Annotated in this window: 35 protein-coding genes and 1 tRNA gene; 27 read left to right on the forward strand and 9 right to left on the reverse strand. The window is 70.2% G+C overall.

All coding sequences use genetic code 11. The annotated features are described in order from the left end of the window. Nucleotides 1-229: 229 nt before the first annotated feature. Both recQ and KBI44_13660 read right to left on the reverse strand, forming a co-directional pair. Nucleotides 230-2,062 (reverse strand): DNA helicase RecQ, encoded by a 1,833-nt coding sequence (gene recQ / locus KBI44_13655; GenBank protein MBP9145526.1) that lies wholly within the window; start codon nt 2,060-2,062, stop codon nt 230-232. Nucleotides 2,063-2,087: 25 nt separating this feature from the next. Continuing rightward, entirely contained in the window at nt 2,088-3,188 is a 1,101-nt protein-coding gene (locus KBI44_13660; protein ID MBP9145527.1) for a glycosyltransferase family 9 protein, read from the reverse strand. A gap of 163 nt (nt 3,189-3,351) precedes the next feature. Between KBI44_13660 and KBI44_13665 the strand changes: the two genes are divergently transcribed. The 25 genes from KBI44_13665 to KBI44_13785 all read left to right on the forward strand — a co-directional run bounded on the left by KBI44_13665 (nt 3,352) and on the right by KBI44_13785 (nt 29,988). Beyond that, the gene (locus KBI44_13665) at nt 3,352-3,747 is read left to right on the forward strand and encodes a hypothetical protein (GenBank protein MBP9145528.1); all 396 of its coding nucleotides are present in this window, start codon (nt 3,352-3,354) and stop codon (nt 3,745-3,747) included. Next, nucleotides 3,737-4,486 (forward strand): hypothetical protein, encoded by a 750-nt coding sequence (locus KBI44_13670; protein ID MBP9145529.1) that lies wholly within the window; start codon nt 3,737-3,739, stop codon nt 4,484-4,486. Before KBI44_13665 ends, KBI44_13670 begins: the two co-directional genes overlap by 11 nt. A 20-nt stretch (nt 4,487-4,506) precedes the next feature. Next, a complete protein-coding gene (locus KBI44_13675) occupies nt 4,507-5,559 on the forward strand; it encodes a histidine kinase (GenBank protein MBP9145530.1) in 1,053 nt (350 codons plus the stop codon). A 66-nt stretch (nt 5,560-5,625) separates the two neighbouring features. Further along, nucleotides 5,626-6,363 carry a response regulator transcription factor gene (locus tag KBI44_13680; GenBank protein MBP9145531.1) on the forward strand — a complete coding sequence of 246 codons (738 nt, stop codon included), beginning with the start codon at nt 5,626-5,628 and terminating at the stop codon, nt 6,361-6,363. Then, nucleotides 6,335-7,312, forward strand: a complete 978-nt coding sequence (locus tag KBI44_13685) for an ABC transporter ATP-binding protein (protein MBP9145532.1) — start codon at nt 6,335-6,337, stop codon at nt 7,310-7,312. Before KBI44_13680 ends, KBI44_13685 begins: the two co-directional genes overlap by 29 nt. Next, a complete protein-coding gene (locus tag KBI44_13690; protein MBP9145533.1) occupies nt 7,309-8,163 on the forward strand; it encodes an ABC transporter permease in 855 nt (284 codons plus the stop codon). The genes KBI44_13685 and KBI44_13690 overlap by 4 nt, the downstream gene beginning before the upstream one ends. A gap of 37 nt (nt 8,164-8,200) precedes the next feature. Further along, a complete protein-coding gene (locus tag KBI44_13695; GenBank protein ID MBP9145534.1) occupies nt 8,201-9,322 on the forward strand; it encodes an AI-2E family transporter in 1,122 nt (373 codons plus the stop codon). A gap of 72 nt (nt 9,323-9,394) precedes the next feature. Continuing rightward, nucleotides 9,395-9,931: an SUF system Fe-S cluster assembly regulator gene (locus KBI44_13700; GenBank protein ID MBP9145535.1), complete on the forward strand. Its 537-nt coding sequence runs from the start codon at nt 9,395-9,397 to the stop codon at nt 9,929-9,931. A 13-nt stretch (nt 9,932-9,944) separates the two neighbouring features. Then, nucleotides 9,945-11,396: a Fe-S cluster assembly protein SufB gene (sufB, locus tag KBI44_13705; protein MBP9145536.1), complete on the forward strand. Its 1,452-nt coding sequence runs from the start codon at nt 9,945-9,947 to the stop codon at nt 11,394-11,396. A gap of 294 nt (nt 11,397-11,690) precedes the next feature. Further along, nucleotides 11,691-12,455: a Fe-S cluster assembly ATPase SufC gene (gene sufC / locus KBI44_13710; GenBank protein MBP9145537.1), complete on the forward strand. Its 765-nt coding sequence runs from the start codon at nt 11,691-11,693 to the stop codon at nt 12,453-12,455. 4 nt (nt 12,456-12,459) lie between these two features. Next, nucleotides 12,460-13,836, forward strand: coding sequence for a Fe-S cluster assembly protein SufD (gene sufD, locus KBI44_13715; GenBank protein MBP9145538.1), 1,377 nt, complete (start codon nt 12,460-12,462; stop codon nt 13,834-13,836). Beyond that, entirely contained in the window at nt 13,814-15,118 is a 1,305-nt protein-coding gene (locus KBI44_13720) for a cysteine desulfurase (GenBank protein MBP9145539.1), read from the forward strand. Before sufD ends, KBI44_13720 begins: the two co-directional genes overlap by 23 nt. Next, entirely contained in the window at nt 15,115-15,558 is a 444-nt protein-coding gene (locus tag KBI44_13725) for an SUF system NifU family Fe-S cluster assembly protein (GenBank protein MBP9145540.1), read from the forward strand. The genes KBI44_13720 and KBI44_13725 overlap by 4 nt, the downstream gene beginning before the upstream one ends. Before the next feature lie 70 nt (nt 15,559-15,628). Further along, the gene (locus KBI44_13730) at nt 15,629-19,816 is read left to right on the forward strand and encodes a hypothetical protein (protein ID MBP9145541.1); all 4,188 of its coding nucleotides are present in this window, start codon (nt 15,629-15,631) and stop codon (nt 19,814-19,816) included. Nucleotides 19,817-19,886: 70 nt separating this feature from the next. Continuing rightward, on the forward strand, nt 19,887-20,588 hold the full coding sequence (locus tag KBI44_13735) for a DUF3108 domain-containing protein (GenBank protein MBP9145542.1): 702 nt from the start codon (nt 19,887-19,889) through the stop codon (nt 20,586-20,588). A 30-nt stretch (nt 20,589-20,618) separates the two neighbouring features. Then, nucleotides 20,619-21,368, forward strand: a complete 750-nt coding sequence (locus tag KBI44_13740; GenBank protein MBP9145543.1) for a superoxide dismutase — start codon at nt 20,619-20,621, stop codon at nt 21,366-21,368. A 156-nt stretch (nt 21,369-21,524) separates the two neighbouring features. Beyond that, nucleotides 21,525-22,076, forward strand: coding sequence for a sigma-70 family RNA polymerase sigma factor (locus tag KBI44_13745; protein MBP9145544.1), 552 nt, complete (start codon nt 21,525-21,527; stop codon nt 22,074-22,076). Between the two features lie 10 nt (nt 22,077-22,086). After that, complete coding sequence (locus KBI44_13750; GenBank protein ID MBP9145545.1) at nt 22,087-22,725, forward strand: cupin domain-containing protein; 639 nt, start codon at nt 22,087-22,089, stop codon at nt 22,723-22,725. A gap of 71 nt (nt 22,726-22,796) precedes the next feature. Further along, complete coding sequence (gene ispH, locus KBI44_13755; GenBank protein ID MBP9145546.1) at nt 22,797-23,675, forward strand: 4-hydroxy-3-methylbut-2-enyl diphosphate reductase; 879 nt, start codon at nt 22,797-22,799, stop codon at nt 23,673-23,675. Continuing rightward, the gene (locus KBI44_13760; protein ID MBP9145547.1) at nt 23,596-24,678 is read left to right on the forward strand and encodes a hypothetical protein; all 1,083 of its coding nucleotides are present in this window, start codon (nt 23,596-23,598) and stop codon (nt 24,676-24,678) included. Before ispH ends, KBI44_13760 begins: the two co-directional genes overlap by 80 nt. Continuing rightward, nucleotides 24,675-26,006, forward strand: a complete 1,332-nt coding sequence (gene purD / locus KBI44_13765) for a phosphoribosylamine--glycine ligase (protein MBP9145548.1) — start codon at nt 24,675-24,677, stop codon at nt 26,004-26,006. Before KBI44_13760 ends, purD begins: the two co-directional genes overlap by 4 nt. 178 nt (nt 26,007-26,184) lie before the next feature. Next, nucleotides 26,185-26,919, forward strand: a complete 735-nt coding sequence (locus tag KBI44_13770; GenBank protein MBP9145549.1) for a hypothetical protein — start codon at nt 26,185-26,187, stop codon at nt 26,917-26,919. After that, a complete protein-coding gene (locus tag KBI44_13775) occupies nt 26,916-27,326 on the forward strand; it encodes a hypothetical protein (protein ID MBP9145550.1) in 411 nt (136 codons plus the stop codon). Before KBI44_13770 ends, KBI44_13775 begins: the two co-directional genes overlap by 4 nt. Before the next feature lie 4 nt (nt 27,327-27,330). After that, nucleotides 27,331-28,386 (forward strand): 4-hydroxythreonine-4-phosphate dehydrogenase PdxA, encoded by a 1,056-nt coding sequence (locus KBI44_13780; GenBank protein ID MBP9145551.1) that lies wholly within the window; start codon nt 27,331-27,333, stop codon nt 28,384-28,386. A gap of 12 nt (nt 28,387-28,398) precedes the next feature. Then, the gene (locus KBI44_13785; protein MBP9145552.1) at nt 28,399-29,988 is read left to right on the forward strand and encodes a diguanylate cyclase; all 1,590 of its coding nucleotides are present in this window, start codon (nt 28,399-28,401) and stop codon (nt 29,986-29,988) included. A gap of 27 nt (nt 29,989-30,015) precedes the next feature. Here KBI44_13785 and KBI44_13790 read toward each other — a convergent pair whose 3' ends face one another. From KBI44_13790 to KBI44_13820, 7 genes are read right to left on the reverse strand one after another with little or no spacing between them, the layout of a single operon-like run. Then, a complete protein-coding gene (locus tag KBI44_13790; GenBank protein ID MBP9145553.1) occupies nt 30,016-31,470 on the reverse strand; it encodes a sugar transferase in 1,455 nt (484 codons plus the stop codon). Nucleotides 31,471-31,486: 16 nt separating this feature from the next. Then, complete coding sequence (locus KBI44_13795) at nt 31,487-32,674, reverse strand: glycosyltransferase (GenBank protein ID MBP9145554.1); 1,188 nt, start codon at nt 32,672-32,674, stop codon at nt 31,487-31,489. Next, a complete protein-coding gene (locus tag KBI44_13800; protein ID MBP9145555.1) occupies nt 32,671-33,738 on the reverse strand; it encodes a glycosyltransferase in 1,068 nt (355 codons plus the stop codon). The genes KBI44_13795 and KBI44_13800 overlap by 4 nt, the downstream gene beginning before the upstream one ends. Nucleotides 33,739-33,761: 23 nt before the next feature. Further along, complete coding sequence (locus tag KBI44_13805) at nt 33,762-34,733, reverse strand: glycosyltransferase family 2 protein (protein MBP9145556.1); 972 nt, start codon at nt 34,731-34,733, stop codon at nt 33,762-33,764. Further along, nucleotides 34,730-35,695, reverse strand: a complete 966-nt coding sequence (locus KBI44_13810) for a glycosyltransferase family 2 protein (GenBank protein ID MBP9145557.1) — start codon at nt 35,693-35,695, stop codon at nt 34,730-34,732. Before KBI44_13810 ends, KBI44_13805 begins: the two co-directional genes overlap by 4 nt. Next, nucleotides 35,686-38,007, reverse strand: a complete 2,322-nt coding sequence (locus KBI44_13815; GenBank protein MBP9145558.1) for a hypothetical protein — start codon at nt 38,005-38,007, stop codon at nt 35,686-35,688. The genes KBI44_13810 and KBI44_13815 overlap by 10 nt, the downstream gene beginning before the upstream one ends. Next, complete coding sequence (locus KBI44_13820) at nt 38,004-39,296, reverse strand: hypothetical protein (GenBank protein ID MBP9145559.1); 1,293 nt, start codon at nt 39,294-39,296, stop codon at nt 38,004-38,006. The genes KBI44_13815 and KBI44_13820 overlap by 4 nt, the downstream gene beginning before the upstream one ends. A gap of 155 nt (nt 39,297-39,451) precedes the next feature. On the opposite strand from KBI44_13820, the gene serS reads away from it, so the two are divergent. Both serS and KBI44_13830 read left to right on the forward strand, forming a co-directional pair. Next, complete coding sequence (gene serS / locus KBI44_13825; GenBank protein MBP9145560.1) at nt 39,452-40,732, forward strand: serine--tRNA ligase; 1,281 nt, start codon at nt 39,452-39,454, stop codon at nt 40,730-40,732. A gap of 168 nt (nt 40,733-40,900) precedes the next feature. After that, nucleotides 40,901-40,990: transfer RNA gene (locus tag KBI44_13830), tRNA-Ser, on the forward strand. Nucleotides 40,991-41,044: the final 54 nt, after the last annotated feature.

A 41,044-nucleotide genomic window follows, 5' to 3' on the forward strand; every position in this document is an offset into this window, starting at 1 on the left:
GTGCTTCCCGCTCGCTCTCGCGAGACAAAAACGGAAAGAGGCTCCGGAAGAGCGTTGATTTGTTCTTCATTGTCAACATTTTCGCGTGAGATGCAAGAGTTTCGTGAAAGTTTTTTTCGAATCTCTCGCTTCAGCCGCGACGATTCGTGGCGCGAGAGGCGACATCACGACCGCGATCGAGCCGCTGCCGACGATCGCAATGCGCGCGCGCGGCGCCTCGCCGAAGGCTTCAGTCTTCGTGTGGCGCGCCACCTAAGAGCGCGAGGAAGCGGCCGCCATAGCGCTCGAGTTTCTTCTCTCCGATACCGGGAAGCTGCGCAAGCTGCGCGGCCGTGGTGGGCCGCAGCAGCGCCATCTCGCGCAGCGTCGAGTCGTGGAAGACGACGTAGGGCGGGACGCCGGCGGCCTTGGCGAGCTCCAACCGCAGGGCGCGCAGGCGCTCGAAGAGCGCGCTCTCCGCGCTGCCGCCGGCGATTCCGGCGGCAGGGGCGCGGCCCTTCGCCGCGCGCAGCTTCCTGCCCTTCTTCGCCGGTTCCTGCTCGAACCGGAACTCGACCTTCTCGGCGCCGCGGAGCACCGGCGCGGCACGCTCGGTGAGGGCAAGGGTGTTGTGTCCCTCGGCGTCGGTGACCAGGAAGCCCCGCGCCACCAGCTGCCGGAAGACGCCGCGCCAGCGCCGGACGTCGAGCTCGGTACCGACGCCGAAGGTCGGCAGCTGGTCGTGGCGAAAGCGTTCGACCTTCTCCGTCTTCTCGCCGACGAGGATGTCGACCAGGTGCTGCGCGCCAAAGCGCTGGCCGGTGCGGGCGACGGCGGAGAGGGCCTTCTGCGCCGCGATCGTGGCGTCCCAGGTGGAGATCGGCTCGAGGCAGGTGTCGCAGTTGCCGCAGCTTCGGGGAGCCTCTTCGCCGAAGTAGCGCAGCAGGACCGAACGGCGGCAAGCGGTCGTTTCGCAGTAGGCGAGGAGCGCGTCGAGCTTGCGGCGCTCGACGGACTTCCTCTCCGGCGGCGCCTCGCCGCGCTCGATCATGGCCCGCAGCTGCACGACGTCGGCAAGGCCGTAGGCCATCCAGGCGTCGGCGGGGAGGCCGTCGCGCCCGGCGCGGCCGGTCTCCTGATGGTAGGCCTCGAGACTCTTCGGCGAGTCCATGTGGGCGACGAAGCGGACGTCCGGCTTGTCGATCCCCATGCCGAAGGCGACGGTCGCGACGACGACGACCCCCTCTTCTTCCTGGAAGCGCGCGAGCACCCGCCGGCGTACGTCGGCGTCGAGCCCGGCATGGTAGGCGAACGCCTTCACCCCCTTCTCGGCGAGGAGCGCCGCGGTCGCCTCCACCTTGGCGCGCGAGATCCGGTAGACGATGCCGGCGTCGCCGGAATGCTCGTCGGCGAGGAAGGCGAGAAGCTGCCGGCGGCCGCCGTCGTCCTTGTCGACCACGCGGTAGCGCAGATTCGGGCGGTCGAAGCTGGCGATGAACAGCCGCGCGTCCCGCAGCTCGAGTCGCTCGACGATCTCTCGCCGCGTCGGGGCGTCGGCGGTGGCGGTGAGGGCGATCCGCGGCACGCCGGGGAAGCGGGCGGCCAGGGTCGCGAGACCCAGGTACTCGGGGCGGAAGTCGTGCCCCCACTGCGCCACGCAGTGCGCCTCGTCGATCGCGAAGAGCGCCAGCCGGACCCGGCCGAGGAGGTCGAGGAAGCGCTCGGTCAGGAGCCGCTCGGGTGCCACGTAGAGCAGGTCGAGATCGCCGGCCAGGAAGCGGCGCTCGACGCGCGCCTGGTCGCGTCCGTCGAGGCTCGAGTTCAGGAACTCGGCCGCGATGCCGAGCTCGGCGAGCGCCGCGACCTGGTCCTGCATCAGCGCGATGAGCGGTGAGACGACGATGCCGGTGCCGGGGCGCAGAATCGCCGGAATCTGGTAACAGAGCGACTTGCCGCCGCCGGTCGGCAGGAGGACGACGGCGTTCCTGCCCTCGAGCAGGGTGTCGACGATCGCCTCCTGCTCACCGCGGAACTCCGGATAGCCGAAGAGCCGCAGGAGAACGCTCCGCGCCGCCTCGCTCAAGAGCGCCCGCCGGCCGGCGGTGCGCTCATCCGGCGTCCGCCAGGCCGATCCGGGCGAGCAGCGCCTGCTCGACCTCGGCGACCGGAATCTCGTGCAGGATGCCGCGATGCGTCGCGCATTCGCGGCGATGGCAGGGGAAGCAGGCCGGGCGCCGCGCGAGCACGATGTCGGCCGGATTCCACGGGCCGTTTCTCGCCGGATCGGTCGGACCGAAGAGCGCCACGGCGGGCGTTCCCACTGCGCAGGCGAGGTGGAGCGGGCCGGTGTCGGCGGCGACGATGGCGCGCGCCCGCCGGGCGAGCGCCGCGAACTCGAGCAGCGAAGCCGGGAAGCTCGCGATCGCCGCGCCCCCGGAGGCGGTGACGACGCGATGCGCGAGCGCCTCCTCGCCGGGTCCCCAGCAGACGAGGGTCGGAATGCGGCGCCGGGCGAGGCGCCGGGCGAGCTCGCCATACTGTTCGGCCGGCCAGAGCTTGGAGCTCCAGCCGCCCCCTGGATGGAAGAGGATCGGGCGCTCGACCGCGAGCGCCGCGAGCTCGCGATCGACCCGCGAGGCCTCGCGTTCGAAAGGCGGCAGAGGAAACTCGCGCCGCCCGACGGCGGAAAGACCCAGGGCGGCGAGCAACGCGAGGTTCTTGTCGATGACGTGCGTGACTCCGGGCGGCAGCGCATGGCGCTCGGTGAGCATCAGCGACGAGAGCGGTTCGCGGCGTGCGCTACCGCCGAAACCGATCCGGCGCCGGGCCCCGCTGACGCGTGCCCAGAAGCTCGACTTCCAGAGTCCCTGGAGGTCGAGCGCGATGTCGATGCGCGCCGCGCGGAGCTCGGCCACGGCCCGAGAGATGGCTCCCGGAACGAAGGGGCTGCGGGCAGGAATCGTCACGCAGGCGGCGACCGCCGGATTTCCGGCGACGAGCGGGCGCCCGGCGGGCTGCACGGCCCAGACGACCTCGAACCCGGCCGCCGCGAGCGCTGCCGCGACCGGCAAGGTGTGCACGATGTCGCCGATCGCCGACAGGCGCACGAGCAGGAGCCGCTCGCCTGCGCCGACGCCCGCTGCGAGCGCGGAGCCGGAATCGCCGCGGGGAGCCTCGGGGGTTGTCGGACTGGAAGAGACCGGGACCATCGCAGGTCCGCATGCTAGCCGATACGCCGCGACGGCGGCCTCGTCGCCCGGCGGAGTTCACCGGTTGCGGGCCACCGTCTGCCGACGCAGCGGTGACAGGTCCGCGGGCGCGGCGTAAGTTCCTCCCACAGCGCCGGACGAGCGTGGCGCGGAGGAGGGTGGGATGGGCAGAATCGGCATGGATACGGTGAATCGAGGGATCTGGGGCTTCTTCCTGATCGCGGTCGGCGCGATGCTGCTGGCGGTGAACCTGGGAGTGGATCTGCCGCACCGGGTCTGGAACTACTGGCCCTTCCTGTTGATCGCCATGGGAACGGCGAAGCTCGCCCTCGGCGCGCGCGACGGCTGCGGCGACGGCTTCTGGCTGCTGCTCGGCGGGCTCTACGGCTGGATCAGCATCTGGCACGTCTGGGGGCTCGCCTGGGGGACGGCTTGGCCGATCTTCGTCATCGCCGGCGGTCTCTCGGTGCTGCTCAAACCGGCCTTCGCGCGCCGCAGGCGGCCCGACGGTCGCGATGGTGGACCGGCGAACGCCGTGGAGGTGGATCATGTCGGATGAGTTCGGCCTCCGTACGTCACTGCGCGACCGTGCGCCCCGAAGTGCCGGCGAGGGGTCGGGTCCCGCAGCCTGGTTTTCGCCGCGACTCATCCTCGGTCTCGCGATCGTCGCGCTCGGCAGTCTCCTGCTGCTCGACAACCTGAACGTCATCGAAGCCGATCCGATCTACCGCTTCTTCTTCCCCGGAGTTCTCCTCGCGGTCGGCATCTCGGTCCTCGTCCAGGGCAGCATCTGGGGCTGGGTCTGGATCGTCGGCGGCGGGTGGGTGCTCGCCGAGAAGCTCGACTACGTCGAGCTCAGCTTCTTCCAGCTCTTTCTCCCGGGGGCGCTCCTTCTGGTCGGCGGCTCGCTCGTCTACCGGACCTTCGTCCGGCCGAGCTCGGCTCCTTCGGGACCGGAGGATCCGGCGAGCTACGTGCGCGCCTTCGCGGTGATGAGCGGCAACGAGCGCCGCGGCATCGCTTCGACCTTTCGCGGCGGCGACCTCGCCGCCTTCATGGGCGGCGTGACGCTCGACCTTCGCCAGGCGAAGATGACGCCCGAAGGAGCGGTTCTCGACACCTTCGCCTTCTGGGGTGGGATCGAGATCAAGGTGCCCGAGAGCTGGCAGGTGAGGGGGGAAGTGATCCCGCTCATGGGCGGCTTCGAAGACAAGACGCGCCCGAAGGCGGGCGCCGTCGAGGGGACGCTGGTCATCCGCGGCTTCGCCATCATGGGCGGGGTCGAGGTCTCGAACTAGAGCGGGCGCCGATGCACCCGATGATCGAACGCCCCGTCCGCCTCGTCGCCTACCTGGGCGTCGCCGCGATGTTCGGGGGGCTCCTCGCCTTGCTCGTGCAGGCGATCGCGCCGGGGAGCCTGCGCGGTGCCCTGGCGCTCTGTCTGCCGCTGGCGCTGGTCTACGCCTTCCAATGCCTCTCGGTCTGGTATCCGGTACGCCAGCTGCCGGCGAACCGCGCCGGTGCGCCGCGTCTCGTCCTCCTGCTGGTCGTCGCGTCGTTCGCTTCGGCGGCCATCTGGACGGTCGTCGGACATCTCTGGGCGCGCCTGCTCGCCGAATCGGCCGGCTTCGCCGGGCTCCCGGCGCGCTTCGCGGCCGCGCTGCCGCTCTTCTTCGTCGTCGGTGTTTTCCTCTTCGCGCTCGCGACGCTGGTGCACTTCCTCTTCGTCGTCGTCGAGCGCTCGCGCGAAGCCGAGCGCCGGGGGCTCGAGCGCGAGGTGCACGCCCGCGAGGCCGAGCTCAAGTCGCTCAAGGCGCAGCTCGATCCGCACTTCCTCTTCAACAGCCTGAACTCGGTCTCGGCGCTCATCGGCTCGGACCCGCCGGCGGCCCGGCGCATGTGCTATCTGATGGCCGGCTTCTTCCGCAAGAGCCTCGGGCTCGGGCAGCGGCAGAGCATTCCCCTGGCGGAGGAGATCTACCTCGCCGAGACCTACCTCGCGATCGAAGAGGTGCGCTTCGGTGCGCGGCTGCGCACCCGCTTCCACGTCGCGGAGGAGACGCTCACGCTGGCCGTGCCGCCGCTCGTGCTGCAGCCGTTGATCGAGAATGCGGTGCATCACGGCATCGCGCACCTGGTCGAGGGAGGCGAGGTGACGATCCTCGCCGCGCGGCGCGGCGAGTTTCTGGAGCTTGCGGTCGAGAATCCTTGCGATCCCGAGCGCCCGGCTTCGCGCGGCGCCGGCGTCGGCCTCGGCAACGTCCGGGCGCGCATCGAGGCGCTCTTCGGGCATCGTGCGCGGGTCGACGTCGAAGCGCCGGCGGAGAGCTATCGTGTCCGCCTCCTCCTGCCCGCGGAACCTGCGTCCTGAGCCAGTGGCGCGGGCGTCGCGAAGATGGCACCAACGACGGCGCCCGGGAGTGAGAGGATGCGTCCGATGCGCGCCCTGATCGTCGATGACGAGGAGCTGGCCCGGGCGGTCCTGCGCGAGCTCCTTGCCGCCCACCCGGAGGTGGAGGTCGTGGGCGAGGCCGGAAACGGCTTCGCCGCCGTCAAGCTCGCCGAGGAGCTCGCGCCCGACCTGCTCTTCCTCGACATCCAGATGCCGAAGCTCTCCGGTTTCGAGGTGATGGAGCTCCTGGGAGACAAGGTCGCCGTGATCTTCGTCACCGCCTACGACGAGTTCGCGCTCAAGGCGTTCGACGTCCATGCGGTCGACTACCTGCTGAAGCCGGTCGAACCGGCCCGCCTCGGCGAGGCGATCGCGCGTGCGGCGAGGCGCCTCGACCTCGAGCAGGAGCGTCCTTCTGCCACAGCGGTCGCCGCCGCGGCGCGGCCGCCCGGCCGGCCGCTCGAGCGCGTGCTGATTCGCGAAGAGGGTCGGGTGCACGTCCTGCCGCTCGCCAAGATCGACTTCATCGAGGCCCAGGACGACTACCTGTCGTTCGCCGTCGGCGGCAGACGGCTGCAGAAGCAGCAGACCATGGGGGAGCTCGAAGCGCAGCTCGACGCCGGTCGTTTCGTGCGCGTCCATCGCTCCTACCTCCTGAACGTCGAGCGCCTCGCGCGGCTCGAGCTCTACGCCAAGGACAGCTGGATCGCGATCCTCGCCGACGGCACCCGCATTCCGGTCTCGCGCACCGGGCATGCGCGGCTCAAAGAGCTCCTGGGATGAAGGCGGGGGCGTCGGCGTGCTGATCGAGATCGAGCAGCTCGTCAAGGAGTACGACGGCCAGCGGGCGCTCGCCGGCGTCGATCTCGCGATCGCTGCCGGCGGCACGGTGGGCCTCCTGGGACCGAACGGGGCCGGGAAGACCACGCTGGTCGAGATTCTCGAGGGGCTGCGCGAGCCGACATCCGGCCGGGCGACCGTCTTCGGCCTCGATCCCCGACGAGACGCGCGGGCCCTGCGCCTGAAGATCGGCGTGCAACTCCAGGCGACCGCCCTGCCTCAGGAGCTGCGGATCTCGGAAGTCCTGCGGCTCTACGCGGCGCTCTACCCGAGCACCCTGGCGCCCGCCGTGGTGCTCGAGCAGGTCGAGCTCATGGGCAAAGAGCGCGCGCTGGTGCGCACCCTTTCCGGTGGCGAACGCCAGCGCCTGGCGCTCGCCCTGGCGCTCCTGCACGACCCCGAGTTGCTGATTCTCGACGAACCGACGGCGGCGCTCGACCCGGTGGCCCGGCGCGGCGTGCACGCAATCGTCGAGCGTCTCGCGGCGGCGGGCAAGACCGTGCTGCTGACGACGCACTACATCGAAGAGGCCGAGAAGCTCTGCAAGAGGGTGATCCTCCTGCGTCGTGGAACGGTGGTCGCGGACGGCTCGCCGTTCGAGCTCATCGGCCGCGCCGCGGGGCTCTCGACGCTCTGGATCGAGATCGAGGGGCCGTTCGATGCCGGCCCGCTCGAAGCGGCGGGTGCCGTCGCACAGGGTCACGAGGGCCGCCACCTGCGGTTCGCGGTCAGCGATCCTGGAGCGGTGATCGTCGCCCTCGGCGACCTGCTGCGCGCCGGCGGCGGGAGGCTCGTCGACCTGCGAATGCGCCGACCGACGCTCGAAGACGTCTACCTCGAGTGGATGGGCGAGAGCGCTCCCCAGGGACTCGGCGAGGAGCAGAACCCATGAGCGTCGTCCGCAGCTCTCTGGCCCTCGCCTGGTCCTACCTGGTCGAAAACTCGCGCTCGCGGCCTGCGATCTTCTGGACGCTCGCCTTTCCGCAGCTCTTCCTCTTCGTATTCGCGTTCGTGTTCGCGGACGGTGAACCCGAGAAGGTCGCCTACATGATGCCCGGGCTGCTGACCCTGACCACGATCACCTCCGCCTTCTTCGGTTACTCGATGCGACTCGTCGCCGAACGCGAGCGCGGAGCGCTGCGCCGGCTGCGGGTCACGCCGACGCCCGCGGGAGCCGTCGTGGCCGGACACATGATGCACGGGATGGTGAATCTCTCGGTGTCGCTGCTGTTTCAGCTCGCGCTCGCCAAGCTCATTTTCCGCTTTCCGATCGAAGGCTCGATCGGAAACCTCCTGGTCATGCTTCTGGCCGGCGAGCTCGCTTTCGTGCCGCTCGGGCTGTTCATCGGCTGCATTGGGCGGGACACGCGGTCGGCGCCGGCGCTGACCAACCTGATCGTGTTCCCGCTGATGTTCCTCTCCGGGAGCGCCATGCCGTTCTTCCTGCTGCCGGCGTGGGTGCAGAGCGTGGGGAGACTCCTGCCGGCGACCTACCTCAACGAGGGGCTCCAGCGGGTGATGATCGCGGGCCAGCCGCTCGCAGGACTCACCGGTCCGATCGCCGTCCTCCTTCTTTTCGGAGCGCTTGGACTGCTGCTCAACTCGATGCTCTTCCGCTGGGAGTCCTCGGACGCCCTGCCGCTCGGGCGCCTGGCGATCGGCCTCGCTCTCCTCGCCCTGACGTTCGGCGCGGTCGCGCTGTGGGGCCCGGAGCTCTCCATGGCGACGGCTCCGAGCCTCTGAGACGGGGTATACACTCGCCCGCATGACGAGTCCGCCGGTGCCTGAACGTTCGAGCCTCGGGGCCCTCTCGCCGGCGCTGGGCATGGCCGCCGGCGTCGTCGTCGTGGCCGGGCTGAAGCTCGGCGCGCCGTTTCTCGTGCCGCTCGCCTTCTCGCTCTTCCTGGCCATCCTCGCCATGCCGCTGCTGCGCTGGCTGGTCGCGCGGCGCTGGCCGGCGTTTCTCGCCGTGCTGGTGACCATGCTCCTGCTGGCCGCAGTGCTGGCGCTCTTCGTTCTGCTCTTCCTCGGATCGGTCGGCGAACTGCGCGAAGTCGGGCCGCACTACTACGCGCAGCTCGACGAGCGCCTCTCCTACACCGTCGACTGGTGGCAGGCGAAGGGGATCGCGATCCTCGACTGGGTGCCGCTCAAGTGGCGCCAACCGCAGACGCTGGCCGAGCTCGCGGGCGGAACGGTCAAGGGGCTGCTGCACCTGCTTTCGCAGACGACGATCGTGCTCCTGACCCTGGTCTTCATCCTGTTCGAGGCGCTGGTCGTGCCGCGCAAACTGGCGCGCCTGCCGGCGCACCTGCGCGAGCCGCTGCTGCGTTTCAGCGCGGTCTCCCAGGAGCTCCAGCGCTACCTGCTCATCAAGACGGCGATGTCGGCGCTCATCGCCATCGTGATCGGGCTCTGGGTGGCTCTTCTCGGGGTCGACTTCCCGGTGCTTCTCGCCCTCGTCGCCTTCGTCTGCCACTTCATCCCCAACATCGGCGCGGTCCTGGCGGCGGCGCCCGCAATGCTCTTCGCCTTCATCCAGTACGACCTCGTCCAGGCGCTCGTCGTCGGGGTCGGCTACCTGGTGGTCGGGACCCTGCTCGGCAACCTCGCTGAGCCGGCGCTCCTCGGCCGCCGGCTCGGCATGTCGACCCTGGTGGTCTTCCTCTCGCTGCTCTTCTGGGGCTGGCTCTGGGGCCCTGTCGGGATGCTGCTCTCGGTGCCGCTCACCGTGACCATCAAGATCCTCCTGGAGCGCAGCGCCACCTGGGGTTGGGTTGCGATCCTCCTCGACTCGGGGGACCACCCCCGCGCGGTCAGCGCCCAGGGCGACCCTCTCGGAGCGCCGTCCGGCCCGGACGATTCGTCGCCGAAGCTCGGTCCGGGCTTGCCCGGCGCTTGACTTTCTCCGGCCGGTCCGTATCATTGCCTTGAAACTGGACTGTCCAAGTCCTGATTCTCCGAGGCGCCCACCATGATCCGGATGACCAAGCAGACCGACTACGGGTTCGTCCTGCTCACCCGGCTGGCCGTCGAGCCGGGGAGGGCGATGAACGCCCCCGATCTCGCGGGGGAGACGAAGCTGCCGTTGCCGATGGTGAGCAAGATCCTCAAGTTGTTGGTACGCCAGGGCCTGCTGGCTTCCCACCGGGGTGTCAAAGGGGGCTATGCGCTGGCCCGTCCGGCGGCCGAGATCCACGCCGCCGAGATCCTTCGCGCCCTCGAGGGCGCGGTGGCGCTCACGGTCTGCATCGAAGGCTCACCCGGCGAATGCGACCGGGAGCCTTTCTGCACCGTGCGTGGGCCCTGGCAGCGGATCAACAAGGCGGTCTTCGAGGCGCTGGCCGGCGTGACGCTCGCCGAGCTGGCGGGCGAGACGGCTCCCCGGCTCGTGCAGTTGGGTGGCGCGCTCGGCCGCCCCGGCCGCGGGCAGGACGGCTTCGCGGGTATCGGCGGCCAGGGCAGCGCGGGCAGCCAGGCAAGCCCGGGCAGCCGAATCGAATCGCATTGAAGTTGGAGAACAGATGACCACGACCGATACCCAGACCATCGAGCAGCTGGCGACCCAGGAGTACAAGTTCGGTTTCATCACCGAGATCGAACAGGAGACCCTGCCGCCCGGCCTTTCGGAAGAGACAGTGCGGAAGATCTCCGCTTTCAAGCGGGAGCCCGAGTGGCTCCTCGAGTGGCGCCTCAAGGCGTATCGTCACTGGCTCACCATGACCGAGCCTGACTGGCAGAATGTCCACTATCCGGCGATCGACTATCAGTCGATCATCTACTACGCGGCGCCGAAGTCGACCAAGGACGGGCCACAGACCCTCGCCGACGTCGATCCGGAGCTCCTCAAGACCTACGAGAAGCTGGGCATCCCGCTGCACGAGCGGGCGGCGCTCGCCGGCGTCGCGGTGGACGCGGTCTTCGACTCGGTTTCGGTCGCGACCACCTTCAAGGCGAAGTTGCACGACATGGGGATCATCTTCTGCCCGTTCTCCGAGGCGGTGCGCGAGCATCCCGAGCTGGTGAAGAAGTACCTGGGCTCGGTGGTTCCGTACTCCGACAACTTCTTCGCCACCCTGAACAGCGCCGTCTTCTCGGACGGCTCCTTCGTCTTCGTTCCCAGGGGCGTCAAGTGCCCGATGGAGCTCTCGACCTATTTCCGGATCAACGCCCGCAACTCCGGCCAGTTCGAGCGCACCCTGATCGTGGCGGAGGAGGGCGCGACGGTCTCCTATCTCGAGGGCTGCACGGCGCCGATGCGCGACGAGAACCAGCTCCATGCCGCGGTGGTCGAGCTCGTCGCCCTGACCGACGCGTCGATCAAGTACTCGACGGTGCAGAACTGGTATCCGGGAGACAAAGAGGGCAAGGGCGGCATCTTCAACTTCGTCACCAAGCGCGGCAAGTGCGAGGGGGCGCGTTCGAAGATCTCCTGGACCCAGGTCGAAACCGGCTCGGCGATCACCTGGAAGTACCCGTCGGTCATCCTCAAGGGCGACCACTCGATCGGCGAGTTCTACTCCGTGGCGGTGACCAACAACTACCAGCAGGCCGACACCGGCACCAAGATGATCCACATCGGCAAGAACACCCGTTCGACGATCGTCTCCAAGGGGATCTCCGCCGGCCACGGCCAGAACACCTACCGCGGCCAGGTGAAGATCCTCGCCGGCGCCGACGGTGCCAGGAACTTCTCGCAGTGCGACTCGATGCTCATCGGCGAGAAGTGCGGCGCCCACACCTTCCCGTACATCGACGTCCAGAACCCGAGCGCGCGCATGGAGCACGAGGCTTCGACCTCGAAGATCGGCGAAGACCAGATCTTCTACTGCAACAGCCGCGGCATCGAGACCGAGGACGCCGTCTCGATGATCGTCAACGGCTTCTGCAAGGAGGTCTTCAAGGAGCTGCCGATGGAGTTCGCGGTGGAAGCGCAGAAACTGTTGTCGGTGTCATTGGAAGGAAGCGTAGGCTGAAGAGGCAAGGCGCGACTGGACTCACCGTCGAGCGACGGCACCGGTCATGCGACTCGAGATCGACGCGTCAGCGGCAACCGCAAGCGAAGCGGCGCTCTCGAGTCGCATGACCGGCGACGGCGCGGAGATCGGCCAAGCCGGTCGCGAAGGTGGAGCGAGGCCGTCGTTGCCACGTACTCTGGCTCGCCGCTTCGCTTGCGGTTGCCGCTGACGCGTCGAGCCAGAGTCCGTGGCACCGACGGCCAAGCGAACCAATAGGTACTGGTACCTGACTGAACGAGGGAGTTTGAAATGTTGCTAGAGATCCAGAATCTGCACGCCAACGTCGAAGGCCGCGAGATCCTGCGCGGCATCGACTTGAAGGTGAATCCGGGCGAAGTCCACGCCATCATGGGGCCCAACGGCTCCGGCAAGTCCACGCTCGCCCAGGTCCTCGCCGGCCGCGACGCCTACGATGTGACCGAGGGCAAGGTCCTCCTCGACGGCAAGGATCTCCTCGACATGGCGCCCGAAGAGCGCGCCCGCGAGGGCGTCTTCCTCGCCTTCCAGTACCCGGTCGAGATCCCCGGCGTCTCCAACACCTACTTCCTCAAGGCGGCGGTCAACGCGGTGCGCAAACACCGCGGCCAGGCCGAGTACGACGCCTTCGACTTCCTCAAGCTGGTCAAGCAGAAGGTCAAGCTCGTCGGGCTCGACGACTCACTCCTGCAGCGGCCGGTCAACGAGGGTTTCTCCGGCGGCGAGAAGAAGAGGAACGAGATCTTCCACATGGCGGTGCTCGAGCCGCGCCTGTGCATCCTCGACGAGACCGATTCGGGCCTCGACATCGACGCCCTGCGCATCGTCTCGGAGGGGGTCAACAGCCTGCGCTCCCCGGAGCGGTCGTTCGTGGTCATCACCCACTACCAGCGGCTGCTCGAGTACATCGTGCCGGACTTCGTGCATGTTCTGCTCGACGGACGCATCGTGCGCTCGGGCGGCGCGGACCTCGCGCACGAGCTCGAGGCGAAGGGCTACGCCTGGCTCGAGGACGAAGTCGCGGTCGGCGAGCGCGCCTGAGGCGATGGCCGACCTGAGCGCAGTCTCCGCGCCGCCGCCGCCCGCCCCCCCGGCTGCACCGGCGAGCCCTCCGAACGCCGCTGTCGGATTCTTCGCCGCCGACTTCTCTCGCCTCCAGGGCGCGGAGACCTCCGCCTCGCGCCGGGCCCTGCGCGCCAAGGCCTGGGAGCATTTCGAGCGCCAGGGCTTCCCGACCCTGCGCCAGGAGGAGTGGCGGTTCACCAACGTCGCCCCGGTCGGCAAGACGCTCTTTCGCCGTCCCGCCGCAGTCGACCGCGCGCAGCTCGCCGCCGGCGTCGACGCCTTCCGGCTGGCCGGCACTGTCGAGCTCGTCTTCGTCGACGGACGATTCGACGCCGGGCTGTCGGCGACCGAGCTCCCGGCCGGCCTGACGGTGACGCACGTCTCCTGTCCTTCGGACGCGAGCCGCGCCGACGCCCTCCTGGGGAGCGTCGCCGGCATCGACACACGCCCGTTCGCGGCGGTTGCGACCGCCCTCTTCGAGGAGCTCGCCTTCGTCGAAGTGGCGCCCGGAGCGGTCGTCGATGCCCCCCTCCACCTGCTCTTCTACTCGACGGCGCAGGAGGTCCCGGGTGCGAGCTTTCCGCGCACGCTGATCCACGCTGGCGAGCACTCCCAGGCGACCATCGTCGAGAGCTACGCCGGCGACACCGATGCGGTCTACCTGACCTGCCCGGTCACCGAGATCGTCGCGGAGGCGGCCGCCATCGTCGACCACTACAAATTCCAGCGCGACAGCCGGGAGGCATTTCATCTGTCCGGCCTGGCGCTCGCGACCGCTCGCGGATCGAGTGTCTCGACCCATTCTTTCTCGCTCGGCGGCGGGATCGTCCGCCACGACATCCAGGCCCGGCTCGCCGGGGAGGGGAGCGAGGCGACCCTGAACGGCCTCTATCTCGTCGACGGCCGGCAGGTCTGCGACACCCACATGCGCGTCGACCACGTAGCGGCCCATTGCGACAGCCACGAGCTCTACAAGGGAATCCTCGACGGCCGGTCGCGGGCCGTCTTCAACGGCCGGATCTTCGTGCACAAGGGGGCGCAGAAGACCGACGCCAAGCAGACCAACCGCAATCTCTTGCTCTCGGACGACGCGCTGGTCAACACCAATCCGCAGCTCGAGATCTTCGCCGACGACGTCAAGTGCACGCACGGCTCGACGGTCGGGCAGCTCGACGACGACGCCATCTTCTACCTGCGCTCGCGCGGCATTGGCGCCGAAGCGGCGAAGAGCCTGCTGACCTACGCCTTCGCCAGCGACCTCGTGGAGCGGGCCAAGGTCCCGGCCCTGGCACGGGAGCTGCGCGAGTTCCTCTTTCACTGGATCCCGCAGGGTGATGTCGTCCGCGACGCCGTCTGAGGCCGTCCCGCGAGGGGAGCTCGACGTCGAGCGCCTGCGGGACGATTTCCCGATCCTCGCCCGCCGGATCGGCGAGGCGCCGCTCTCCTACCTCGACAGCGCGGCGACCTGCCAGAAGCCGCGCCCGGTCCTCGTCGCCATGCAGCGGTTCTGCGAGGAGAGCTACGGCTCGGTGGCGCGCGGTGTTCATCAGCTCGCAGCCGAGGCGACCCGGCAGTACGAAGCGGCCCGGGCCCGGGTCGGAGCCTTCCTGGGAGCCGCCTCGGCGGAGGAGATCGTCTTCGTGCGCGGCACGACCGAAGCGGCGAATCTCGTCGCCTGGAGCTTCGCACGCCCGAGGCTCGCGGCCGGCGACGAGATTCTGGTCACCGAGCTCGAGCACCACTCGAATCTCGTTCCCTGGCAGATGGTCTGCGAGGAGCGCGGCGCGCATCTGGTCGTCGTCCCGGTCGACGAGCGCGGCGAAGTCGATCCGGAGGAGTTCTCGAGCCGTCTCGGGCCGCGCACGAAGCTCGCCGCCTTCGCGCACGTTTCGAACGCGCTCGGCACCGTTCTGCCGGTGGCCGAGCTGGTACGACGCGCGCACGCTGCCGACGTGCCGGTTTTCGTCGACGGCGCGCAGTCGGCCCCCCATATGCGGGTCGACGTCGCAGCGCTCGGCTGCGACTTCTTCGCCTTCTCGGGCCACAAGGTCTACGGTCCGACCGGAATTGGAGCGCTCTACGGGCGGCAGGAGCTCCTCGCCGCCATGCCGCCCTGGCAGGGCGGCGGCGGCATGATCCGGAGCGTTACCTTCGAGGCGACGACCTACGACGACCCGCCGCGCCGTTTCGAGGCAGGCACACCGGCCGCAGTCGAAGCGATCGGTCTCGCCGCGGCCATCGACTACGTCGAGGCGATCGGCTGGCCGGCGATCGAGCGCCACGAACGGAGCCTGGTCGAAGCGGCGGTCCGAGGTCTCGAAGCGATTCCGGGTCTCTCCCTCATCGGCCGGCCGCGGGAACGCGCCGGAGTGGTCTCGTTCGTGCTCGCCGGCATCCACGCCCACGACCTCGGAACGGTGCTCGACCACTACGGAGTCGCGGTGCGCGCCGGACATCATTGCGCGCAGCCGCTCATGCGCCGGTTCGGTGTGCCGGCGACCGTGCGCGCCTCGTTCGCGCTCTACAACACCCACGACGAGGTCGCGGCCCTGCTGCGGGCGCTCGCGGGAGCCCAGGCGATCTTCGGTACGGCGGGCGGCCGGGACGCAAGCGGCGAGCGCCGGGAGGGCGGCAGATGAACGAGCTCCAGGTGCTCTATCAGGAGGTGCTGCTCGACCACTATCGCAGCCCGCGCAACCAGGGCCATCTGGCCTCGCCGACGGGCCGTGCCGAGGGTCACAATCCGCTCTGTGGCGACCGCATCGCGGTCGAGGTCGAGGTGGAGGGCGAACGCCTGCAGAAAGTGGCGTTCGAGGGCGGCGGCTGTGCCATTTCCACCGCCTCCGCTTCGCTCATGACCGAAGCGGTCGCCGGCATGACGCAGAGCGAGATCGCGGAGCTCTTCGACCAGTTCCGCAAGGCGGTGACCGGCGATCCGGCCGCCGATCCCGAGCCGCTCGGCAAGCTCGCCGTCCTCTGCGGCGTCAAGGATTTTCCGATGCGGGTGAAGTGCGCGACCCTGGCCTGGCACACGCTGTTGGCGGCGCTCGCCGGCGGCGGCAAGGTCTCGACCGAATAGGCTTTCCTCGCGCCATCGATCCGGCGCGCCCGACAACTGGCACAGGCAGGCGTCGAGACGCTGCGCGAGGTTGCGGCGCGGTCGCGGTGCCGTCGGCTCCGCGGTCGGCGTGGTAGCGTTCCGGCGCGTCTCGGACTTCGCGGGAAGGAGACCGGAAATCCGTTCGTTCTCTGCCGATCGGCTCGGGTTTCTCGCCGGCCTGGCGGCGATCTACTGGATCGCCCTCGGGGAGCCTCGACCCGCCGCTGCGCAACTTCTTCCGTTCACCGTCTACTCCGCCGAGGAAGGCCTGGCCGCGTCGCAGGTCTGGCACGTCCTGCAGGATCGCCGCGGTTACCTCTGGGTGGCGACCACCTGGGGCCTCTGCCGTTACGACGGAATCTCCTTCTCGACGATCTCGGTTCCTGACGGCCTGCCGAGCCCGAACGTCCGGCTGACGCTCGAGGACGAGACCGGCACGCTCTGGGTCGGCACCAACGCCGGCGTCGCTTCGTACGACGGCCGCACCGTCGTCTCCCACGCCGGCCGCGGCGGCGCCCTCGCAGGAACGATCTGGTCCGGCGCGATCGACCGTCACGGCGTCGTCTGGTTCGGCAGCGACCGTGGCCTGGTCTCCTGGAACGGCGAGGAGTTCCGCACCTTCGGGAGCGCCGACGGCCTGGCCGACGACTACGTCTACTCGGTGCTACCGGCGAGCGATGGTTCCCTCTGGCTGGGATCGCGCGGTCATGGCGTCGCGCGCTGCACTCTCGAGCCGGGCGGCCGCCTGGGGAGCTGCCGTGTCTTCACCGAGGCCGACGGCTTGAGCCACAACGCAGTGCGGGCGATGGCGGAGGACGCTGCGGGCGTTCTCTACTTCGCGACCCGCGGCGGTGGGCTGGCGCGTTTCGATGGCAACGGTTTCACGCGCTTCGGCGCCGCGGACGGGCTGCCCGACGACGATCTCTACGCCCTCCTCGTGACCCGCGACGGCAGCGAGCTCGTCGTCGGCAGCTCCGCCGGCATCGGCATCTGCCCGCTGCCCGCGATGCGGCCCTGCCGCCTGCTGCGCGAGGCGAATGGCCTCGCGGACGACGACATCCACAGCCTCGTCGAGGATCGTGAAGGCGCGCTCTGGATCGGCTCCGAAGGTGGCCTCAGCCGCTTGGCACGCCGCGACCTGTGGAGCTACGGCGAGCGCGAGGGGCTGCCGGACAAGCAGGTCTACGCGCTCGCGACGGATGGCCGCGGCGGCATCTGGGCCGGCACGGTGGGAGGCCTGGGACACCTCTCCTTCGGTCCCAACGGCGAGCCCACGGCGAAGGTCTGGAGACGCAACGAAGGCCTGCCGGCGGACTGGGTCTGGGCGCTGCTCCAGAGCCGCCGGGGAGAGCTCTGGGTGGGCACCGAGAATGGGCTCTCGCGCCTCCTGCCCTCCGGCCGCTTCGAGACCCTGACCGTTGCGGACGGCCTCGCCGGCAACTACGTGGTGAGTCTCTTCGAAGACCGCTCCGGAGCGCTCTGGGTGGGAGCCCTCGACGGCCTGTCGCGCATTCGCTTCGATGCCGACCGGCGCCCGTTGGAGGTGCGGAGCTTCCGGGCCGCGGACGGCCTGCCGGTGCAGCGCGCCTATGACATCGCCGAAGACGCCGGCGGGCGGCTCTTCATCGCCCACGGCGAAGGCCTCTCCTATAGCGACGGCGACCGCTTCCAGCAGGTGGGAGGGGCGTCCGGGCTCGATACCGGCAGTGTCCGCGCGCTGGCCCAGACCGCCGATGGCACTCTCTGGGCTGGTGGCTACGCCCGGCTGGCGCGGCTGATCTCTGCGCCGGGAAGCGGGTCGCCCCGCTTCGTCACCTACGGCGCGGCGAGCGGTCTCGCGGATCTGCTCGTGCTGACCATCGCCGACGACCGCGAGGGAAGACTCCTCCTGGGCACCAATCATGGAGTCCTCCTCTTCGACCCGTCGGCGCGCGGCGGGCTCGGGGCGGTCCAGGCGCGTTTCGACCGCGCTTCGGGCGCGATCGCGAGCGAGATCTCCCACAGCAACGCCTTCGCGCGGGACGAGTCCGGCCGCTCCTGGTTCGGCTTCAAGGGCGGACTGACCGGAATCCCGCCCGACCTCGGTGCACCGCGAGCGCCGGGGCCGCCGCCGGTATTCTTCGAGCGCCTGGCGACGCGCAGCGGATCCGAGTTTCACGCTCCGTTTGCGGGCCATGGACTCGCCGACGAGGTGCAGTTGGGACGGGAGCCGATCGTTCTGGCGCCCTCCGACTCGAACCTCCGCGTCGAAGTGCGCGCGCTGACCTTCAGCGGCGAGGGACAGCTGCGCTACCAGTTCCAGCTCGTCGGCTTCGAGAGCGCCTGGTCCGAGCCCCAGTCCGAAGCGTTCCGCGACTACACCAACCTCGATCCGGGCTCGTATCGCCTGCAGGTGCGGGCCGCGCTCGCCAACGGTGAGTGGAGCGCACCGGTCGAGCTCGCGCTCGAGGTCCTGCCGGCCTGGTACCAGCGCCGCCTGGTAGGACTTCTCCTCGCCCTGGCCCTGCTCGGGGCGGCCTTTGCCGCGGCCGCCTTCCGCACGCGGCGCATCCGGGCGCACAATCGCGCGCTGGAAAGAGACATCACCGAGCGCACCGACGACCTCGCCCGCTACACCCGCGCGCTCGAGGAGCATGCGCACGCGCTCGACCGCGCCAACGAGCGCATCCGGCTCGCCGACCGCCATCGCAGCGAGTTCCTGGCGAAGATGAGCCACGAGCTCCGGACCCCGTTGACGTCGGTTCTCGGCTTCGCGGCGCTGCTCGCCGACGGCCTCGGTGGCGGGCTCGATCCCCGCCATGCGCGCTACCTCGAGAACATCAGGGAGAGCGGCAATCAGCTCCTGCGCCTCATCAACAATCTCCTCGATCAGGCCAAGATCGAGGCGGGCAGGATGGACCTGCAACTCGAACCGGCGAGCCTCGAGTCGATCGTCGAAAGCGCGCTCTCGATGATGGAGGGCTACGGCGCCACGCGGGGCGTTCACCTCGCGGCGCAGTTTGGTGGCAATGTGCCGGCGATCGTGGTCGATGTCGCGAAGCTCCGCCAGGCGATCCTCAACCTGCTGTCGAACGCGATCAAGTTCTCGGTCCGCGGCAGCGCGGTCGAGGTCCGCACGCGCTTCCTGCCGTCCGCGGAGTCCGGCTTCGGCGGTGGTGCCTACGAGATCGTCGTCGCCGACCAGGGGCCGGGGATCGAGCCCGCCGACCACGAGCGAATCTTCGAGCCTTTCCGCCAGTTGGCGACGCGCGGCGAGACGGTGCCCGGCACCGGCCTCGGACTCTCGATCGCGCGCCAGTTCATCGCCCTGCTCGGTGGCGCGCTCGAAGTCGAGTCGGCGGTCGGCGAGGGTGCGGCCTTCCGGATCCGCCTGCCGGTGAACGCTACGGCGCGACTTCAGGGGGCCCGGGAGCCGGCACGGGCAGGGGAACCCGGCGCGGTCGACCGGCCGCGGGTCGTGGTACTCGAGCCGGACCGCGGACGCTTCACGATGGCGGCCGGCGATCTCGAGCGCCAGGGCTTCCTCGCGGTGCGCGCGCCCGACAGCGACGAAGCGCGCCGGATGCTGCGCGAGCTGCGCCCGGCGGTGGTCGCGGTCGACATCTATCCCGAGCGTCTGGAGGCCTGGACGACGCTGCTCGCGCTCGAGAGCGATCTCTCGCGGGCGGCGATTCCACTGGTACTTTTCGCCTTCGCCACCGGCAGCGAGAGAGGAGTGGCGGCGAGCTTCGAGCGGCTTCTCCACGCTCCGGCCTCCGCTGGCGAGCTGGTGAGCGCGCTGCAGAGCGCGCCTGCCCGGAGCGGCCCGGACGCTTCCGGGAGACGCCGCGCCGGCCCGCAACGGCGCACGGTCTGGCTGGCCGCCGGCCAACGTCAGGCCCCACCGGAGCTCGATTCCGAGCTCGCCGGTGCCGGATTCCCTTGCCAGCGGCCGACAACGCCGGGCCGCGCGTTGGCGCAGGCGGCGGGCGGGGAGTTCGCCGCGATCGTCGTCGATCTGGGCGACCGCACCGCCGGCGGTCTCGAGATGGCCGTCGAGATGCAGGCCGGAAGAGCCTCCGATGCCGTGTGGATCGCACTTGCCCCCGCGGAGCTGACCTCGAGCGAGCGCAAGCGGCTCATCGAGTATGTCGAGGGCGCCGCCGGTTCGGCCGGATCGGCGATCTCCGCTGCGGCGCTGCGGGTGACGCGCGGAGCGGCCGAGCCGTCGGGCGAGACACCGACCCGACCGCGGTAGACGCGGCTGAGGCGCCTTCATGCCGGACATGGCAGGACTCTCGCAGGGCAGAGACCGTATGATGACGCCGATGACGCGCGCGCGACCGCACCTGGCCGGCCGACGGACGCTCCCGGCGCGGCTGCGGCTCGCTGTGCTGGTCTTGCTGCTCGCGCCGACCGCCGTCTTGCGGGCGGACGAGACGCTGCACTACCGCTGGAAGATCGAGGGCTTCTTCGGCGCCCTGGCCGGACTCTTCTTTCCCAGCCACGGCGACGCCAGGCTCAGCCAGTCCACCCTGGCCAGTGGGAATCTGCAAAGCTCCCTGCTCATCACCTCGGACGAGGTGAAAGACGCGAGCTACTTCACCTACGAGGCCGAGATCGAGCCCGCCACGGGACGCACGGTCACGGCGCGCTCGAGTCAGCTGTGGCAGGGCAAACAGAAGGACAAGTCGAGCCCGCCGCTCGAAGCGGGAACAGTCGATGTCGCCTCGGCGATCCACCTGCTGCGCCGGACCCTCCCCACGACCTCGCAGGAGATGGAGATCTGGTCCGACGGCAAGCTCTATCCCGTCCAGGTCCAGCCGGCCGGCACCGAAACACGCAAGGTCGGTGGAAAGTCGGTGGAGACGCTCCACTACACGATCCGGCCGCTGGTGCGTCCCGAGCGCCGGGTGTGGAAGGGTGAGCTCGATCTCTGGTTCGCTCGCGATCCGCAAGCGACGCCGGTCGAGATGCTGGTCGCCCGCTCGCCGGCGCGGCTGCGCCTCGCGCTCGTCCAGAAACCGTAGGAGAGTCACTCTCGACCCAAGGAGGTCCGCATGTGGAATCGAAGAGAGGTGTTGCAAGGTTCGACCCTGGCGCTGGCTGGACTCGCCCTGCCCGCGACGCTCGCTGCCGGCTCTACCCAGGACCCCATCGCCGGCTCGCCCCCGGCAGCCAAGGCGCTCGGCGCGTTCGTCCTGCCGCCGCTGCCCTACGCCTACGACGCGCTCGAACCGGCGATCGACGCCGAAACGATGCGGTTGCACCACGGCAAGCACCACGCGACCTATGTCGCCAAGTTGAACGAAGCCATCGCGGCCGCGCCGGACCTGGCCGGCAAGAGCGTCGAAGAGCTCCTGCGGGACCTCGCACGGGTGCCCGAGGCGGTGCGCACCGCGGTGCGCAACCACGGCGGCGGGCATGCCAATCACACCCTGTTCTGGACTTCCATGAAGCCCGGCGGATCCGCCCCGCCCGCCGGCCGGCTGGCAGCAGCGGTCGCCGCGCAGTTCGGGTCGTTCGACGGCCTGCGCGAGCAGCTGACGAAGGCCGCCGGGGGCGTCTTCGGCAGCGGCTGGGCCTGGCTGTCGCTCGACGCCGGCAAGAAGCTTGCTGTCGCGACGCTGCCCAATCAGGATTCGCCGCTGTCGGCGGGCCAGGCGCCGCTCCTCGGGATCGATGTCTGGGAGCACGCCTACTATCTGAAGTACCAGAATCGCCGCGCCGACTACGTCCAGGCCTTCTTCTCCGTCGTCGATTGGAGCGCGGTCGGACGGCGGTACGAGGAGACCGTCGGCCCGGTCTGATCCGCCCCGTCACGGTCATCCGCATTCCCGCTCCGGGCGTAGGGAGAAGGAGAGTGGGAGTGCGGAGATCGTGAGAAGATGCGCCTGACGTCGACAACAGCCCTGCAGAAACCCGTTGCGGCGGAGCTCTGTCGGGACGGGCGACGCCCCCAAAGGATGACTCCTCAGCCCTCCGACCTCGAACTTTTGCAACGCGTCGCGGTCGCCGACCGAGAGGCTTTCCGGCTGTTCTACGACCGCCATGCGCCGCAGGTGCTCGCCTATGTGCGCTCCCTGGGCAGGAGCCGCGACGCCTCCGAGGATGTCGTGCAGGAGGTTTTCCTCGCCGTGTGGAGGAAGGCCGGCACCTATCGGCCGGAGCGCGGCGACGTCGCCGGTTGGCTCTACACCATGACCCGCAACAAGGTGGTGGACCTCTGGCGCAAGCTCCCGACCGGCTCCGACCAGAGCACGGAGGAGTCGCTGGCGGCGCTCTCCGAGCGCCCGGAAGCCGAGAGCCGGGTGGTGTCGATCAGTCTGCGCAAGGCGATGGCCGACCTGAAGCTCGAGCAGCGCCAGGCGCTCGAGCTCGCCTACTTCGGCGGCCTCACGTACGAGGAGACGGCGGAGCGCCTGAAGCTGCCGGTGGGAACGTTGAAATCGAGAATCCGTGCCGGGCTCGCCCTGATGCGCGGCGTACTGTCGGAGAGCGGCTCGTCGAGCCTCTAGGAAATCGCGCATGAGTCGAGAACTTGCCCATCCGCAGGACGAGACCCTTCTGGATCTCGCCGCCAGTCAGTTGGATCGTCCCCACAAGCTGGTGCTCGAGGCGCATCTCGAGCACTGCGGCGCCTGTCGCCAACGCGTCGGCGAGCTGGCGGCTCCGGGAGGATGGTGGCTCGAGCAGTTGCCGTCCGAGGCGCCGTCGCGCGAGCTCTGGGAGAGGCTGGAGCGCCGGGTGGCCGCGCCGGCGCCGGCGGATCCGTTCGCGGCGCACTTGCCGCTGCCGGCAGCCCTGCGCACCGAGCTCGCTGGCGAGCGTCGGCCGCGCTGGTGGTCGATCGGTCTGAACGGCGGCCGGATCACGGTCCTGCTCGAGGACGCGGTCACGAAGTCGCTGCTGTGTCTCGGCGAGATGCCGGGCGGGCGGCGCTTTCCCCGCCACGAGCACCTGGGGTTCGAGCAGGTCACGGTCCTGGCCGGCGGCTATGCCGACGAGCGCGGTGAGTTCCTCGCCGGGGACTATGCGGTCTACGAGCCCGGCTCGGTGCACGGTCCCGATACCCTCGACGGCGACCCCTGTTGGACCCTCTTTCGCCTCGACGGCAAGGTGCGCTTCGGCGGCTGGCGTGGAGCGCTGCAGCGGATCTTCGGTTAGTCGAAGCCGTCCGCCCGTCGCCCCCGGCACCGCAGGCGGCCGCATCGCCATTTGCTAAACTTCGCAATTCGATGAAGATTCGACGCGCCGCGAAATACGGGTTCTGTGCCGGCGTCAGGATCGCCGACAAGAAGGTCAAGAAGTTCGCTCGCGAAGGCAACCGCGGCTCGATCCTCGGCCAGGTCGTCCACAACGAGCGCGTCGTCGACGAGATGGCGCAGTTGGGCGTCGGAACGGTGCAGCATTTCGAAGAGGCCGACGCCGGGGCGATCATCTTTTCGGCCCACGGCGTGCCGCCTTCGTTCCACGAGCGCGCTCAGGCCCGTGGCCTCAAGATCCTGGACACTACCTGTCCGTTCGTCTACGACATCCACGACGAGGCGAGCGTCGCGCTGGCCGAGGGCGCCCACCTGGTCTTCATCGGCGATCCGCATCATCGCGAGGTGACCGGCTACACCCGCGACCTCGATCCCGGGCGCTTCCACATCCTGATGGATGTCGAAGAGGCCCGTGGGATCGACTGGTCGCGCTACTCCAAGGTCAAGATCTTCTACCAGACGACGCTGAACGCCGACGACTTCGAGGATCTCGCGGGCTACATCGAGTCGCAGGTTTCCGCGACGCGGGCCGACACGATCTGCTACGCCACCAAGGAGAACCAGGAGGCGGCGCACGAGCTCGGGCGCGACCCGGAGATCGGGTTGATCCTGGTGATCGGCGGCAAGAGGAGCGCCAACACCCGGCATCTGTGGGAGATCTGCGCGCGCTCGAAGCCCTCTCACCTCATTCAGGGGGCGGAGGACATCGATCCCGCCTGGTTTCATGGGGTCGCCGCGGTCGGGATCACCGCCGGCGCGTCGACTCCCGACTATGTTGTCGACGAGGTCGAGGCGGCCATCGAACGCCTGGCACCGATGGCTCCGATGGCCCCGGCGGGGGCCCCCTCTTGACCGGCCGGGACCGGTGAGCGATCCGCTCGCCAGGCTGCGCGAGGTGGTGCGCGGTCGCGGCGTGCGCGTCGTGCTGCCCGAGGCCGGCGACTCGCGTATCCGAAGCGCGGCTGCGGAGTGTGTCCGGCGCGGCCTCTGCGAGCCGGTCTGGCTGGAAGAGAGCGCGCCGGCCGTCCTGGCTGCGGCCCGCGACCACCTCGCTCGCCGCCTCGCGGCCCGCGGCCTCGCCGGCGAGGAGCTCGGACGAAGGCTCTCCGACCCCCTCCATCTGGCCTGCGCGCTGGTCGCCGACGGTGCTGCCGGTGCCGCGGTGATGGGCGCCGAGGCGACGACCGCCGACACCCTGCGCGCGGCTCTCGCCGCCGTCGGCCCACGGCCCGGGGTCGGCCGGGTCTCCTCGTGCTTCCTGATGACGTTGCGCGACGGACGATCTTTGGTCTACTCAGACTGCGCCGTGGTGCCCGACCCCGGGGCGGAAGAGCTCGCCGACATCGCGGTGGCCGCCGCGGCGAGCTGCCGGCTGCTTCTCGCCGAGGAACCGCGAGTCGCGCTGCTCTCTTTTTCGACCCACGGCAGCGCCCGCCATGAGCGGGTCGACAAGGTCGCGGCGGCGGCAGCGATCCTCGGGCGGCGCAGGGTCGATTTCGAATTCGAAGGCGAGATCCAGGCGGACGCCGCGCTGGTGCCGGAGGTGGCGGCGCACAAGTCGCGGGGTGCCGCCGTGCGGGGGCTCGAGGGGCGGGCGAACGTCCTCGTCTTTCCCGATCTCGATGCCGGAAACATCGCTTACAAACTCACCGAGCGACTGGCCGGGGCGCGGGCACTCGGACCGCTCTTGCAAGGACTCGCCTGTCCGGTGCACGATCTCTCCCGGGGCTGCTCGGTGGAGGACGTCGTCGATGTGATGACCGTCGCCGCGGCGGCCGCGCTGGGCCGGATGCCACGGATCGCCGAGAGCGGCCCGACGGCCGACCTGCGCGCGCACGAAAGGAGCTGCCGTTGAAAGTACTCGTGGTGGGCGGCGGTGGCCGCGAGCATGCCCTGTGCTGGAAACTGCGGCAGAGCCCGGAGCTCACCGAGCTCTACTGTGCGCCGGGGAATCCGGGGATCGCTGCGGTCGCCGACTGCGTCCCGATCGCCGCCGAGGAGATCCATTCGCTCGCCGATTTCGCGCAGGAGGCCGCGATCGACCTCACCATCGTCGGGCCCGAACTGCCGTTGACCCTGGGTATCGTCGACGAGTTCCAGGCCCGCGGGTTGCGGATCTTCGGCCCCAAGCGGCACGCCGCCGAGCTCGAGGGCTCGAAGGTCTTCGCCAAGGAGTTCCTTCGCCGGCACGCCATCCCGACGGCCGACTTCGAGATCGTGCACGACCGTGCCCAGGCCGCTGCAGCGGCGGTGCGCTTCGGCTTCCCGGTGGTGCTGAAGGCGGACGGTCTCGCGGCGGGCAAGGGTGTCATCGTGGCGGTCGACGTCGCCGAGCTCGAGGCGGCGCTCGTCACCCTGTTCGACGAACGACGCTTCGCGACCGCCGCCGATCGCGTAGTGGTCGAGGAGTTCCTCGAGGGCGAGGAGGTTTCGTTCATCGCAATCTCCGACGGCGAGCGCATCCTGCCCTTCGCGACGGCGCGCGATCACAAGCGTCTGCTCGACGGCGACCGCGGCCCCAACACCGGCGGCATGGGTGCCTTCAGTCCGTCAGGCCTCCTGTCGGCCGACCTGGCCGCGAAAATCCTCGAGGACGTGATGCTGCGGACGATTCGCGGCATCGCCTCCGAAGGGCGGCCGTTCGTCGGGGTGCTCTACGCCGGACTGATGCTCACCGGCGACGGCCCGAAGGTGCTCGAATTCAACGCCCGATTCGGCGACCCGGAGGCCCAGGCCCTTTTTCTCCGCCTCGAGGACGACCTGTTGCCGATCCTCGCTGCCGGCGCGGCCGGGAACTTCGGCATCACCCGGCTGCACTTCCGCAAGGAGGCTGCGGCGGTGATCGTCCTGGCGAGCGCCGGCTATCCGGAGAAGCCGGTACAGGGCGAGCCGATCCTCGGCCTCGACCGGGCGGCGGCACTTCCCAACGTCGAGATCTTTCACTCCGGAACCGCCCTCGTCGACGGCGTCGTTGTGGCCGCCGGCGGGCGGGTCCTCTCGGTCGGAGCGACCGGGTCGACCCTCGCCGAGGCGCTGAAGAGCGCCTACGCCGCCGCCTACGAGGTTCATTGGCCATCGAAGATCCTGCGCAAGGACATCGGCCGGCGCGCCCTCGAGCATGGGACTCTCACCGGCGAAAGCGGCCTCTTCCGCCTGCCGATCCCCGACGACTCCGACTCTTAGCCCGGCGCCACCGCGACGGCGCCGAATCACGTTGACAGCCCCTGGGGGGGGTGCCATCATGGCCGCAGGTTCGTGGTCGTCAGCCCGCCGGACGCCTCAGAGGGGCGTGTCATCGGCTCTCCTCGCCGCTTCTGGCGTGTTTCCTTGGTATTGATCGTGCAGTTCAGGTGAGCCAGTCATGTCCGGTTGCGGCGGTTGCTCCTACAAGGGAATGTCCACGGCGGTCGAAACCGCCTACGTGGGTGTGCGCTTCGGCGAGGAGACCAACCTCACCCTCTGCGGGACCGGCGGCGAGCTCCTCGGCAGGGGCGCCGGGGTCATCGTCGAGGTGGAGGGCGAACCGGCCTACGGCCGTGTCGAGCAGTCCCCGATGCCGATCTTCAAGCCCTGCCAGAAGGCCTCCGCGAAGGCGATCCTGCGGCCGGCGACGACCGAAGACCAACAGGCGTTCGAGGCCAAGCTGGAGCGCGAGCGCGCCGCCAAGCTCTTCTGTCTCGAGCGCGTGCGGGCGCTCAAGCTCGAGATGAAGATCTCGAAGGTCGATTTCTCCCTGTCCGGCAAGAAGGCGACCCTGCACTTCACTGCCGAGCACCGGATCGACTTTCGCCAGCTCGTGCGCGATCTCTCACAGCGCTTTGGCGCCCGGATCCAGATGGTGCAGGTCGGGTCGCGTGACGAGGCGGCACTGCTCGGCGGCGTCGGCGTCTGCGGGCAGACGCTGTGCTGCTCGACCTGGCTCAAGGACTTCCGGCCGATCTCCATCCAGATGGCCAAACGCCAGAACCTCTCGCTCAATCCGTCGAAGATCTCCGGTCAGTGCGGGCGGCTCCTCTGCTGTCTCGCCTACGAAGACGATCAGTACAAGGGCGCCAGGCGCCCGAAGGAAGACCCCCCGGTGACGGCAGCCTCATGAGCCAGCGTAAGTTGATTCGCCCCGACATCTCCGACAAGCGTGGCAGCGAGCCGCGTGCCGTGACCCGGCGCAAGCTCTCCCCTCCGGAGCAGACCAACGCCGAAGAGTTCTATTACCTGAAGCAGATGTCGGCGCGTACGCCGATGGTCGTCGTGCTGACCAACGACGAAGAGCTGCGCGGCTGGATCGAGTGGTACGACAAGGGTGCGATCAAGCTCAACCGCGCGGCCGGACCGAACCTGCTGATCCCGAAGCACAACATCCGCTACCTCTTCAAGGAAGAGGAGCTGCGCCGCACCCGGCGCCGGAGCCCCGAAGTGTCGGAGTCGGGCGCACCGCCCGGCAAGCGTGGGCCGGTCCCTGAAGAGGCCGGCTTGCCAGAGACCGAGCCGGAGAGCGAAGAGTAGGACCGTGTCCCTTCCGATCCTCGCGCTCACCCAGGGTGATCCGGCGGGAATCGGCCCCGAGATCCTGCTCAAGACGCTCGCCGCGAGCGGATCGAAGGCCTCCCACACCGCCGGTATCGCCGGCCCCGCTGCGCCCGTCGTCCTCCTGATCGCCGAACGGGTCGCTCTCGAGACGGTCGCGGGGCTCGTCCCAGGCTTCCCTTGGGAACGGGTGGTCGAGGTGGACGCGCCCGACCGGGCGACGCTCGAGACTCTCGGCGGGCGCGTGGCTCTCCTCGATCCGGTGGCCGAGCGGCGCCAGCTCGAGCTGGGGCGCTCGCGCGCCGCCGACGCGCACGGCGCCATGGCGGCGCTCGACGTCGGCATCCGCCTCGCCCGGGGCGGCATCGTCGACGCGATCGTCACGGCGCCAATCTCGAAAGAATCGATCGCGCATCACCTCCTGCCCGGCTTCGTCGGGCACACCGACTACCTCGCTGCCGCGTGCGGCCTCGAGCGCTACGGCCGCGACTACCTCATGGCGTTCCTGGCTCCGGGGATGCAGGTGGCGCTCCTCTCCGTTCACCTGCCGCTGCGCGCGGCGCTCGACGGGATCGGCAGGGAGAGTGTTCTCGCGGCGCTCGAATGCCTCGAGCGCCATGCCGGCGGACGTATCGCGCTCGCGGGGATCAATCCCCACGCTGGCGAGGGCGGTCTCCTGGGCAGCGAGGAGGGGGAGATTCTCGTCCCTGCTGTCGCCGAAGCGCGACGGCGGGGGATCGACGTGCGCGGGCCCGAGAGCGCCGACTCGCTGTTCGCGCGCCTGGCGCGCGACGAGTTCGACTGGGTTCTGGCGCTTTACCACGACCAGGGCCTGATCGCAGTCAAGAGCGCGGCGTTCGGCCTGGCGACGAACTGGACCGTGGGCCTCCCCTTTCTGCGTACGTCCGTCGACCACGGCACGGCCTTCGCGATCGCCGGCAGCGGCCAGGCCGATGCCTCCCCGATGATCGCGGTGGTCGAGACCACTCTGAAGCTCCTCTCCGGCGAGCTGCCCCGGCGGCGCCGCGCCGAGGGCTAGCGGAACCGGGCGATGACCCAGGCGCCGACCCGACCGCCGAACGCACCGCCGACTGCGCTCGGCGACGGCGGCCCCCCTCCGGCAGCGGACCCACTGGCGCTGCTCAATGAGCTGGCGCGCGTCGCGACCCAGGACTTCGCACTGCGGCCGATGCTGCAGCGCATCACCGACACCCTGGCGAGCCGGCTCGGAATCGAGCTCGTCTCGCTGGTGCGCGTCGATCGCGCCTCGAGCTCGTTCGTTTGCGAGGCGCTGACGAGCTCCCTGCCCACCGAAGTGCACGTCGGGTACACCCGGGAGCTCGGCAGTGGTGTCGTCGGCCGGGTCGCCGAGAGCGGCAGGCCGCTGTTGCTCGACGACGTCGGCGACTTTGCAGGCTACGTCGAGACCCTCGGCGGCGTCGTGTCCGAGCTCTGCCTGCCGATCACCCACAGCGGCAAGGTCGTGGCGTTGCTGAATCTCGAAAGCCCCCGGCCAGCGGCGTTCCACGGTCAGCTGGCGCTGTTTTCGGCGGTCGCCGAGCAGGTCTCCGGCGCCATCGCCTCGGCCCGGCTGTTCGACGAGACCCGCCGCCGGGCGTTCTTCCTGGAAGTGGTCAGCGAGGTCTCGCACACGGCTCTGGCGGGCGGCGAGCTGCGCGAGGTCCTCGGGCGGCTGGCGCGCTACATCCAGGAGCGCTTCCACCTGACGCTCGCCGCCATCGTCGTATCGAACGAGTCCGGGAGCGAGTGGGAGCAGCGCGCGATCGCGCTGCGTCCGGGGCTTACGATGCCGCCCCGCAAGCGCTGGCCGGTCTCGGCGGGGATCGTCGGGCGGGCCATCCGTACCGGCGAGCCGCAGCTGGTCCTCGACACCGCCAACGACCCGGACTTCTTCGGGCTGGACGAGAAGATCACCTGCGAGTACGCCGTGCCGTTGCGCTTCCAGGGTCGCGTTCTGGGCGCGTTCAACATCGAGGGCGAGGACCGGGCAGTGATGAACGAGGAGAACCTGGCGCTCTTCCGCACCATCGCCGAGCAGATCGTCGGCCGTATCGAGCTCGCGCTGGTCAACCAGAAGCTGCAAGAGGCGAATCGCGAGCTCGAGGCGCTCGCGCGGCGAGACGCCCTGACCGGAGTCGCGAATCGCCGCCAGTTCGACGAGGCGCTCGAAGCCGAATGGCGGCGAGCCCGCCGCGCCCGATCTCCGATCGCCCTCGCTATCGCCGATGTCGATCACTTCAAGGCCTACAACGACGCCTGCGGACACCAGGCCGGGGATGCCTGCCTGCAGAGTGTGGCGCAGACGCTGGTCACCGTCGCGCATCGCGCCGGAGACCTGGTGGCGCGTTACGGCGGCGAGGAGTTCGCGATCCTCCTCCCCGGGCTGGACGGCGAGCAGGCCCGGGCGCTCGCGGAGGCGATGCGCCGGGCGGTGGAGCAGCGCGCCCTGCCGCACCCGTCGTCGCCGGTCGGCAAAGTGGTCACCGCGAGCCTGGGCGTCTGTTCGCTCGTGCCGCTGCGCGGCGACACCGCCTCGACGCTCGTGCACGAGACCGACCTGGCGCTCTATCGCGCCAAGGCCTCCGGCCGGAACCGCGTGGCGCGGTCCGGGTCGTCCTGACCGGGTTCGCCCTTCGGCCGCTCCCGGCTACGAAGCGCCGCGGCCCGACAGCACGACGGGCACGGTGCGGACGAGGATCTTGAGGTCGAGCCAGGGCGACCAGTTGTCGATGTAGGCGAGGTCGAGCTTCATCCACTGGTCGAAGTCGAGCTCGTTGCGTCCCGAAATCTGCCAGAGGCAGGTCAGTCCGGGCTTCATCGCCAGCCGCCGGCGCTGCCAGCGCTCGTACTGGGCGACCTCCTCGGGGATCGGCGGGCGCGGTCCGACGAGACTCATGTCGCCTTTGAGGACGTTCCACAGCTGCGGCAGCTCGTCGAGGCTGAACTTGCGCAGGAGCCTGCCGAAACGGGTCACGCGCGGGTCGTTTCGGGCCTTGAAGACCGGACCGTCCATCTCGTTCAGATGCTCGATCTCGCGCCGGCGCTCTTCGGCGTCGGCGATCATGGTGCGGAACTTGTAGAGCGTGAACAGGCGTCCGTTGCGCCCGCAGCGGACCTGGCGGAAGAGCACGGCGCCGCGCGACGTGAAGCGGATCAGCAGCGCCAGGAGGCCCAGGATCGGCAGCGCGAGGACGAGCAGCGCCGCCCCCAGGACGATGTCGAGAGTGCGCTTGAGCAGCAGCCCGCCGACGCTCGTCGGGCCGGTCGAAAAGGTGAGCAGCGGCACGCCGTCGAGGTCCTCGAGCTGCACGCTCGCCTTGGCGTGAGGGAAGAAGTTGAGCGCGAAGCGGGTGATGATGCCCTGCTCCTGCAGACGGAGGAAGAGGTCCTCGAAGCGGTCGAAGTCGCGCCGGTCGATGGCGAAGAGCACCTCGTCGATGACCTGCTCCTCGACGATCCGGCCGAGCTCGCTCACCCGGCCGAGAACCGGCAGGCCGCCCAGGGACTCGGGGATGGCCTCATCCTCGTCGGCGACGAATCCCGCGACGCGATAGCCCCAGAAGCGATGTCCCAGGATCGAGGCCGCGATCGAGCGCGCCGCTTCGTTGGCGCCGACGATCAGCACCGTGCGGTAGTTGAAGCCGTGCGCCCGGACGTAGCGCGAGCTCACCCGGAGGGCGAGCTTTTCGAACAGCAGGAGCGCTCCCGAGAGGAAGGCGAAGAGCGCGATCCAGATCCGGCTGAGGCGGTCGTCGTCGAGCAGGCGCTCGTCGAGGCGAAAGGCCCAGACGATGAGCAGGAAGAGGATCGAGGCGGTCGCGGTGATCCGGACGATCGCCGTCGCCTCGTCGAGCACCGGCACGGTGCGGTGCGAGCGGTAGCGGCCCGATGACCAGAGCAGGAGGGACCAGAGCACCAGGGCCAGGGGCAGGAGCGGAAGATAGCGCTCGACCGGATAGAGCGCGCCGGGAATCCACCGCCCGCCGAGTGCCGGCAGCAGATGGCTGCGCAAGGCATGGGCGAGCAGGAACGCCGCCGAGATCAGGGCGAGGTCGAGCAGGAAGACGAGACTGGCGATGAGACGGGCTTGCTGCTTGAGCATCGGTCGGAGCGAAATTCTAGCCGATCCCCGCGGGATCTCCGGGAGTCACGGTGCCCGGAGAACTGGCCGCGTCGCGCAGCAGGTGGGCGTACTGATCCGCGATCGTCTCCCAGTCGTAGCGCTCGGCCGCGCGGGTGGCGGCAGCGCGCCCCCGGCGCGTGACCTCCTCGGGGTCGGTGCGCAACCGGTCGAGGATCGCCGCGAGCGACGGCGGGTCGTCGGCCCGGAAGTAGAGCGCGGTGTCGCCGGCCACCTCGCGATTCTCGGGAGTGTCGTTCACCACCAGGCAGTTGCCGTAGCCCATCGCCTCGACGAGCGCCGGGTGCGTGCCGCCGACCTCGGTCGCGTGGATGTAGACCAGGGCGTGCGAAAGGAGCTGGCGGTAGCCACGGCCGTAGATCGGACCGGGGAAGTGGATCCTCGGGTCGCGGGCGGGCCGGAACGAGGCGATGTAGTCGTTGGCGTAGGGGGCGCCTCCCACCATCAGGAGTGGAATCTCGCCCCCGACGCGAGCGAAGGCCTCGACGACGCGGTGCGGATTGTTCTCGGGCTCGAAGCGCGAAACGTAGAGGAAGTAGTTGCGCTTCTCGACCCCCAGCCGGCGAAGCGCCCCACTCTGCCTGAGCGGCCGCGCGTCGACGCCATAGGTCACGATCGCCGAGGGCGCGCCGTAGCGCGCGAGGTAGTGCGCGCGGATCACCTCGGCGTCGGTCACCAGCCGGTCCGGCAGCACGCAGGCCAGGCGCTCGGAGAGCGCGAAGACTGCACGCCCGAAGGCACCCCATTTGGCGCGGCGCTTTTCGATGCCGTCCACGTTCAGGAGGCTGGGCGTGCCGGCGGCCGACAGCAGTGGCAGGAAGAGGGCGTTCGCGGAGTTGACGACGAGCGCGGCGTCGAAGCGCTCGCCGGCGGCATGCAGGCAGGAGAGCAGCGTGTGTACGGGCGTGTCGAGGTGCTTGGTGCGGATCGTCGGCAGGTGCACCAGGCGCGCGCCGCGAAACCGGGCGCGGCGCAGTGGCGGTCGCACACCGGACCGGCCGCCGGTGCGGTCGCCCGGTCGCGGCGGGGAGGTCCGGCAGTAGACAGTGACGTCGAAATCACGCGCCACCAGGCGTGGCGCCAGCTCCGCGAAGAGCGTCTCGTAGCCGCCGTAGCGCCCCGGTATACCCCGGGAACCGATGAGAGCGACGCGCAGTTTTCTCACAGTGGCTCCGACTGGCGCAGGAACCAGCGTCCGATGGCACGTGCCGGCACCGTGCGACGCTGCTGGACGCGGCGGCGGTGGGCGAGGAGCTCGCGCCGCCGCTGCCAGAGCCAGGTGTAGGCCGGAAGCGAACTGCGTTCGCGCAGCAGCACCCAGGCGAGCGCCGCGAGATCGCGCGCCAGCGTGGCGGGCAACGTCCAAAAAAAGTTGCCGGGCGTCTGGTGGTCGATGCGCAGAAGATAGCGGTTCTTGAGCGAGTGCATGTTGACCGCGGGGGGCAGGGCAGACCGGCGTTCGGGGAGCACCCGGCGGCGGTGGGTCGCCACGGCCGCCGGGTCGTAGAGGATCTCCCAGCCGCGCTCGCGCAGCCGGAAGGCGAGCTCGGCATCTTCGCGAAAGGAATGGAAGCGCTCATCGAACACCTGGCCGTCGAGCGCGACGTCGGCGAGCGCCGCGCGCCGCCAGAGGGTTGCCGCACCGGTGGCGCCGAAGACGCGCTCGGGGGCGCCGTATTGGCCGCGGTCGGGCTCGCCAGAGCCGCGATCGAAGTGCCGCCAGGTCCAGGAGAGCCGCATGCCGCAGGCGTCGAGCCGCGCCGGCTCTGCAACGCTGTCGGAGCGATCGGAGCGATCGGAGCGATCGGAGGCATCCGGGCCGGCGCAGGGTTCGCGGACGAGTCGGCCGGTGACCGCGGCGACGCGAGCGAGCGCGGGATCCTCGAGCCGGGCGACGAGAGGGGCGAGGAAGCCGGGCGAAAGCCGTGCGTCGGCGTTCAACGTCAGCAGGTAGGGCGCCGTCGCGATCGCGATCGCGCGGTTCATCCCGCCGGCGAAGCCCAAGTTGTCGGGCAACGCCACGAGGCGCGTCGCAATGGCCGCCGGCGCCCATTGGCGCGCCACGGCGACGCTCGCGTCGCTGCTCGCGCAGTCGACGACGACGAGCTCGGCGGGCGGCGGGTCGAGGGCGGCCATGGCGGCGAGCCCGCCGGGAAGGTCGTCGGCGGAGTCGTGGGTGACGACGAGGAGCGCGACCGGCACGGGAGCCATCGGAGCCATCGGAGCCATCGAAGCCATCGAAGCGAGGGGCCTCAGGCCGAAGGTTCCAGAGGGTTGTGGAGCTCCTTCGGCTCCGGCGCTGACGGGGCCCATCCGGAGAGGCTCCCGGCCGCGACCTGGAGCAGCGCCTGCGCCGCCTGGCCGCGGCTCGCAGCGCGCGCCGGCCGGCGCAGCGGGAGCAGGAGCAGGCGGCCGAGAGCCGCCGGCCCGGCGAGGGCGCGAAAGGCGAGCGCCCAACCGTGGCCGTGGTGCTTGTCGAGGTAGCGGCAGAGATTGCGGTCGTAGGCAGTGAGGAAGGCGCCGTAGCCCAGGGCGCCGACGGAGCTGCCCTGGCGATGCCGGAAGAGCGCTGCCGGAAGGTAGATCAGTTGGTGGCCGCGCGCGGCGAGCCGTCGCGCGAGATCGACGTCTTCGAACCAGGCAGGGAAGAAGGCGTCGTCGAAGCCGCCGACCGCGTCGAAGATGCTGCGGCGCAGGGCGAGCGCCGCGGCCGCCGGCTGTTCGATCGGTGTGCCTGCCGAAGGCTCGACGGCAGGCCCGCCGCCCGGATTCCAGAACAGGGCATGGGCGAGCAGGGCGAGCGGTGTCGGCAGGCGGCGCAGCTGCCAGCCCGCCTGGGAGCTGCCGTCGAAGCCGACCAGACGCGGTACCACTCCGGCGACCCGAGGCGAGCTCTCGAAGGCGAGACGGACGGCGGCGAGGGCCCCCCCGGTGGGGCGGGCGTCCGGATTCAGAAAGAGCAGGAGCTCGGACCGCGCCGCGCGGGCACCGAAATTCGAGCCGCCCGCGAAGCCCAGATTTCTGCCGGGAGAGAGGAACCGGATGTTGCCGGCCAGCGCTCCGTCCCTCGCGAAGGACCTGCCGAGGCGCTCCGGGAGATCGCCATCCTGGTCCACGACGAGGAGCTCGAAGCGCCGGTCGTCCGGCCAGCCGGCGACCAACTCGGCCACGTCGTCGGCCGCGCGCCAGGCGACGACGATGGTCGAGAGCTCCGGTGTCGTCACGCCGCCGAGCCTATCCGGAAGCGCGCGGCGGCAGCGAGCGCGCGCCGGCTGGCCAGCACGGACGGCGGCGCGAAGGCCGCGAGCCGTGGCAGTGCGCCCGCCCAGCCGGCGACCACGCCCAGGGCGCGGGCGCCGTCGAAGCGCAGGCCGGCGCGGAGCAGATCGCGCAGATCGCGCGCCGCGAGGCGCGGCAGAGCGGAGGCGAACTCGCTGCCGAGCAGTCGCCGGAGTACCAGGAGCCGGTTGCGATGGATCGACCGCCAGCGGCCGAAGGGCGCGCGGCCGGCCGTCGCCTGGCCGGCATGCCGGGCGCATGCCGCGGGGACGCACCAGCTCTCCCACTCCGCCTCGCGCAACCGCACGGCGAGCTCGACGTCCTCGTAGTAGCTGCCGAGCCGCTCGTCGAAAAGGACCCCGGCGAGCGACTCGCGCCGGTAGAGGGCGGCGGTGGCCGAGACGCCGAAGAGCTCGAACGGCGCTGCGCTCGCTTCGGGCGGGGGCTCGCCCGCTCCGACCTGCACCGCCTGCCAGGCGCGGTTCCAGCCGATCCCGCAGCCTTCGACCTGTTCCGGACGGTCGAGCTCCAGGTGGACGCCCTGCACCGCAGCCGCGCGCGGTCGCCGGCCCAGCTCGCCGGCGAGCGCTGCGAGCCAGCCCGGCTCGACAATGAGGTCGTCGTTGACGAGCGCGATGGCGGTGCTCCGCAGATCGGCGTGGACGAGTCCGAGATTGGCGGCGGCGGCGAAGCCGACCGGCTGCGGTAGCCTCAGGAGGCGCTCGCGCGGACGGTCGAGTGTCGGTGCGGGGACTGCGCCCTGGTGCACCCAGACCAGCTCCGCATCCTCGGTTGCGAGCTCGCGGCGCAGGGCGGCGAGCATCTCGTCCTGCCACGGCGAGTGCCCGAGCGAGGGCACGATGGCGGAGATGGCGGAGATGGCCGAGATCGGTCCGCTCAGCGCCACTCGACCTCCGCCCGGTCGAGCACGAAGAACCCCGCCGCACCTGCGGGCGTCGAACCGGCGGCGCGGAAGCTCAGCGGCTCTCCGGCAGTGAATGCGAACGGCCCGGCGGCGAGCGTCTGCCAACCGAGCTCGCCGGCCGACACTACGGCCGGGTCGGCCGGCGAGGGCAGGTCCAGGGTCGCAACGAGCCTTTCGCCGGCGCGAACCTCGAGGGCGAGCGCGGCTTGCGGCCCGGGGAACGGCGCGACCCGCAGAACGAGCCGGCAGGTGCTCCCGCCGGCGACCGGGACGACCGCGATCTCGGCCCCGGGCCGCAAGGCCCAGCCGCCGTCGAAACGTGTGCGATCGACGGTCCACCGTTCCGGGAAGAGCGCCCCGCCCCGGCGCGTCACCCAGGTGTCTTCGAACTCGATGCGCGCGGTCGGGAGCTTCTGGGCCGCGAGCAGGAGCGCGCTCCAGCCGAGAAGCAGCGAGAGCGCCGCGAGCGGCCAGGCGAAAGACGCCGCGCTGCTTCGCGCGCGAGGGCTCCGCCGGCCGGCGCCCCGCCAGCCGATCCCGAGGACGACGAGCGTCACGAAGAGCGGCACGATCCAGGTCGCTGGGCGTGTCCGGACCATGGAGGGAAAGAACCGCACGAAATCGACGGTCGAGCCCGCGGAGAGCTCGTCGAGAATCCGGCTGGAGCCGTCCGCCAGGCTGTAGGCCCAGGCCGGATGAACAAGGTAGATGAGCGCGAGCAGGGCGGAGAGCGCCGCGAGCACCGCGCCGAGCCACCGCAGGCCGAAAGCCGGGCGCCTCCGGGCCAGAAGCGGCGGCAGGAGCATCGCCAACGCCGGCAGCAGAACGACACCGTAGCGGAAGGGCGGCGACCAGCCGCCATACCATTCGCGGCGCATGCCGATCAGCAGGAGATAGGGCAGGAGGGCGACGAGCTCGGAGATCGGAGCCAGCCGGCCGGGGGGAGCGGCAACGACCGACTCCGCGGCGGGATCACGAGGCCGACTGTGACGCTGATGCCAGACGACGACAACCAGGGCCGGCAGGAGGAGGAGCCAGATCGGCGAGAGGGCGAAGAGACCGAACGCGACATCGAAGAACAGGCCGAAGTCACCGCGCACCTGGTCTCCCACCGGCACGGCGAAGATCGCGAGGTCGCTGCCGGCATACATGCGCAGCGGATTGCCGTAGCGCCAGAAGTTCCACAGCCCGAGGCCGAGGAGGGTCGCCGAGGCGAGCAGCAGGAGCTCGCGCCGCCGCCTGCCGGCGCCGCGCAAGCGGGCGATGGCCAGCGCGCCGAGCGGCACGGCGAGGGCGAGAAAGCGCAGTTTGAGCAGCGGCAGAGCGACGAGCGGCAGCGCGAGCGCGAGGAGCTCCCAGCGCGTCGTGGCCGACCTCGGCCCGGCCGATCCCCGGCGGGCGGGGTCGAGCCGCACGAGCGAGCGGCAGATCAGGGCGACGAGCAGCGCGGCCGGGACCTCGACCCAGAACTGTCCGGCGAAGAGCAGGAGCGGGGGAGCGAAGGCGAGGATCATCCAGGCGGCGAGGAGGCCGCGAGGCCGGCGCGGATAGCAGGCTCGCGCCGCCTGCAGGCCGGCGGCTGCCGCGGCCGCGGCGAATGCCAGCATGCCGAGCTGGGCGCCGAACGGTCCCGCGAGGAGATAGAGCGGCGAGAGTGCGAGCGGCAGGAGGGCGCTGTGCCGGGAATAGAACTCGGCGTTCGTCCCGGTCGGATCGCCGGGCTGAGGTTCGACCGGCACGGTCGTGAAGCTCCGCCAGGCCTGATCGCGGTACTCATCGGCGAGATCGACGTCCCCGTCTTCGGCGAGGCTGTGGGTGAGCAGAAGGTAGTAGGGCTCGTCGCCGTCGGGGGCGCGCGCCGTCGTCGTCCAGGGCCAGGCGAAGAGGTAGAGCGCCAGCGGCAGGGCGAAGAAGGGCCAGAGAGACGGCCCGGCTACCGAGCGCCGGAGGCGCACCGCGAGACGGAGGGTGCGGACGCCGGCCAGGACGAGTCCACTGGCGGCGACGAGCTCCGACGAGCCCGGAACTCCCAGCGTGAAGTGCTGCAGCGCGAGCACGATCCAGCCCCCCCAGAGTCCGAGCTCCAAGGCGGAGGTTCGATCTCCCGCGGCGCGGCTGACCGACGCGAAGAGCGCGGCGACGACCGGCAGGACGACCACCATGCCGCGTACGCCGCCGAGCGGCAGTGCCGGCAGGAGGGCGGCGAGTGCGAAGCTCGCCGCCGAGGCTGCGAGAACCTGCCAGGCGGTGCGCTGCACCGGGTTCGGGTTGGGGCTCGCTCCGGCGGGGCTCATCGCTCGGTGGCCAGGAAGAAGATGGCGAGGCTGGTTTCGGCCGGCAGACCGGGGTGGCGTTCGAGCACCAGCTGCCGCGCGCCGAGCGCCTGCGGTAGCTCGAAACGGGCACGAGTCGTCTGACCGAGAAAGCGGCCGGCGCCGGGGATCCAGGAGATCCAGGGCTGCGGCGCCGGGCAGGCGAGCTGCGCCGCGACGTCGGATCGGCCGGCCGCCCATTCGGCGCTGTCCCGGCCGGCGACCAGGGCGCCGTTCCAGGGAGCCCGGGCCCCTTCCCGCCTGCCGCTCTCGTCCGGTTCTTCGGCGAGCGTGAGCGCGGCGATCTCCTGTCCGCAGGCGAGCGCGACGCCGTGGGTGAGATAGGAATCGACCACCAGCGATCCCACCGCGACGCCGGAGAGCTCGAGTGCCATGCGCGGCGAGGCCTGGGTCAGCACGACAGCGCGCTCCGAGAGGAGCCGCTCGGCCACCGGCCGGTCGAGCGACGCCACCGCGCCGAGCAACGTCGCAACGGGGGCGGCGCGCAGCCAGGGAAAGCTGCCGGCGAGGAGCGACGCCGCGGCGAACAGAACGAGGCCGCGGTGTGCGAGCCGCGCTCCGGCCTCGGATCCGAGGCCGGACGCAAGCCCCGCCGTGACGAAGACGAGCCCGACCCACCAGGGCTCCGCGGCGAGCTGCGGAGCGAGGAGAACGGCGAGCGCGACGGCGGTCGCCCTGCGGGGCGCGCCCGGTCCCTGACCCGTCGCGAGAAGCGCGGCGAGCGCCGCAGCGACTCCCGGCAGGAAGACGAGCAGGGCGAAGGTGGAAAGCGCCCGGCCCTCCACGCTTTCCACGTAGAGGCGGTGCCCGTGCAGCACGAGCGCCATCGCCAGCGCGAGCGCTGCGCAGGTGCGGAGTCGGGGGACCGGTCGGGCGGCGAGCTCGAGGCTGCCGAGGATGAGGACCGAGAGCGCGAGGAGCGCCGCCACGGCCGCCGGCCGCAAGCCACCCGAGGGCGGCACCGTGGCGACGAGCAGCGTCGCCGCGAGACCGAGTCCCACATGCACCGGCCGGCGCGCGGTGCCGAGGAGCGAAAGCGGTGCGAAGACGGCGGCGGCCCAGAACGCCAGAAAGAGGGTCTCCGCCGTGGCCGAAGAGCGCCCGGAGAGGGCCGGACCGAGCGTTGCGGCAAGGAGCATCGCCGCCGGCAGTGCCGTTCGAAGCGTGAGGTCGGCAAGCGTCGCAGGCCTCGGGCGCCGGGATCGCAGAGGCAGTCGCGCGCTCGAAGGGGGCGGCAAGGGCGGGCTCATGGTCGGATCAAGAGTCGCTGTCGGCGCGGTAGCGGCACATGGGAGCGGAGATTCGCTTGCGATCCTAGCCTTTCGGGGTCGATCCGGCTGCGATCGATGCGGCTCACCGGAGTCTACGAGCGGGAAGGCGGGGCCGTTGATAAGCTTCGCGCACCATGTTGTCCCGCGAGCTCCTGCGTAGCGATCCCGAGAGAATTCGTCGAGCCTTCATCGACCGCGGCCAGGGTCCGGCGACCCTGGACGAATGGCTGCAGATCGACGCCGAGCGCCGCGGGGCGGTCACCGAGATCGACGAGCTCAAGCGGCGGCGCAACGAAGCGAGCCGCGAGGTTGGAGCGCGCAAGAGCAAGGGCGAGCCTGCCGACGACCTGATGGCCGAAGTCGGCGGCATCAAGGCCCGGCTCGAGAGCCTCGAAGCCGCGCTCGCAGGCCTCGACGAGCAGCTCGCCGCACTCGAGCTCCGTTTTCCGAATCTGCCCGATGCCTCCGTGCCGGTCGGCAGCGACGAGACCGCGAACCGGGTCGAGCGCGTCGTCGGCACGCCGCGGGAGTTCGACTTCGAGCCCAAGCCGCACTGGGACCTCGGAACCGACCTCGGTATTCTCGATTTCGAGCGCGGCGCCAAGGTCACTGGCGCGCGTTTCACGGTCTACTACGGCGCGGCGGCGCGCCTCGAGCGCGCCCTGATCTCCTTCATGCTCGACCTGCACACCGGCAGGCACGGCTACCGCGAGGTCCTGCCGCCGTTCATCGTCAACCGCGACAGTCTCGTCGGCACCGGCAATCTGCCCAAGTTCGAGCAGGACCTGTTCCATCTCGAAGGCACCAACTACTACCTCGTGCCGACGGCCGAAGTGCCGCTCACCAATCTGCACCGCGAAGAGGTGCTCGACGAGAGCCTGCTGCCGTTGCGCTACACCGCCTACACGCCCTGCTTCCGCAGCGAAGCCGGCTCCTACGGCAAGGACGTGCGCGGCCTCATCCGCCAGCACCAGTTCAACAAGGTCGAGCTCGTCCAGCTCGCCACGCCGGAGACCAGTTTCGCCCAGCTCGAGGAGATGGCCGGCCACGCCGAGCGCGTGCTGCAACTGCTCGAGCTGCCGTACCGCGTGATCTGCCTGTCGACCGGCGACATGGGCTTCGCGTCCACCAAGACCTACGACCTCGAGGTCTGGCTGCCGTCGCAGAAGACCTACCGCGAGATCTCCTCGTGCTCGAACTGCGGCGATTTTCAGGCACGGCGCGCCAACCTGCGCTGCCGCACCGAGGGCGGAAAACCCCGTCACCTCCACACCCTGAACGGCTCCGCCCTCGCCGTCGGCCGCACTCTGGTCGCCATCCTCGAAAACTACCAGCAGGCCGACGGCTCGATCGCCATCCCCGAGAAACTCCGCCCCTACCTCCCCGGCCTCCCGCGCATCGTCAGGGAAGGCTGACGCAGGCCCCCACTGATTGCGTAGACTCAGCTGTAACAGGACCGTCCGGACGGGTCCGAGCGCAAGGCGGGCGCCCGAGGAGAGCGCGAGACGTACTTGGGTACGTTGAGCGATCGCCGAGGAAGTCCAACGCCGCGATCGGGCCCGGACTGACGGTCGTCTCGAAAAGGAGGGGTGGCGGAGTGGTCGATCGCGGCGGTCTTGAAAACCGCTGGGTCCTCACGGATCCCGGGGGTTCGAATCCCTCCCCCTCCGCCATGCTCCTCGCGTCGCGGCCTACTGCTGCGCCAGGACCCCGGTAGGCGCGCCGTT

This window comes from Thermoanaerobaculia bacterium, from assembly GCA_018057705.1.
Taxonomy (GTDB): Bacteria; Acidobacteriota; Thermoanaerobaculia; order Multivoradales; family JAGPDF01; genus JAGPDF01.

Coding starts and splice junctions, on each gene's coding strand:
- KBI44_13680 (MBP9145531.1), top strand. CDS start 5,626: ATGCGCGCCCTGATCGTCGATGACGAGGAGCTGGCCCGGGCGGTCCTG.
- KBI44_13660 (MBP9145527.1), bottom strand. CDS start 3,188: ATGGTCCCGGTCTCTTCCAGTCCGACAACCCCCGAGGCTCCCCGCGGC.
- KBI44_13775 (MBP9145550.1), top strand. CDS start 26,916: ATGAGCCAGCGTAAGTTGATTCGCCCCGACATCTCCGACAAGCGTGGC.
- KBI44_13750 (MBP9145545.1), top strand. CDS start 22,087: ATGAGTCGAGAACTTGCCCATCCGCAGGACGAGACCCTTCTGGATCTC.
- KBI44_13745 (MBP9145544.1), top strand. CDS start 21,525: ATGACTCCTCAGCCCTCCGACCTCGAACTTTTGCAACGCGTCGCGGTC.
- KBI44_13785 (MBP9145552.1), top strand. CDS start 28,399: ATGACCCAGGCGCCGACCCGACCGCCGAACGCACCGCCGACTGCGCTC.
- KBI44_13720 (MBP9145539.1), top strand. CDS start 13,814: ATGTCGTCCGCGACGCCGTCTGAGGCCGTCCCGCGAGGGGAGCTCGAC.
- KBI44_13735 (MBP9145542.1), top strand. CDS start 19,887: ATGACGCGCGCGCGACCGCACCTGGCCGGCCGACGGACGCTCCCGGCG.
- KBI44_13670 (MBP9145529.1), top strand. CDS start 3,737: ATGTCGGATGAGTTCGGCCTCCGTACGTCACTGCGCGACCGTGCGCCC.
- KBI44_13760 (MBP9145547.1), top strand. CDS start 23,596: ATGTTGTCGACGAGGTCGAGGCGGCCATCGAACGCCTGGCACCGATGG.
- KBI44_13820 (MBP9145559.1), bottom strand. CDS start 39,296: ATGAGCCCGCCCTTGCCGCCCCCTTCGAGCGCGCGACTGCCTCTGCGA.
- serS (MBP9145560.1), top strand. CDS start 39,452: ATGTTGTCCCGCGAGCTCCTGCGTAGCGATCCCGAGAGAATTCGTCGA.
- KBI44_13675 (MBP9145530.1), top strand. CDS start 4,507: ATGATCGAACGCCCCGTCCGCCTCGTCGCCTACCTGGGCGTCGCCGCG.
- KBI44_13815 (MBP9145558.1), bottom strand. CDS start 38,007: ATGAGCCCCGCCGGAGCGAGCCCCAACCCGAACCCGGTGCAGCGCACC.
- sufD (MBP9145538.1), top strand. CDS start 12,460: ATGGCCGACCTGAGCGCAGTCTCCGCGCCGCCGCCGCCCGCCCCCCCG.
- sufB (MBP9145536.1), top strand. CDS start 9,945: ATGACCACGACCGATACCCAGACCATCGAGCAGCTGGCGACCCAGGAG.
- KBI44_13770 (MBP9145549.1), top strand. CDS start 26,185: ATGTCCGGTTGCGGCGGTTGCTCCTACAAGGGAATGTCCACGGCGGTC.
- KBI44_13740 (MBP9145543.1), top strand. CDS start 20,619: ATGTGGAATCGAAGAGAGGTGTTGCAAGGTTCGACCCTGGCGCTGGCT.
- KBI44_13800 (MBP9145555.1), bottom strand. CDS start 33,738: ATGGCTCCGATGGCTCCGATGGCTCCCGTGCCGGTCGCGCTCCTCGTC.
- KBI44_13725 (MBP9145540.1), top strand. CDS start 15,115: ATGAACGAGCTCCAGGTGCTCTATCAGGAGGTGCTGCTCGACCACTAT.
- KBI44_13665 (MBP9145528.1), top strand. CDS start 3,352: ATGGGCAGAATCGGCATGGATACGGTGAATCGAGGGATCTGGGGCTTC.
- KBI44_13790 (MBP9145553.1), bottom strand. CDS start 31,470: ATGCTCAAGCAGCAAGCCCGTCTCATCGCCAGTCTCGTCTTCCTGCTC.
- KBI44_13700 (MBP9145535.1), top strand. CDS start 9,395: ATGATCCGGATGACCAAGCAGACCGACTACGGGTTCGTCCTGCTCACC.
- KBI44_13685 (MBP9145532.1), top strand. CDS start 6,335: ATGCGCGGCTCAAAGAGCTCCTGGGATGAAGGCGGGGGCGTCGGCGTG.
- KBI44_13690 (MBP9145533.1), top strand. CDS start 7,309: ATGAGCGTCGTCCGCAGCTCTCTGGCCCTCGCCTGGTCCTACCTGGTC.
- ispH (MBP9145546.1), top strand. CDS start 22,797: ATGAAGATTCGACGCGCCGCGAAATACGGGTTCTGTGCCGGCGTCAGG.